The organism is Achromobacter sp. 2789STDY5608615, from assembly GCF_001298995.1.
Taxonomy (GTDB): Bacteria; Pseudomonadota; Gammaproteobacteria; order Burkholderiales; family Burkholderiaceae_B; genus Achromobacter; species Achromobacter insuavis.
This window is the reverse complement of record NZ_CYTY01000025.1, coordinates 25,222-81,336: the sequence shown is the minus strand read 5'-3', so window position 1 is coordinate 81,336 and position 56,115 is coordinate 25,222. Positions and strand designations below refer to the sequence as shown.

The 56,115-nt window shown below is 69.1% G+C and carries 47 protein-coding genes and 2 pseudogenes (1 of these 49 only partly in view); 21 read left to right on the top strand and 28 right to left on the bottom strand.

Annotation, left to right across the window (positions count from 1 at the left end):
• Nucleotides 1–530: the 5' portion of a TenA family transcriptional regulator gene (locus AOZ49_RS20830; RefSeq protein WP_006387284.1), read on the bottom strand. The gene continues 202 nt to the left of window position 1, outside the view; the window shows 530 of its 732 coding nt (coding positions 1–530); its start codon is at nt 528–530; the stop codon falls past the left edge of the window.
• Nucleotides 531–754: 224 nt separating this feature from the next.
• On the opposite strand from AOZ49_RS20830, the gene AOZ49_RS20825 reads away from it, so the two are divergent.
• Nucleotides 755–964 carry a hypothetical protein gene (locus AOZ49_RS20825; protein ID WP_054433990.1) on the top strand — a complete coding sequence of 70 codons (210 nt, stop codon included), beginning with the start codon at nt 755–757 and terminating at the stop codon, nt 962–964.
• A gap of 74 nt (nt 965–1,038) precedes the next feature.
• Here AOZ49_RS20825 and AOZ49_RS20820 read toward each other — a convergent pair whose 3' ends face one another.
• On the bottom strand, nt 1,039–1,455 hold the full coding sequence (locus AOZ49_RS20820; RefSeq protein WP_054433991.1) for a ribosomal maturation YjgA family protein: 417 nt from the start codon (nt 1,453–1,455) through the stop codon (nt 1,039–1,041).
• Nucleotides 1,456–1,598: 143 nt separating this feature from the next.
• On the opposite strand from AOZ49_RS20820, the gene AOZ49_RS20815 reads away from it, so the two are divergent.
• From AOZ49_RS20815 to AOZ49_RS20805, 3 genes are all read left to right on the top strand, one after another.
• Complete coding sequence (locus AOZ49_RS20815) at nt 1,599–2,834, top strand: SorA family sulfite dehydrogenase catalytic subunit (RefSeq protein WP_054433992.1); 1,236 nt, start codon at nt 1,599–1,601, stop codon at nt 2,832–2,834.
• Nucleotides 2,835–2,848: 14 nt separating this feature from the next.
• Nucleotides 2,849–3,172, top strand: coding sequence for a SorB family sulfite dehydrogenase c-type cytochrome subunit (locus AOZ49_RS20810; RefSeq protein WP_054433993.1), 324 nt, complete (start codon nt 2,849–2,851; stop codon nt 3,170–3,172).
• A gap of 120 nt (nt 3,173–3,292) precedes the next feature.
• Nucleotides 3,293–4,996: an MFS transporter gene (locus tag AOZ49_RS20805; protein WP_054434028.1), complete on the top strand. Its 1,704-nt coding sequence runs from the start codon at nt 3,293–3,295 to the stop codon at nt 4,994–4,996.
• Nucleotides 4,997–5,017: 21 nt separating this feature from the next.
• On the opposite strand, the gene AOZ49_RS20800 is transcribed toward AOZ49_RS20805, so the two are convergent.
• The 4 genes from AOZ49_RS20800 to AOZ49_RS20785 are packed head-to-tail and all read right to left on the bottom strand — an operon-like array spanning nt 5,018 to nt 9,657.
• Nucleotides 5,018–6,010: a Csu type fimbrial protein gene (locus AOZ49_RS20800; RefSeq protein ID WP_054433994.1), complete on the bottom strand. Its 993-nt coding sequence runs from the start codon at nt 6,008–6,010 to the stop codon at nt 5,018–5,020.
• Nucleotides 6,007–8,352 (bottom strand): fimbria/pilus outer membrane usher protein, encoded by a 2,346-nt coding sequence (locus AOZ49_RS20795; RefSeq protein ID WP_082380513.1) that lies wholly within the window; start codon nt 8,350–8,352, stop codon nt 6,007–6,009. The genes AOZ49_RS20800 and AOZ49_RS20795 overlap by 4 nt, the downstream gene beginning before the upstream one ends.
• A 55-nt stretch (nt 8,353–8,407) precedes the next feature.
• Nucleotides 8,408–9,142: a fimbrial biogenesis chaperone gene (locus AOZ49_RS20790; protein ID WP_231689818.1), complete on the bottom strand. Its 735-nt coding sequence runs from the start codon at nt 9,140–9,142 to the stop codon at nt 8,408–8,410.
• Nucleotides 9,142–9,657 carry a spore coat protein U domain-containing protein gene (locus tag AOZ49_RS20785; protein ID WP_054477491.1) on the bottom strand — a complete coding sequence of 172 codons (516 nt, stop codon included), beginning with the start codon at nt 9,655–9,657 and terminating at the stop codon, nt 9,142–9,144. Before AOZ49_RS20785 ends, AOZ49_RS20790 begins: the two co-directional genes overlap by 1 nt.
• 507 nt (nt 9,658–10,164) lie before the next feature.
• On the opposite strand from AOZ49_RS20785, the pseudogene AOZ49_RS20780 reads away from it, so the two are divergent.
• A pseudogene (locus tag AOZ49_RS20780) lies at nt 10,165–11,573 on the top strand (MFS transporter).
• 145 nt (nt 11,574–11,718) lie between these two features.
• Complete coding sequence (locus tag AOZ49_RS20775; RefSeq protein ID WP_054477489.1) at nt 11,719–13,341, top strand: methyl-accepting chemotaxis protein; 1,623 nt, start codon at nt 11,719–11,721, stop codon at nt 13,339–13,341.
• Nucleotides 13,342–13,381: 40 nt separating this feature from the next.
• Here the strand turns inward: AOZ49_RS20775 and hutI are convergent, their stop codons facing one another.
• From hutI to hutC, 6 genes are all read right to left on the bottom strand, one after another.
• Entirely contained in the window at nt 13,382–14,599 is a 1,218-nt protein-coding gene (hutI, locus tag AOZ49_RS20770) for an imidazolonepropionase (protein ID WP_054477487.1), read from the bottom strand.
• Nucleotides 14,600–14,627: 28 nt separating this feature from the next.
• Nucleotides 14,628–16,157 carry a histidine ammonia-lyase gene (hutH, locus tag AOZ49_RS20765; RefSeq protein WP_054433999.1) on the bottom strand — a complete coding sequence of 510 codons (1,530 nt, stop codon included), beginning with the start codon at nt 16,155–16,157 and terminating at the stop codon, nt 14,628–14,630.
• Between the two features lie 29 nt (nt 16,158–16,186).
• On the bottom strand, nt 16,187–17,593 hold the full coding sequence (locus AOZ49_RS20760; protein ID WP_054477485.1) for a purine-cytosine permease family protein: 1,407 nt from the start codon (nt 17,591–17,593) through the stop codon (nt 16,187–16,189).
• A 65-nt stretch (nt 17,594–17,658) separates the two neighbouring features.
• Nucleotides 17,659–19,350: a urocanate hydratase gene (gene hutU, locus AOZ49_RS20755; protein ID WP_054477483.1), complete on the bottom strand. Its 1,692-nt coding sequence runs from the start codon at nt 19,348–19,350 to the stop codon at nt 17,659–17,661.
• 140 nt (nt 19,351–19,490) lie between these two features.
• On the bottom strand, nt 19,491–20,093 hold the full coding sequence (locus AOZ49_RS20750) for a HutD/Ves family protein (RefSeq protein ID WP_054434002.1): 603 nt from the start codon (nt 20,091–20,093) through the stop codon (nt 19,491–19,493).
• Nucleotides 20,090–20,833, bottom strand: a complete 744-nt coding sequence (gene hutC / locus AOZ49_RS20745; RefSeq protein WP_255353703.1) for a histidine utilization repressor — start codon at nt 20,831–20,833, stop codon at nt 20,090–20,092. The genes AOZ49_RS20750 and hutC overlap by 4 nt, the downstream gene beginning before the upstream one ends.
• A 133-nt stretch (nt 20,834–20,966) precedes the next feature.
• On the opposite strand from hutC, the gene AOZ49_RS20740 reads away from it, so the two are divergent.
• The 3 genes from AOZ49_RS20740 to AOZ49_RS20730 all read left to right on the top strand — a co-directional run bounded on the left by AOZ49_RS20740 (nt 20,967) and on the right by AOZ49_RS20730 (nt 24,470).
• Entirely contained in the window at nt 20,967–21,257 is a 291-nt protein-coding gene (locus AOZ49_RS20740) for a metal/formaldehyde-sensitive transcriptional repressor (protein WP_006392430.1), read from the top strand.
• A 26-nt stretch (nt 21,258–21,283) separates the two neighbouring features.
• Nucleotides 21,284–22,393, top strand: a complete 1,110-nt coding sequence (locus AOZ49_RS20735) for an S-(hydroxymethyl)glutathione dehydrogenase/class III alcohol dehydrogenase (protein ID WP_008164710.1) — start codon at nt 21,284–21,286, stop codon at nt 22,391–22,393.
• Between the two features lie 163 nt (nt 22,394–22,556).
• Nucleotides 22,557–24,470: a bifunctional metallophosphatase/5'-nucleotidase gene (locus tag AOZ49_RS20730; protein WP_054477481.1), complete on the top strand. Its 1,914-nt coding sequence runs from the start codon at nt 22,557–22,559 to the stop codon at nt 24,468–24,470.
• 78 nt (nt 24,471–24,548) lie between these two features.
• Here the strand turns inward: AOZ49_RS20730 and AOZ49_RS20725 are convergent, their stop codons facing one another.
• The 5 genes from AOZ49_RS20725 to AOZ49_RS20705 form a co-directional block, all read right to left on the bottom strand.
• Nucleotides 24,549–25,712 carry a glycosyltransferase family 4 protein gene (locus AOZ49_RS20725; RefSeq protein WP_054477480.1) on the bottom strand — a complete coding sequence of 388 codons (1,164 nt, stop codon included), beginning with the start codon at nt 25,710–25,712 and terminating at the stop codon, nt 24,549–24,551.
• A gap of 9 nt (nt 25,713–25,721) precedes the next feature.
• Complete coding sequence (locus tag AOZ49_RS20720) at nt 25,722–26,090, bottom strand: hypothetical protein (protein ID WP_231690402.1); 369 nt, start codon at nt 26,088–26,090, stop codon at nt 25,722–25,724.
• 97 nt (nt 26,091–26,187) lie between these two features.
• Complete coding sequence (locus AOZ49_RS20715) at nt 26,188–27,528, bottom strand: heavy metal sensor histidine kinase (RefSeq protein WP_054477476.1); 1,341 nt, start codon at nt 27,526–27,528, stop codon at nt 26,188–26,190.
• Nucleotides 27,528–28,217 carry a heavy metal response regulator transcription factor gene (locus tag AOZ49_RS20710; RefSeq protein ID WP_054477474.1) on the bottom strand — a complete coding sequence of 230 codons (690 nt, stop codon included), beginning with the start codon at nt 28,215–28,217 and terminating at the stop codon, nt 27,528–27,530. The genes AOZ49_RS20715 and AOZ49_RS20710 overlap by 1 nt, the downstream gene beginning before the upstream one ends.
• 183 nt (nt 28,218–28,400) lie before the next feature.
• Nucleotides 28,401–28,739 (bottom strand): DUF4148 domain-containing protein, encoded by a 339-nt coding sequence (locus AOZ49_RS20705; RefSeq protein ID WP_054434007.1) that lies wholly within the window; start codon nt 28,737–28,739, stop codon nt 28,401–28,403.
• A 255-nt stretch (nt 28,740–28,994) separates the two neighbouring features.
• Here AOZ49_RS20705 and AOZ49_RS20700 point away from each other — a divergent pair, with 255 nt between their 5' ends.
• From AOZ49_RS20700 to AOZ49_RS20680, 5 genes are all read left to right on the top strand, one after another.
• Nucleotides 28,995–30,248 carry a TolC family protein gene (locus tag AOZ49_RS20700; protein ID WP_054477472.1) on the top strand — a complete coding sequence of 418 codons (1,254 nt, stop codon included), beginning with the start codon at nt 28,995–28,997 and terminating at the stop codon, nt 30,246–30,248.
• Between the two features lie 14 nt (nt 30,249–30,262).
• A complete protein-coding gene (locus AOZ49_RS20695; RefSeq protein WP_054477469.1) occupies nt 30,263–31,486 on the top strand; it encodes an efflux RND transporter periplasmic adaptor subunit in 1,224 nt (407 codons plus the stop codon).
• A 16-nt stretch (nt 31,487–31,502) separates the two neighbouring features.
• A complete protein-coding gene (locus tag AOZ49_RS20690) occupies nt 31,503–34,685 on the top strand; it encodes a CusA/CzcA family heavy metal efflux RND transporter (RefSeq protein ID WP_054477466.1) in 3,183 nt (1,060 codons plus the stop codon).
• A 135-nt stretch (nt 34,686–34,820) separates the two neighbouring features.
• Complete coding sequence (locus tag AOZ49_RS20685) at nt 34,821–35,852, top strand: glycosyltransferase family 2 protein (protein ID WP_054434032.1); 1,032 nt, start codon at nt 34,821–34,823, stop codon at nt 35,850–35,852.
• Nucleotides 35,836–37,290, top strand: a complete 1,455-nt coding sequence (locus AOZ49_RS20680) for an ArnT family glycosyltransferase (protein WP_054477464.1) — start codon at nt 35,836–35,838, stop codon at nt 37,288–37,290. The genes AOZ49_RS20685 and AOZ49_RS20680 overlap by 17 nt, the downstream gene beginning before the upstream one ends.
• Before the next feature lie 21 nt (nt 37,291–37,311).
• Here AOZ49_RS20680 and speB read toward each other — a convergent pair whose 3' ends face one another.
• Together speB and AOZ49_RS20670 are read right to left on the bottom strand one after the other, a co-directional pair.
• On the bottom strand, nt 37,312–38,358 hold the full coding sequence (gene speB, locus AOZ49_RS20675; protein WP_054434012.1) for an agmatinase: 1,047 nt from the start codon (nt 38,356–38,358) through the stop codon (nt 37,312–37,314).
• Entirely contained in the window at nt 38,355–39,755 is a 1,401-nt protein-coding gene (locus AOZ49_RS20670) for a sodium:solute symporter family protein (RefSeq protein WP_054477462.1), read from the bottom strand. Before AOZ49_RS20670 ends, speB begins: the two co-directional genes overlap by 4 nt.
• Before the next feature lie 260 nt (nt 39,756–40,015).
• Between AOZ49_RS20670 and AOZ49_RS20665 the strand changes: the two genes are divergently transcribed.
• From AOZ49_RS20665 to AOZ49_RS20650, 4 genes are all read left to right on the top strand, one after another.
• Nucleotides 40,016–40,933, top strand: a complete 918-nt coding sequence (locus tag AOZ49_RS20665; protein ID WP_054434014.1) for a LysR family transcriptional regulator — start codon at nt 40,016–40,018, stop codon at nt 40,931–40,933.
• A gap of 61 nt (nt 40,934–40,994) precedes the next feature.
• Nucleotides 40,995–41,825 carry a 3-methyl-2-oxobutanoate hydroxymethyltransferase gene (gene panB / locus AOZ49_RS20660; RefSeq protein ID WP_054434015.1) on the top strand — a complete coding sequence of 277 codons (831 nt, stop codon included), beginning with the start codon at nt 40,995–40,997 and terminating at the stop codon, nt 41,823–41,825.
• A gap of 87 nt (nt 41,826–41,912) precedes the next feature.
• Nucleotides 41,913–43,022: a YcjF family protein gene (locus AOZ49_RS20655; RefSeq protein WP_054477460.1), complete on the top strand. Its 1,110-nt coding sequence runs from the start codon at nt 41,913–41,915 to the stop codon at nt 43,020–43,022.
• Nucleotides 43,023–43,161: 139 nt separating this feature from the next.
• Nucleotides 43,162–45,243, top strand: a complete 2,082-nt coding sequence (locus AOZ49_RS20650) for a sensor domain-containing protein (protein WP_082380512.1) — start codon at nt 43,162–43,164, stop codon at nt 45,241–45,243.
• Nucleotides 45,244–45,265: 22 nt separating this feature from the next.
• Here AOZ49_RS20650 and AOZ49_RS20645 read toward each other — a convergent pair whose 3' ends face one another.
• Both AOZ49_RS20645 and AOZ49_RS20640 read right to left on the bottom strand, forming a co-directional pair.
• Nucleotides 45,266–46,336 (bottom strand): ornithine cyclodeaminase, encoded by a 1,071-nt coding sequence (locus tag AOZ49_RS20645; RefSeq protein ID WP_054434017.1) that lies wholly within the window; start codon nt 46,334–46,336, stop codon nt 45,266–45,268.
• A 172-nt stretch (nt 46,337–46,508) separates the two neighbouring features.
• Entirely contained in the window at nt 46,509–47,453 is a 945-nt protein-coding gene (locus tag AOZ49_RS20640; protein WP_054434018.1) for a LysR family transcriptional regulator, read from the bottom strand.
• 112 nt (nt 47,454–47,565) lie between these two features.
• On the opposite strand from AOZ49_RS20640, the gene AOZ49_RS20635 reads away from it, so the two are divergent.
• Nucleotides 47,566–48,804: an MFS transporter gene (locus AOZ49_RS20635; RefSeq protein WP_054434019.1), complete on the top strand. Its 1,239-nt coding sequence runs from the start codon at nt 47,566–47,568 to the stop codon at nt 48,802–48,804.
• Nucleotides 48,805–48,900: 96 nt separating this feature from the next.
• On the opposite strand, the gene AOZ49_RS20630 is transcribed toward AOZ49_RS20635, so the two are convergent.
• The 5 genes from AOZ49_RS20630 to AOZ49_RS20610 form a co-directional block, all read right to left on the bottom strand.
• Nucleotides 48,901–49,548: a DUF799 domain-containing protein gene (locus AOZ49_RS20630; protein WP_054434020.1), complete on the bottom strand. Its 648-nt coding sequence runs from the start codon at nt 49,546–49,548 to the stop codon at nt 48,901–48,903.
• A 1-nt stretch (nt 49,549) separates the two neighbouring features.
• A complete protein-coding gene (locus AOZ49_RS20625) occupies nt 49,550–50,035 on the bottom strand; it encodes a DUF4810 domain-containing protein (RefSeq protein WP_054434021.1) in 486 nt (161 codons plus the stop codon).
• 11 nt (nt 50,036–50,046) lie between these two features.
• Entirely contained in the window at nt 50,047–50,724 is a 678-nt protein-coding gene (locus AOZ49_RS20620) for a CsgG/HfaB family protein (protein ID WP_035359874.1), read from the bottom strand.
• 351 nt (nt 50,725–51,075) lie between these two features.
• Nucleotides 51,076–51,984 carry a DUF4261 domain-containing protein gene (locus tag AOZ49_RS20615; protein ID WP_054477458.1) on the bottom strand — a complete coding sequence of 303 codons (909 nt, stop codon included), beginning with the start codon at nt 51,982–51,984 and terminating at the stop codon, nt 51,076–51,078.
• Nucleotides 51,985–52,118: 134 nt separating this feature from the next.
• Nucleotides 52,119–52,895 (bottom strand): fused MFS/spermidine synthase, encoded by a 777-nt coding sequence (locus AOZ49_RS20610; protein WP_054477456.1) that lies wholly within the window; start codon nt 52,893–52,895, stop codon nt 52,119–52,121.
• Between the two features lie 176 nt (nt 52,896–53,071).
• Here AOZ49_RS20610 and AOZ49_RS20605 point away from each other — a divergent pair, with 176 nt between their 5' ends.
• Both AOZ49_RS20605 and AOZ49_RS20600 read left to right on the top strand, forming a co-directional pair.
• Nucleotides 53,072–53,941 carry a hypothetical protein gene (locus AOZ49_RS20605; RefSeq protein WP_054477454.1) on the top strand — a complete coding sequence of 290 codons (870 nt, stop codon included), beginning with the start codon at nt 53,072–53,074 and terminating at the stop codon, nt 53,939–53,941.
• Between the two features lie 121 nt (nt 53,942–54,062).
• Nucleotides 54,063–54,557: a WG repeat-containing protein gene (locus AOZ49_RS20600; RefSeq protein WP_231689820.1), complete on the top strand. Its 495-nt coding sequence runs from the start codon at nt 54,063–54,065 to the stop codon at nt 54,555–54,557.
• Between the two features lie 31 nt (nt 54,558–54,588).
• Here AOZ49_RS20600 and AOZ49_RS20595 read toward each other — a convergent pair whose 3' ends face one another.
• On the bottom strand, nt 54,589–55,893 hold the full coding sequence (locus AOZ49_RS20595) for an NtaA/DmoA family FMN-dependent monooxygenase (RefSeq protein WP_054477506.1): 1,305 nt from the start codon (nt 55,891–55,893) through the stop codon (nt 54,589–54,591).
• Between the two features lie 26 nt (nt 55,894–55,919).
• A pseudogene (locus AOZ49_RS33025) lies at nt 55,920–56,115 on the bottom strand (cobalamin/Fe(3+)-siderophore ABC transporter ATP-binding protein); the annotation flags it as partial.

Sequence of the window (56,115 nt, the reverse complement as noted above, 5' to 3'; positions counted from 1 at the left end):
TCGAAGAACTCGACTTCCTCATCGGTGAAGCCATATTTCTCGCGCAGGGTCGGCGTCTGCTTGCGGTAGATCGACGGCACCTGCGATTCCAGGCCCACCACCAGGCCGGCCACGGCCACGATCGGGTCTTCGCGCATCGCCACGGCGTAGCACCAGCTTTGCAGCGCCCGCGTCGTGGGCGACATGTTGTCCGGATTGGTGACCCGTTCGCGGGTGGTGCCGCAGGCCTCGGCGAAGCGGATCAGCAGATCGGTATGGCGGTCGCCGCCGATTTCCTCTTCATACATGTTGGCCAGCAGGAAATCCTTGGCCTCGGTGTAGGTGTCGGGCGTGCGGGCGTACAGGTAGCCCAGGTAGTCGGCGAACGGGCCGACGTAGTGGTAGTGGTTCTCGGCCCAGCGCGACAGGTGTTCGCGGCTGAGCTTGCCTTCGGCCCAGGCGATCGAAAACGGCGAGGCGTTGGCGCTCTTGCCCTTGATTGCGTTTTCCAACGCGGTACGGAATTCATCTCGGTTCATCAGTTCAGCCATGACGCGCTCCAGGTCTGGTGAGGGAGGGGCGGCCGAAGTCTTCGACCGATGATGAACATTGTATACCGTCTACCGTTTTGATCGACTAGGGTATTCCCGCTGCGGATCGCTCATAAAAGGGACGGTCCCTCTGATATCAAGGACTTGGCGTGGGCAACCGGGGTTGGCGGCATGGGCGGCCGACTGGTACAATGAATACACTTTCAATGCAATACGGAAATACCATGACCACCCGCCATCCCCTGGGAGACGCCCCCATCGGCCAGCAGCTGCTGGCTCACTACGCCGGCCGCGATGCCGTGCGCCATGCCACGCCCTTGTTCCCCTCGTCGTGGTCGGAATGCCTGGCGCCGTTCCGCAACGCCCGGCTGCGGCCGCAAGCCGCGCCGTCGGTCCAGGCCGACAAGCGCACGCCAGCCATCCAGGCGGGCTGACGCCGGTCGCCCTCCATCAGGACGGGCGCGATCCATCCGGGGCGCCTTGCGCGCGCCCGGCCAGCCCCGATGGCCTAGGTCCCGGCGGCCTGGGAGCCGACCGGTTGACGGCCCGAGCGCCACCGACGCCGCGCCCCGGCCAGCAGCAGCACCAGGAAGAACCCCAGCGTGTAGGCCAGCACGTCCCACCAGTCCGGCACGCTGCCCAGCAGGATGCGCAGCACCGGCTGTTCCAGGCGCCAACCGAACAGCCGCGCCAGGTACTGGCCGAACTCGACCGCGTAGCCGGTCAGCAGCGCCGCGACCGCCAGCGGCAGCACGCCCGCGCGGATGAAGCTGCGATACACCAGATAGGCCCAGCCCACCGCCAGCACATCGCCCACGAACCCGCGCAACAGCGGGTAGGGCTTGCCCAGGGTGGCGATCAGCACCTCCACCACGGTCACGGCGAGCAGGGCGGCGAACGCCGATCGGTTGAAGGTCAGTCGCATCGGGAGGTCAGGCGCGCTGGGCGCGGAAAACGCGGTTATTGGAACGGCCGACGCAACTGTTAACGCATTTGTCAGGCCGGCGGGCGTAGCCTGATTCGACCACGCCGCAGGCGAGGGTACTAGAAAAACACAAGGAGACATGCATGAGCGCATTCGATACGGATGGGCGCAGGCGCTTCCTGCGCCAGGCCTGTACCCTGGGCGCGACCGGCACGCTGGCCGGCCACGCCCTCACCAGCCTGGCGGCCCCCGCCACCGTCACCCTGCCGTTCGCCAATGGCGAGCGCGACCTGATCGCCTACCCCCAGAAACGCCCCCTGATCCGCCAGACCTCGCGGCCGCCGCAGCTGGAAACGCCGTTCGCGGTGTTCAACGACAGCGTGATCACGCCCAACGACGCCTTTTTCGTGCGCTACCACCTGGGCAACATCCCCACCGCTATCGATGCCACCGCCTACCGGCTGCGCATCGGCGGCTCGGTCGGCACGCCGCTGGAACTGTCGCTGGCGGACCTGAAGCAGCAATTCGGCCAGCCGGTCGAGCTGGTGGCCGTGACGCAGTGCTCCGGCAACAGCCGCGGCTTCTTCGAGCCGCGCGTGGGCGGCGGCCAGCTCGGCAACGGCGCCATGGGCAACGCCCGCTGGCTCGGCATCCCGCTCAAGCGCGTGCTGGAGAAGGCCGGCATCCAGGCCGGCGCGCGCCAGGTCACGTTCCAGGGCCTGGACCGGCCGGTGCTGCAGGGCACGCCCGCCTTCGTCAAGGCGCTGGACGCGGCCCATGCGCTGGACGGCGAGGTGATGCTGGCCTACGCCATGAACGGCGCCGACCTGCCGATGCTCAACGGCTATCCCGTGCGGCTGGTGGTGCCCGGCTATTACGGCACCTACTGGGTCAAGCACCTGGCGGACATCCAGGTGCTGGACAAGGAGTTCGACGGCTTCTGGATGCAGAAGGCCTACCGCATCCCCGACAACGACTGCGCCTGTACGCCCGCGGGCAAGGCGCCGGACAAGACCCGTCCCATCGGCCGCTACAACGTGCGCAGCTTCATCACCAGCCTGGCCGATGGCGCCCGCGTCGCCAAGGGCGCGCGCGTGCAGGTGCGCGGCATCGCCTTCGACGGCGGCCGCGGCATCCGCGAGGTGCAGTTCTCGGCCGACGACGGCAAGACCTGGCGCGCCGCCACGCTGGGCCAGGACCTGGGACGCTATTCCTTCCGCGAATGGCATGCCGAGTTCACGCCCACCCAGGCCGGCCGCTACGCGCTCAAGGCGCGCGCCACCAACCAGGCCGGCGAGACCCAGCCGCTGGAGCCGCTGTGGAATCCGGCCGGCTACATGCGCAACGTGGTCGAAACCGTGCGCATCGACGCCGCCTGAGCCAGGAGCCCGCCATGATCCCCTTTGCCCGCCTGGTCCTGGCGCTGGCCGCCGCCAGCGCCGCCGCGCCCGCGTTCGCCCTGGACATCCAGCTGCCCCAGGAAACCGCCACGCTGCATCCCGGCACCGGCCCCGGCGCCCAGGGCGCCACCCTGTGCCTGATGTGCCATTCGGTCGATTACCTGTCTTCGCAGCCGCCCATGCCGCTGGGCTTCTGGGATGCCGAGGTCAAGAAGATGGTCGGCACCTATGGCGCGCCGATTCCGGCCGAACAGGTGCCCCTGATCGTCGAGTACCTGAACCAGGCCTACCCCGGCCCGGCCCCGGCCAAGCCCTGAGCGCGTCCCGCGCGCCGCGCGTCTCCGGGGCGCGCGGCGCCTTGCCTTAACCCGGCCTCTCAATAGGCGTACCATTGGACAGCCCCCACCCGCCGTCGCCGGGTGATCACAGAGGCCTCCATGCTCCAGCCCGTCTCGGCCAACAACGATCTTCCCCCCACATCGCCGGGCGCGCCCGCCGCCGCCCCCAAGCCGGTCCTGCGGGTCAGCACGCTATCCCCCTTTGCCTTCCCGGCGTTCCGCATCATCTGGATCGCCAACCTGTTCGCCAACCTGGGCACCTGGGCGCAGTCGGTGGCCGCGGCCTGGGTCATCACCACCGAGCAGAGCAGCCCGCTGATGGTCGCCATGATCCAGGTGGCCGCCGCCTTCCCGCTGGTGGCCCTGTCGATCCTGACCGGCGTGCTGGCCGACAACTACGATCGCCGCAAGGTCATGCTGGTCGGCATGCTGCTGGAGCTGGCCGGCGGCATCTTCATCACCGTGCTGGCCTTCATCGGCCTGCTGCACCCCATCACCCTGATCGTCTCGGTCTTCTGCATCGCCATCGGCAGCGCCATCGTCACCCCCGCGTGGCAGGCGGCGGTGGGCGAACAGGTGCCGCGCGAGCACATCGGCAGCGCCGTGCTGCTCAACAGCGTCAACTACAACGTGGCGCGCGCGGTCGGGCCGGCCATCGGCGGCCTGCTGCTGGGCGCGGCCGGCGCGCCCGTCGTGTTCCTGCTGAACTGCGTCTGCTACGGCGGCCTGATCTGGGCCATCTGGCGCTGGCGCCGCGACGTGGCGCCGCGCCGGCTGCCGCCGGAACGCCTGCTGGAAGGCGTGGTCGCCGCGCTGCGCTACACCCAGCACTCCACCGTGACGCGGGTGGTGATGCTGCGTGCGTTCGCCTTCGGCCTGTCGGCCAGCGCGCTGTGGGCGCTGCTGCCGCTGCTGGCCTACGACCACGAGGACGGCAACGCGCTGCTGTACGGCTACATGCTGGGCGCGCTCGGCGTCGGCGCCATCCTCGGCAGCGCCGTGGTGCGCCGGTTGCAGGCGGCCTGGGGCGCCAGCGGACTGGTGAGCGTGGCGGCCGGGCTGCTGGCCGCCTGCCTGCTGATCCTGGGGCTGACCAGCACGCTGTGGCTGGCGTTTCCGGCGCTGCTGGTGTCCGGCGCCTGCTGGATCGGCGTGCTGGCCACCTACAACACCACCGTGCAGATGCTGGTGCCCGACTGGGTCAAGGCGCGCTCGCTGGCGCTCTACCAGACGGCGATCTTCGGCGGCCTGGCGGCGGGCTCGTTCATGTGGGGCCACTTCGCCGGCACCATGGGCGTGTCCGGCGCGCTGTCGGCGGCGGGCGTGATGCTGGCCATCACCGTCGCGCTGCTGTACCGCTCGCGGCTGCCGGAGCAGGTCAACACGCAATCGCTGGCGCGCGCCGACACCACCGAGCCGGCGCTCTCGGCCGCCGGCTTCAACACCCAGCACGGCGCGGTGCTGGTGGCGGTGGAATACCTGATCCCCAAGGAAAAGCTGTCGGCTCTGATCGACGCGGCGCGGCCCTTGCGCCTGCTGCGGCTGCGCAATGGCGCGCAGCAATGGCAGCTGTTCCGCGACCTGGAGCGCGAGGGCGTCTGGCGCGAGGTCTTCCTGGTGGAAAGCTGGATGCAGTACCTGCGCATGATCGACCGCATGACGCTGGCCGACAAGATGGTGCTGGACGGCCTGCTGGCGCTGCATGACGGCGACAAGCCGCCGGTGGTGTCGCGCAACGTCAGCTACCTGGCGATGAACGAGGCGCAGGGCTTCTCGCTGCGGCGCGAGCCCGAATCGCTGTAGGGGCGATCCCGGCGCCGGCCCTCAGAACGTGATCGTGACCAGGATCGTGTCGCTGTAGTTGCCCGGCCGCGGCGTAGTCTGCGCCGGCACGCGGCCATAGACCGTGAACTGCTGGTTGGCTCCCGTGCCCGTGCTGTTGAGCGCGGTGCCGCCGGTCACGCCATCGCCCCAGACCGTCGCGTAGTTCGAATCATGGTAGAGCTGATAGCTGACGGTATCCGCGGCGGTCGCGTGCTTCATCTTGCGCGCCAGCACGTTGCCGGCCACCGAGCCGCCGTTGAGCGCGACGGCGAAGGCATTGTTGTTGGTGCACAGCACCGTGATCTGGGCCGTCGCCGTCACGGCCTGCTTGAGCAGCCCCTGCGGCGCGAACGCCATGTTGGTCGTATTGATGGAGCAGTTTTTCTGCACCGTCGCCTGCACCGTCAGCGGCACGTACAACGTCTGGCTGGGCGCGGCGATCGGACAATTCACCAGCAGGCTCGCCAACAGCCCCCAGGAGATGTCGACGCGTATCGTGTTGGTGTAGCTCTCGCTGTACAGCGTGTTGGCGTTGCCGACGGTCGACACGGTGGTCTGGCTGCCCGGCAATTTGGCGTAATAGGCGAACGACGTCGACGCCGACCCTGTCGACAACACCGGCCCGGCCAGCAGCACCGAGGTCGGCGCCGAGGTGGTCGCATTGCCCCAGACCTGGCTGTGGCCGCTGTCGGTGTACAGGTTGTAGTTCATGCGATAGGCGCCCGAGCCCAGCGCCCGCGCCGCCGTCGACGGGCTGGTGGTGCCCACCCCGGCGGAAAAGCACAGACGCGCGCCAAACGCGAGCGCGGTGAAATTGCACGTCACCGCCACGGTGTTGCTGTCGGCGTAGGTATCGGTGGACAGCAGCGGATTGACCGGGCCGAAGTTGGTCGTATTGGTGGTCGCGGCGCCCAGCGAACACGAGGTCGCCTGGGCATCGGCCGACCATCCCGCCCCCAACGCCACCCCCAGCGCGAACAGGATGGACTTCATTGGCCGGGCTCCTTCAACGGCTGGCAAGTGAACGGCCCCAGCGTGGGCAGCGGCCGCGCGGGATCGTGCCGGTACGGGAACTCCACCACGCACGACACGCCGCCGCCCTTGACCCGCAGATGGTTCTCCGCCTGCAGGTCCTCGACAAAGGCGATGCCGTCGTAGCCCACCACCGACTGCTTGCCGCTTTCGATGTGCGCGACCTGCGCGCCCACCGGCACCGCCGCGCCGTCGGGCCGCCGCAGGATGACCGAGGCCGCCGCGTAGCGCTGCAGTTCGAACTTGACCAGCACGCCGGAACCCGACTGCGGCACCGCCACCGCCTTGGTCGTCTCCAGCTTCATGTCCACCGGCAGTTCATCGGGGTCGATGGACAGCCGGTTGACCTGGTAGGAATTCAGGTCCGGCACCAGCAGGTGGCCGGCGCTGTTGGTGCGGCCGAGCTTGCGGTTCTCGTGCAGCACCGAGACATCCGGCGTGCCGTCGGTGCTGACCAGCGCGAAGCCATCGTTGATGCGGCGCGAGGGCGTCAGCGCGCCGTCCATCAGCACCACGGCGCCGGTGGCCTGCAACGCCGCCTGGCTCTTGCCGCCGTAGTCCTGGCCCAGCGCGGTCAGCTGGCCATAGCGTCCCAGGAACTGCACCTTGCCCTGGTTGTACTGCCGGCCGCCGCTGCGGCCGTTCTCCACGCCCCAGCCCCAGCCGCCGTCATAGTCCACATTGTGCTGCGCGCCGACGCTGTAGATGCTCTGGTCGCCCTGCCGGCCCACCGAGGCGCTGGCCTGGGTGTTGTCGCCCAGCAGGATGGAAAAGCCAAGATAGACACCGTGCGAATTGGTTTGCGAGAAATCGTTGTACGCGCTCAGGTTCATCGAAACGCGGCTGTGCAGGTTGGCGGTGTACGAGGCCGATCCGATCCGGGCGGCGGGCGTCTGCGGCATGCGGAATCCGATATAGCTGAACGCGACGCTCTGCGAGGTCGTCAGCGGCAGCGAGAAGGTCACGCGGTCGGTCTGGCGCGGCATCGGCGCGTCCTCGCGCGAGCCCAGGTCGCCATAGTCGCCCAGCGCGCGCACGGTCTGCAGTTCGACGCTGAACGCGGGCTCGACATACTGGTAGCCCACGCTCACCTGGCCGCCGTTGTAGTGCCCGGCGCTGCCCGACAATGCGCCGTTGACCACGCCCGCCTGGCCCAGCCGGACCAGGGCGCCGGCGCCGACGTTGTAGACGCCGGCGCTCATTTCGGAATGGCCCTCCAGCGTCAGCGCGTCGTCCAGGCCGTAACGGCCCGAGGCGGTGACGGCGGGACGCTTGTCGTAGTCGAAGGAGCGCACGCTGAACTGGCGCCGCGCCACGCCCATCTCGATGGAATAGCTGGAAAGCCCGGCCGCCAGCATGCGCGTGTCGATGTAGAGCGGCACCGAAGTGCTGACGCTGCGCCCCAGCGCGTCGCGCGTGACCAGCGTGGCCTGGCCCGAGCCGGTGATGCCCGGGATCTGGTTGACCACGAACGGCCCGGCCGGCACATTGCCCGAATACTGCTGCACGCCGTTGACGTACAGCGACACCGACGACGGCACCACCGACGACGCGCTCAGCGACGATACCGGAAACGTCACCAGGTCCGGACGCAACGCGAAATTTCTCCCCCACTGGATGCCGGCCACCCGCACCGAGCGCGACCAGTTCAGGGACGAGGTGATGGTGTCGCCGATCCGCAGCGTGCGCAGCGTGTCCTGGTTGGAATGGGTCCAGTAGGTGTCGTAGCGCACATAGCGGTCGGCGCGTCCGCCCAGATAGGTGGTGCCGGTATTGCTGAGCGTGCCATGGCTGTCGAAATAGCGCTGTTCGCTGTACAGCGACACGGTGCTGTAGGCATCGGTCTGCGCATAGGCCTCGTAGTTCACCAGCAGGCCGCGCCCCGCGGTCGCGCGCGGCGTCTGCGGCAGGCCGCGGGTATCCACCTGGAACGGTTGGCGCAGCCCGTCGGGCACCACCAGGTTCACCGATTGCATGGCGGCGTTGTAGGTGTAGCGCAGCCCGGCGACGTCATCGAGCCGGATCTCGCTGTCGCGCGCCGCGCCCATCTTGCTCACGTCCACGCCGACCGACCCCAGCGCGCCCGGGCTGGCCGACAGGCGGCCCTGCGCGTCCCGGAAACGCAACAGCTGCGTCGTGTTCACGCCGTTGATACTCACCTCCAAATAGACATCGCGTTCGGCGATATCGCCGAACGACACCAGTTGGATGGGCAAATCCGCCGCCACCGCCGACGCTCCGAACAGCACGAGCGCGAAGCGGCATGCGCAGCGCCCGCATGCACGGATAGCGCGTACTGCCATGGGCTGCCTTCTCTTACCCCGAGGCCGCCGACAAGGCGGCGCGGGACGCAATCAGTCAGTCGGTTCGCGGTGTCACGGTGACGGGATTGCCGTTCACCAGCGCTTTGATCCTTACCTGTCCGGGCGCGGCCTGCCTGGCGGGAAAGCGCCACTCGCGCTGACGCTGCGCCAGGGCATAACCCAGCAGCCCGTCGACCTTGCCCAGCTGCGCATCGGCGCCGCCCACGACCTGCAGGGCCGCCACCTGCGCATAGCGGGTGCCGGTATTGGCGAGTCGCAATACCCATTCCTTGCCGTCGCGCGCCAGGTGCCAGGCCAGCTCCGGCGTCGGTTCGGGCGTGGCGCCGGCCACGAAGACCGGCACCGAATAGCGCATGCGCAACACCACGCCATTGACCAGCGGCGTGGACGGATCGGGAATCTCGTCGATCACCAGCCGGTAGCTCTGCTCCAGCGGCGCCACGTCCTTGCCTGCCCGCACCAGCCGCACCAATTGCTCGCCTTTGGGCGGCACCTGGATGATGGGCGGACTGGCCTGGATCGCCTCGGTCGGCGCCAGCACGTCATCGCCCTGGGCCTGGTCCCAGGCGTAGACGCGCACCTGGCCGTAAATGGGCGTGATGCCCGGATTGCGCAGCATGATGCCGGTGGCGCTCTGCTGCGGCGGCAGGTCCACCAGCACGGGCGATATCTGCAGCGTCGCCGCCCGCGCCGGCACGGCCAGGACGCTCCAGGCGAACGCCGCACCGACCAGTATGCGGAAAAGACGGCCCGCGAATGGGCGGGCCACTAGAAATACACCGTCGCGGTCACGGTCGAGGAATACGTATCGGGCGCCGGCGTGCTCTGCACGGGCACCGTGCCGTTCACGGTCAGCGCCTGCGATGAGCCATTGCCGACGCCGCCGACGCGATCGGTGGAGCCGGTATCGCCCCAGACCACCGTCTGGTTGGGCGCCGGCTGGTACAACTGGTATTGCACCGTGCTGGCGGTATTGCCCGTCCCGGTCCCGTTCATATAACGGGTGGCGAAGGTGGATCCCGAACCGCTGCCGGCGCTCAGGCCGACGGTATAGGGCGTGGTATTGGTGCAGGTCACGTTGACCGTGGTATTGCCCGTCACCGCGGTGGTGAGCAGGCCGTGACTGCCGAAGCTCAGGTTATTCGCGGCAATGGTGCAATTGGCCGTAATGGTCAGCGTCACCGTCATGTTGGCCGTGGTCTGGGCCAACGCCACCTGGGGCAGGGCGCCGGCCGCCGCCAGTGTCAAAGTCAGAGTCGTCGCGCACAAGGACAAGCGTTTCATGAATCACTCCCACGAAATACTGCTGCACTGTCAGACCTGCATAACAACCATGGTACGGCGAATAAAGTAGGCGGGCACAATTTGGTTAAATTCAAACCCGCATCGCTTACCACTTCTCACCAAACGGATTAAGAATCCCGGACAACGAATTGAATTGTCTCTATGAAAACACGATTAATCCGGGATTGGATATTTTGTTGTAATTCAGCACATTAGAGAATTTCAATTAGTAACAGACGTCCTGAAAAATGCGGGAATTGCCGGCGGCGAGATTATGCTTTGATGATTATTCCGCCGCCGCCACGGGTGACCGCCCGGTCGCATTAATGCCGAGCGGCCGATAATCACCCCGCGCGCGCCATTGCGCCCGCCCGCCATGCGCGCGCCACGCCCGGTCGACGGCGCGGTCATGCGCGCCCGGCTGACGAAGCGTTGAATCGACATGTCGCACTAGAATCAACGCTCACCCACAGCCGTCGGCCCCGGCGTTTCGCCGCGCGTCTCCTCATGTTCTCCTTCTCAAGCAACACCATCCATCCGGCGGGCCGCGGCCTGCCGGCGTCCGAACGCCTGGGCGCGCTGCTGGCGGTCATGCTGGCGGTCTGCATGGCCAGTCTCGACACCGCCATCGCCAACACCGCGCTGCCGACCATCGCGCGCGACCTGCAGGCCAGCGACGCGGGCTCCATCTGGGTCATCAGCGGCTACCAGCTGGCGATGGTCGCGGGCCTGCTGCCGGCGGCGGCGCTGGGCGAGATCCTGGGGCACCGGCGCGTCTACATGGTCGGCATCGTGGTGTTCACGCTGTCCTCGCTGGCCTGTGGGCTGGCGCCGTCGCTGCCGGTGCTGGTGGCGGCCCGCATCCTGCAGGGCCTGGGCGCGGCTGGCGTCATGAGCGTGAACGCGGCCCTGCTGCGCTTCATCTATCCGGCCCCGGTGCTGGGTCGCGGCATGGGCCTGAACGCGATGGTGGTGGGCCTGTCGTTCGCCGCGGGGCCGACCGCGGCCTCCACCATCCTGCTGCTGGGATCGTGGCACTGGCTGTTCCTGATCAACGTGCCGATCGGCCTGCTGGCGGTGGCGCTGGGCCTGCGCGGCCTGCCCCTGACCACGCGCGCGCCGCACGGCTTCGACGGCCTGGCGGCGGCGCTCTGCGCGCTGACGCTGGGCCTGTTCGTGCTCGGCTCGAACGAACTGGCGCACAGCGCGCCGTGGCCGCGCGTGACGCTGGAATGGGCCTGGCGGCGGCCAGCCTGTGGCTGCTGATGCGGCGCCAGGCCGGCCACCCCGCGCCGATCCTGGCGGTGGACCTGTTGCGCCGGCCGCTGTTCGCGCTGTCCGCCGCCACCGCCGTGTGCGCATTCGCGGCGCAGGCGCTGGCGTTCGTGTCGCTGCCGTTCCTGTTCCAGACGGTGCTGGGCTACACCCAGGTGCATACCGGCTTTCTCATCACGCCGTGGCCGGTGGTGGTGGCGATCATGGCGCCCATCGCCGGCCGCCTGTCGGACCGCTATCCGGCCGGCATCCTCGGCGGCGTGGGGCTGGCGCTGCTGGCCCTGGGCATGGCGTCGCTGGCCGTGCTGCCGGCCGCGCCCTCGGCCTGGGACATCTCGTGGCGCATGGCGCTGTGCGGCGCCGGCTTCGGCTTCTTCCAGTCGCCCAACCTGCGCGCCATCATGACCTCGGCGCCGCCGTCGCGCGCGGGCGGGGCCAGCGGCATGATCGGCACGGTGCGGCTGCTGGGGCAGGCCACCGGCGCCGCGCTGGTGGCGGCGTGCTTCAACGTGTCGACCACCCATGGCGCCGTGATCGCGCTGTGGCTGGGCGGTTTGTGCGCCGCCCTGGCCAGCCTGGCGAGCTTCGCGCGGCTGCGCTTTGGCGCGATCGAACCGGCCGAAGCGCCCGCCGCACGGTGAAAAGACACTTTTATTACAGTTAATGTCGTTATATATCGTGGATCAATCGACACATACGTAAGATGTGCAACACGCGCTAAATATCAAAGGGGGCCGGGCCGTTGTCCGGGGTGAGGCAGTCTCCTACCCCCCTAGAAAGACGCGTATGACACAGTTCCTGAAAGACATCACCATCCGCCGCATGATCCTGAGCACGCTGCTCATGATCAGTGTCCTGTTCGCCGGCCAGGCGACCATCAGCGTCAACGGCCTGCGCCACGCCGGCGACGCCCTCGAAGCCAGCAACGACCTGCTGAACGAAGTTTCCTCGCTGTCCCTCATCAACGACCAGATCATGCGCGCCCGCCTGCGGCTGGCGCGGCAGCTGGAGTACGCCCGCGACGGCCTGGCCGCGCCGGCCGCCGAAGAAGGCCGCGCGATCGACGCGGCGCTGCAGGAAGCCCGCAAGAACCAGCAGGCGTTCCTGGAGTCGGCCAAGAACGATACCCCCGCGTCGATCCTCGACCCGTTGCGCAACGACTTCGACGCGCTGGTCAACGGCGGCATCGCGGTGCAGCGCAATTTCCTGGCGCAGGATGACATCGAGAAGGCCCGCGCCCATGCTTCGGGGCCGGTCGTCACCGCCAGCCGCGCCTTCGGCAAGAGCATCGAGAACTACCAGGCCTACGCCAGGCAGCGCCAGGAAGACCTGATCGCACGATCCAGCGTCGAACGCCGCGACGCCTATGTCGGCATCGGCATCGTGCTGGGCATCAGCCTGCTGTTGCTGGTGCTGGGCGACCGCTATGTCGTGCTCTTCATGCAGCGGCCGCTGAACGTGGTCAAGCGCCACTTCCAGCACATCGCCTCGGGCGACCTGACCGCGCCCATCGCGACCTACGGCAACAACTGCGTCGGCCAACTGATCCCGTATCTGCAGGAAATGCAGGCCAGCCTGGTCCAGACGGTGCACTCGGTGCGCGACGGCGTGGCCGAGATCAACACCGGCTCCAGCGAGATCGCCGCGGGCAACCAGGACCTGTCCAGCCGCACCGAGCAACAGGCCGCCTCGCTCGAGGAGACCGCGGCCAGCATGGAACAGCTGCTGTCCACCGTCACCAGCAACGCCGACAACGCGCGCCAGGCCAACGCCATGGCCGCCGAGGCCTCGGAAGTGGCCCGCCGCGGCGGCGCGGCGGTGCAGAGCGCGGTCGCCACCATGCGCGAGATCGCGCAGGACTCGGGGCGCATCGAGGACATCGTCGGCGTGATCGACGGCATCGCGTTCCAGACCAACATCCTGGCGTTGAACGCGGCGGTCGAGGCCGCGCGCGCCGGCGAGCAGGGCAAGGGTTTCGCGGTGGTGGCCGGCGAGGTGCGCTCGCTGGCGCAACGCAGCGCCAGCGCGGCCAAGGAAATCAAGCAGCTGCTGGGCGCCTCGGGCGCGACGGTGCAGGCCGGCGCGGTGCAGGTCGAGACCGCCGGCCGCACCATGGAGGAAATCCAGGCGGCGATCGAGCGGCTGACCACGCTGGTCGGCGACATCGCCAGCGCCTCGCACGAACAGGTGACCGGCATCGACCAGGTCAACACCGCCGTCACGCAGATGGATCAGGTGACGCAGCAGAACGCCGCGCTGGTCGAACAGGCCGCCGCCGCGGCGGCCTCGCTGGAATCGCAGGCGCAGCGCCTGCAGCAGTCGGTCAGCACCTTCCGGCTGCCGGCCGGCCAGCAGGAATACGCGCCGCCGGCCCTGCCGGTGCGTGAACGCCTGGCGCTGTCGGCCTGATCCCCGCGCGCGGCGCCGGCCTCGGGCCGGCGCCGCCGCGTCAGTCCAGCGCGGTCGCGCAGACCGGCTCGCCGTGGCGGATGACCCGCTTGGGCAGTTCGCCGCCGATCCAGTACGCCAGCTCGGCGGGATGCGCGATGTCCCACGCCACGAAGTCGGCGACCTTGCCCGGCGCCAACACGCCGTGGCTGGCCTGCAGGCCCAGCGCGCGCGCCGCGTGGATCGTGGCGCCGGCCAGCGCCTCCTGCGGCGTCAGGCGGAACAGGGTGCATGCCATGCTCAGCATCAGCCGCAGCGACAACGCGGGCGAGGTGCCCGGGTTGAGGTCGCTGGAAATCGCGATCGGCACGCCGTGGCGCCGCAGCAGGTCGATCGGCGGCAGCTGCGTTTCGCGCAGCGCGTAGAACGCGCCCGGCAGCAGCACCGCCACCGTGCCGGCCGCCGCCATGGCGCGCACGTCGGCCTCGGTCAGGTATTCCAGGTGATCCGCCGACAGTGCGCCATGGCGCGCGGCCAGGCTGGCGCCATGCAGCGACGACAACTGCTCGGCGTGCAGCTTCACCGGCAGGCCCAGCTGGGCCGCGGCCTGGAACACGCGCTCGACCTGCGCCGGCGAAAAGGCCAGGTGCTCGCAGAAGGCGTCCACCGCGTCCACCAGCCCCTCGGCCGCCAGCACCGGCAGCATGCGGCGCGCGACCTCGTCGATATAGTCATCGGCGCGGCCGGCGAATTCAGGCGGCAGCGCGTGCGCCGCCAGGCAGGTGGCGCGCACGGTCAACGGCAGGGTCTGCCCCAGGTGGCGCGCCACCCGCAGCATCTTGCGTTCATTGGGCAGGTCCAGGCCGTAGCCGGACTTGATCTCCAGCGTGGTCACGCCATCGCGCAGCAGGTGCAGCGCGCGCCGCCGCGCGCTGGCGTACAACTGCGCCTCGGTGGCGGCGCGGGTGGCGCGCACCGTGCTGGCGATGCCGCCGCCCTGGGCCGCGATCACCGCGTAGTCCACGCCCTGCAGGCGCTGTTCGAATTCCTGGCTGCGGTCGCCGCCGAACACCAGGTGGGTGTGGCAGTCGATCAGCCCCGGCGTCACCCAGGCGCCGCCCAGGTCGTGCTCGGCCGCCTCGTCGCCGCGCGGCAGGTCGGCTTCCGGGCCGACCCACTCGATATGTTGGCCGCGCGTCACCAGCGCGGCGCGTTCGACGGCGGCGTATTCGCCGCCGGCCATCGTCGCCACGTGGCAGTTGCGCCAGATCTGTTTCATGGGCGTGCTCCCGTCATCGTCGATGCGCTCACAGGCTGGGCAAGAGGCCGGCCGGCATCAGCGCATTCAGGTGGCGGCCGGCGATCAACCGGCTGGCGGCCTCGATGTCGGGCGCGAAGAAACGGTCCTTCTCGTAGTGCGCGACCTGCTCGCGCAGCAGGCCGCGCGCGCGCTCCAGCTTGGGCGAGGTCTTCAACCCCGCGCGGAAGTCCAGTCCCTGGCAGGCTCCCAGCCACTCGATCGCCAGGATGTCGCGCACGTTGTCGGCCATCGGCCAAAGCCGCTTGCCGGCGTTGGGCGCCATCGACACGTGGTCTTCCTGGTTGGCCGAGGTCGGCAGGCTGTCGACGCTGGCCGGATGCGCCAGCGCCTTGTTGTCGCTGGCCAGCGCGGCCGCCGTGACCTGCGCGATCATGAAGCCCGAATTGACGCCGCCGTTGCTCACCAGGAACGGCGGCAGCTGCGACATGTGCTTGTCCATCATCAGCGAAATGCGGCGTTCGGACAGCGCGCCGATCTCGGCCAGCGCCAGGGCCAGGTTGTCGGCCACCAGCGCCACCGGCTCGGCATGGAAGTTGCCGCCCGACAGCACGTCGCCCTGTTCGGCGAACACCAGCGGGTTGTCGGACACGGCATTGGCCTCGATCTGCAGCACCTGCGCCACGTGGCGGATCTGCGTCAGGCACGCGCCCATGACCTGCGGCTGGCAGCGCAGCGAGTAGGGGTCCTGGACCTTGTCGCAATCGACGTGCGAATGGCCGACCTCGCTGTCTTCGGTCAGCAGGTCGCGGTAGACGGCGGCCACGTCGATCTGGCCGGGCTGACCGCGCGCCTCGTGAATGCGGGCGTCGAACGGCACGCGCGAGCCGAGCATGGCTTCCACGCTCAGGCTGCCGCAGACCAGGCCGGCGGCCAGCAGGTCCTCGGTCTCGAACAGGCCGCGCAACGCATAGGCGGTCGACACCTGGGTGCCGTTCAACAGGGCCAGGCCTTCCTTGGCGGCCAGCGTCAGCGGGGCCAGCCCGGCGCGCGCCAGCGCGGCCTTAGCCGGCAGCCACTCGCCGTCGCAGCGGGCGCGGCTTTCGCCCAGCAACAGCAGCGACATGTGGGCCAGCGGCGCCAGGTCGCCCGAGGCGCCCACCGAACCCTTGAGCGGGATGTGCGGATAGACGCCGGCGTTGACCAGCGCGATCAGGCTGTCGATGACCTGGCGGCGGATGCCCGAGCGGCCGCGCGCCAGGCTGTTGATCTTGAGCACCATGATGAGCCGCACCATGGCATCGTCCAGCGGCTCGCCCACGCCGGCCGCGTGCGACAGCACCAGCGAGCTCTGCAGCGCCTGCAGGTCCTCGCGCGCGATCTTGGTGGAAGCCAGCAGGCCGAAGCCGGTGTTGATGCCGTAGGCGGTGCGGCCCTCGGCGATGATGCGCTCGACGCAGGCGACGCTGGCGTCGATCGGGCCGTAGGCGGCCGGGTCCAGCGTCACGCGGCCCGCGTGCTGGTACACCTGGCGCAGTTGCGCCAGGGTCAGGTGGCCGGGGTTCAGGTGCAGATCCATTTCTTATTCTCCAGGACGGATGTTCGGTGTCATGCGATGTCGTGTCCGCGCCGGATCGGGCGGGGCGCGGGCGCCTGCCCGCGGCGGGCGAACACGTAATAGAGCAGGCCGGGCACGATCAGCCCGATGATCCAGGAAATGTCGACGCCGCCCAGGCGCGCGACCATCGGGCCGGTGTAGAGCTTGGTCGAGATGAAGGGCATCTGCACCAGCACCCCGAACACGTACACCAGGATGCCGGGCCAGTTCCAGCGGCCATAGCGGCCGTCCGGATCCGACAGTGCCGCCACATCGTAGCGCTCGCGGTTGATGAAGTAATAGTCCACCAGGTTGACGGCGCTCCAGGGCGTGAAGAAGGCCAGCAGGAACAGGATGAACGACTTGAATGCGTTCAGGAACGAATGCTGGCCCGCCAGCGCCACGCAAGTGGCCGCGCCGACGATCAGCACCACGAACGCCAGCCGCTGGCGCCGCGAGATATCCACATGGCCGCGAAAGCCGCTGATGATGGTGGCGATGCACATGAAGCTGCCGTACGAGTTCAGCGTCGAGATCGTGACCTTGCCAAAGGCGATGCTGAAGTACAGCAGCGCCGCGGTGGCGCCGGCGCCGCCCAGGCCGACGATGTAGGCCACCTCGCGGCCGGCGAACTGCCCGGCCGCCATCGCCGCCGCCAGCACGCCCAGCGTCATCGCGATCTGCGCGCCCACCACCGACCCCAGGCCCACCGCCAGAAAGGTCTTGAACGACGAGGTGCGGCTGGGCAGGTAACGCGAGTAGTCCGCCACGTACGGGCCATAGGCGATCTGCCACGAGGCCGCCAGCGACACCGCCAGCAGGAACGAGGCCCAGCTGAAATGACGGATCTGCAGCAGCTGGCCGACGTCGCCCAGCGCGATCACGCGGCTGAAGAGGTAGACAAACGCGATCAGCCCCAGCACGCTGGCGACCCGCCCGATGAGGTGGATCATGCGGTAGCCGAAAACCGTCACCAGCACGATGACGGCCGCGAACAGCAGGATGCCGGCGCTGTCGCTGACGCCCAGCAGCTGGCCGATGGCCTGACCCGACAGCACGGTGCCGGTGGCCGTGAACCCCAGGTACATCAGGCACACCAGCACGATCGGGATGGCCGCGCCGTAGACGCCGAACTGCACCCGGCTGGAGATCATCTGCGGCAGGCCCAGCTTGGGGCCCTGGGCCGCGTGCAGCGCCATGACGGCGCCGCCGAACACCTGGCCGATGAACAGCCCGATCAGCGACCAGAACACGTCGCCGCCCAGCACCACGGCCAGCGCGCCGGTGACGATGGCGGTGATCTGCAGATTGGCGCCCAGCCACAGCGTGAACTGGCTGTAGAGCCGGCCGTGGCGCTCGGTCTCGGGAATGAAGTCGATCGAGCGCCGTTCGATCAGCGACCCGCGGTCCTGCCCCATGCGTTGTCTCCTTGCGGGCGCCGCGCCGCGACGCCCGGTTCTTGGCGGTGCGCGCCGGCCGCGGCTCAGCGCTGGGCGTTGACCATGGGCAGGTCCAGGCCCTGCTCGCGGGCGCAGTCGATCGCGGCCTGGTAGCCGGCATCGGCATGACGCATCACGCCGGTGCCCGGGTCGTTGGCCAGCACGCGGGCGATGCGTTCGGCCGCGGCATCGGTGCCGTCGCACACGATCACCATGCCGGCATGCTGCGAGAAGCCCATGCCGACGCCGCCGCCGTGATGCAGCGACACCCAGGTGGCGCCGCCCGCCGTGTTCAGCAGGGCGTTGAGCAGCGGCCAGTCGGACACCGCGTCGGAACCGTCGCGCATGGCCTCGGTTTCGCGGTTGGGGCTGGCGACGGAGCCGGAATCCAGATGGTCGCGGCCGATCACCACCGGCGCCGACAGCTCGCCGCTGCGAACCATCTCGTTGAACGCCAGGCCCAGCTTGGCGCGCTGCCCCAGGCCGACCCAGCAGATGCGCGCCGGCAGGCCCTGGAAGCGGATGCGCTCGCGCGCCATGTCGAGCCAGCGATGCAGGTGCGCGTCATCGGGGATCAGTTCCTTGACCTTGGCGTCCGTCTTGTAGATGTCCTGCGGATCGCCCGACAGCGCGGCCCAGCGGAACGGCCCCACGCCGCGGCAGAACAGCGGGCGGATGTAGGCGGGCACGAAGCCCGGGAAATCGAAGGCGTTGGCGACGCCTTCCTCCTTGGCCATCTGGCGGATGTTGTTGCCGTAGTCGAACGTCGGCACGCCCTGCCGCTGGAACGCCAGCATGGCTTCGACGTGGACGGCCATCGACTGCTTGGCGGCCTTGACCACGGCGGCCGGCTCGCGCTTGGCGCGTTCGCGGTATTCGGCCCAGGTCCAGCCGGCCGGCAGGTAGCCGTTGAGCGGATCGTGGGCGCTGGTCTGGTCGGTGACCATGTCCGGGCGCACGCCGCGCCGCACCAGCTCGGGCAGCACCTCGGCGGCGTTGCCGCACAGCGCCACCGACACCGCGCGGCCTTCCCGGGTGTAGCGGGCGATGCGGGCCAGCGCGTCATCCAGGTCGGCCGCCTGTTCATCGACATAGCGGGTGCGCAGGCGGAAATCGATGCTGGCCTGCTGGCATTCGATCGTCAGCGAGCAGGCGCCGGCCAGCGTCGCCGCCAGCGGCTGCGCGCCGCCCATGCCGCCCAGGCCGGCGGTCAGCACCCAGCGGCCGGCCAGCTTGTCGCCGTAGTGCTGGCGGCCCGCCTCGACGAAGGTCTCGTAAGTGCCCTGCACGATGCCCTGGCTGCCGATGTAGATCCAGCTGCCGGCGGTCATCTGGCCGTACATGGCCAGGCCCTTGGCGTCGAGTTCGTTGAAATGCTCCCAGGTGGCCCAGTGCGGCACCAGGTTGGAATTGGCGATCAGCACGCGCGGCGCGTTGGCGTGGGTCTTGAACACGCCGACCGGCTTGCCCGACTGCACCAGCAGGGTCTCGTCGTCCTCCAGGCGCTTGAGCGTCTCGACGATCTTGTCGTAGCAGTCCCAATCGCGCGCGGCGCGGCCGATGCCGCCGTAGACCACCAGTTCCTTGGGATTCTCGGCCACGTCCGGATCGAGGTTGTTCATCAGCATGCGCAGCGGCGCTTCGGTCAGCCAGCTCTTGGCGGTGAGCTGGTTGCCGCGCGGCGCGCGGATCTCGACGTCGCGGTATCGGTTCGATTGTTCCAAGGCAGTCTCCATGATCGACGCCGCGGCGCGATGCGCGGCCTGTTGGCGGAATCATAGGATGCCTATGCTTGTATATACAAGCTGATTGGACCAGGTTCCTGATCAGGGATTTCCCGTACGACGCCGCGCTCGGCGGGCGTCGCAAGGCGGCATCAGCCCTGGCGCGGCTGCAGCTCGATCAGGCAGGCGTCCAGGACCGTGGCGGATTCCAGGCGGTATTCGGCCAGGCCTTCCGCGCTGTCCAGATGCAGGCAGTCGTAGCGCGCGGGCGACGGCAGCAACAGGCCATCGCGCCGCGCCGTGAGCGCGTCGCCGGCATTGAACAGCAACACGATGCTGGCCGCGCTGTGGAAGGTCCAGTCGCGCGCGCCGCCGATCCATTGCAGCCGCGCGTGGTAATGGCGTGGCGAATAGATCAGGTTGAAATCACGGATAGGGCCATCCAGCAGCCGGCAATCGACCCGCGCGTCGCCGGAGAACGCATAGGCCTGCCGCGCCAGTAGCGGCGCCTTCTCGCGACCGTCGACGGTCAGCGCGATGCCCGCGCCTTCCAGCACGGTGATGACGCGCTGCAGGCCGCTGAACGCGGAAAAGCCGCCCGCCTGCGCCACGTCGGCGATCGACAGGCGCCAGGTGAACGCGGCGCTGCTGCCGCCGGCGTTGCACGCCACTTCCTGGGTGGTGCCGCCGCCATTGCGCCACGGCATGCGGGGATAGTCCTGTGCCCGATACAGGCGCACGTCAAGCGAAGTCATGTGGAGAATTTTCCTTCCAGGCGATGGCGCGAACCGGGGTGGATCAGGCGCGCCAGGGTGACGGCGCGTTCGCCCGACCAGGTGCGCCGGCGGATCAGCAGGCAGGGCTCGTTGCGGTCGATCTGCAGCAGCTGGCATTCGCGCGGCTTGGCGACGATGGCCTCGACCACATGTTCGCCCTCGGTCAGCGGCGCCACCCGCGTCAGGTATTCATAGGGCGTGTGGCGGGTGAAGTCCTGCTTCAGGTAGTCGGGCGCCAACCGCACGTTGACGTAGCGGTCTTCGAGCTGGATCGGCACGTCGTCCTCGAAGTGCACAATGAGCGAATGGAACACCGGCTGGCCTTCGCGGATGTCGAGCGCGGCGGCCTGTTCGCTGCCGGCGGCTTCCTCGGCCAGCCGCACCACGCGGCTGTGGTGGCGATGGCCGCGGGCCGTGATCTCGTCGGCGATATTGTTGACCGCGAACAGCGCCGAACGCGTCTTGGGCTGGGCCACGAACGTGCCCACGCCCTGCATGCACACCAGCAGGCCCTCGGCCGTCAGCTCGCGCAGTGCGCGGTTGATGGTCATGCGGGAATAACCCAGCTCCTGCACCAGCTCGCTTTCCGAGGGCACGCGGTAATGCGCCGGCCACGCGCCGCTGCGGATCTGCTGGGCGATCATCTGCTTGAGTTGCGCATAAAGCGGCGCGGGCAGGGCGTTGGCCTGGGCCGGCAGGCTGGGCGGATTGGAAGCCACGGAATATCCTGTGTCGTGCCGTTGGACGAAAACCGATTATAGGGGCCACTAGACATGTACAGACAGGCGGCCCGCGCTGGACGCGGACTGCCTGGCCGCGTATCCCCCCCCCCTGTATCTACCGGAGCCCGCCGTGCCCCATTCCCCCGCAGAGAAAAAGCGCGTCACCACGCGCCTGCGCCGCATCCAGGGCCAGGCGCTGGCGCTGGAGCGCGCCGTCAACGAAGGCACGGAATGCGGCGCGCTGCTGCAACAGCTGGCCGCCCTGCGCGGCGCGGCCACCGGCCTGATGGCCGAAGTGCTCGAAAGCCACCTCCGGGAGACCTTCCTCCAATCCGCCCAGGGCGGACGGCCCGGCGCCACGATCGAACCCGAAGCGGAAATCGATCAGATCATGCGCATCGTCCGTTCCTATCTGAAATAACGCCATCGACCTCGTGGAGCAAAGCTATGAAATCACGCGCAGCAGTCGCATTCGGACCCGGCAAGCCGCTGGAAATCGTTGAAATCGACGTCGCGCCGCCGCAGCGCGGTGAAGTGCTGGTGCAGATCACCCACACCGGCGTCTGTCACACCGACGCCTTCACCCTCAGCGGCGACGACCCCGAAGGCCTGTTCCCCGCCGTGCTGGGCCATGAAGGCGCCGGTGTGGTGGTCGAAGTCGGCGAAGGCGTGACCTCGCTCAAGCCGGGCGACCACGTCATCCCGCTCTACACGGCCGAGTGCCGCGAGTGCAAGTTCTGCCTGTCCGGCAAGACCAACCTGTGCCAGAAGGTGCGCGCCACCCAGGGCAAGGGCGTGATGCCCGACGGCACCTCGCGCTTCAGCTACGAGGGCAAGCCGCTCTACCACTACATGGGCTGCTCGACCTTCAGCGAATACACCGTGGTCAACGAGATCTCGCTGGCCAAGATCAACCCGGCCGCGCCGCACGAGAAGGTCTGCCTGCTGGGCTGCGGCGTCACCACCGGCCTGGGCGCGGTGCACAACACCGCCAAGGTCAAGGAAGGCGACACCGTGGCCGTGTTCGGCCTGGGCGGCATCGGCCTGGCGGTGATCCAGGGCGCGGTGCAGGCCAAGGCCGGCCGCATCATCGCGGTCGACACCAACCCGAACAAGTTCGTGCTGGCCAGCGCCATGGGCGCCACCGATTGCATCAACCCGAAGGACTACGACAAGCCGATCCAGGAAGTGATCGTCGAACTCACCGACGGCGGCGTGGACTTCTCGTTCGAGTGCATCGGCAACGTCCACGTGATGCGCGCCGCGCTCGAATGCTGCCACAAGGGCTGGGGCGAGAGCATCATCATCGGCGTGGCCGGCGCCGGCCAGGAAATCAGCACGCGCCCGTTCCAGCTGGTCACCGGCCGCGTGTGGCGCGGCTCGGCCTTCGGCGGCGTCAAGGGCCGCACCCAGCTGCCCGGCATGGTCGAGGACGCGATGAGCGGCAAGATCGACCTGGATCCGTTCGTGACCCACACGCTGCCGCTGGACCGCATCAACGAGGCCTTCGACCTGATGCATGAAGGCAAGTCGATCCGCACCGTGATCCACTACTGATCGCGCCCCGCGCGGTTGAAAAGCCCGTCGCGCAAGCGGCGGGCTTTTTTTCATGACAGCGGCAAGTCAATCCGCGCGTCGATCATGACACGTCTGTCATTCATCTTCACGTAATCCTGGCCCGCGACCATGCATCCCTCCGAAAACAGAGGGATGCACGCGAATGATCACGTGGAAGAGGAATGCCGGCGCGGCGGCATTGAGCCTGGTGGCGCTGCTGGCCGGTTGCGGCGGCAGCGACGACGACGATACGCCGGCCAGCCCGGCGCCGGTCGCCAGCCGGCCCATGGAACTGACGATCCTGCACATCAACGATCATCATTCCAACCTGGACAGCAGGAAGAAGGATCTCAAGCTCAAGAACGCCGCCGGCGCGCGCGTGACGGTCAACACCGACGTCGGCGGCTTTCCGCGCGTCACCGCGGCCTTCGCCGCCCTGGCCGCGGCATCGCCCAACGTGCTCAAGCTGCACGCCGGCGACGCCACCACCGGCACGCTGTACTTCAACCGCGCGGGCGAACCCGGCGAAGCCGACGCAGCGCTGATGAACACGGTCTGCTTCGACGCCATGACGTTGGGCAACCATGAATTCGACAAAGGCGACAGCGGCCTGAAGCGCTTCATCGATCTGCTGCATGCTGGCGCCTGCCAGACGCCGGTGCTCAGCGCCAACGTCACCTTCGGCGCCAACTCGGCGCTCAATCCCTCGCGCGCCCCGGGCATGGTCAAGCCCGCCATCGTGGTGCAGCGCGACGGCCAGCCGATCGGCCTGGTCGGCCTGACGATCGCCAACAAGACCCAGCAATCGTCCAGCCCCGACCCTGGCACCCTGTTCTCCGACGAGACCGCCGCCGCGCAGCAGCAGATCGACGCGCTGCGCGCCCAGGGGGTCAACAAGATCGTGGTGATGAGCCACATCGGCTATGACTACGACAAGCAGATCATTCCCAAGCTCAGCGGCGTCGACGTGGTGGTGGGCGGCGACTCCCACACGCTGCTCGGCCCCGACGCGCTGACGACCTACGGCGTCGGCTCGCCCGCCGGCGCGTACCCCACCGAACTGCGCAACAAGGACGGCAAGCGCGTCTGCCTGGTGCAGGCCTGGGAATACTCGCAGGTGGTGGGCGAACTGAAGGTCAGTTTCGACGCCAATGGCGATGTGACGGCCTGCGCCGGCACTCCCCATGTGCTGCTGGGCGACACCTTCAAGATCGGCGGCGCCGCGCCCGCCGCCGCCGACCAGACCGCCATTCTGGCCGACGTGGCCGCCAGCGGCTTCCTGCGCCAGCAGCAGCCGGATGCGCACGCCACGGCCGTGCTGCAGCCCTTCAAGACCAAGGTCGACGCGTTCAGCGCCAGCCTGGTGGCGACGGTGCCGCAGGAACTGTGCTCGCGGCGCGTCCCCGGCGGCCTCGGCTCGCGCGACTACAGCCGTTCCAGCGTCGCCTGCAACACCCTGGGCAACGTCAACCTGCACGGCGGCGACATCCAGCAGTTGGTGGCGCAGGCCTATCTGGAAGTGGCCAACACCAACTACGGCGGCGCCGACATCTCGTTGCAGAGCGGCGGCGGCGTGCGCATGCCGTTGCTGGGCAACGTGACCGCGGCCAGCGTGATCGAAGTCGTGCCCTTCGGCAACATGCTGTGGCGCCTGGATGTCACCGGCGCCGAGGTCAAGAACATGCTGGAAGACGGCATGCAGGCGGTCTACGGCCCCGGCGGTTCGACCGGCCCGTACCCCTACGCGGGCGGCTTGCGCTGGGACGTGAACGCCGCGCTGGCCGAAGGCAGCCGCGTGTCGAACATCGAGGTGCGCGACAACGTCAGCGGCAACTGGCTGCCGCTGGACCTGAACCGCACCTACAAGCTGTTCGTCCTGAGCTTCAACGCCACCGGCGGCGACGGCTACAAGACCCTGGCCAACGTGCCGGCGGCCCGCCGCCAGGACATCGGCGTGCTCGATGCCGACGTGCTGCAGGCCTACATCGACAAGCAGGCCAAGGACCCCGTGTCCGGCCTGCCGGTGCTGAACCTGCTGCCGATCAGCCTGTACAGCACCAAGACGTACAGCGAGTGAGCCGGCGCTCCGGCCGCGCTATCACGGCGCGGCCGGAGCCCTAGCCCAGGCGGGCCGCGCTGTTCTGCACGGCCGTGCTCACCAGCACCCCGCCGACATCAGTTTGTAGCGCAGGCGCGGCGCGCGCAGCGGGCCGGCTTCGTCATAGATCCGCTCGGTCTCGCGCACGAAGGCCTCCAGGGAAAAGTCCCGCACCGCCCTGCGGCGCGCGGCGGCCGCCATCCAGTCGAGCAGGATGCGGTTCTCCAGGATCTCGGCCAGCGTCTCCGCCACCCGTGGCGGCGCCGACACCGGCACGATCCAGCCATTGCCGCCTTCGGTGACGTTCTCGGCCAGGCCGCCGGTATCGCTGACGATGACCGGCTTGCCCGCCGCCATCATCTCGCGGCAGGCAAAGGAAATCGTCTCCAGGCGCGACGACAGCACGAAGCCCACATCCATCGCCGCCAGCAGCGGCCGCACGTCGCGCAGCAGGCCGGTGAACACCACCGCGCCGGCCATGCCCAGCGCCTCGACCCGCCGCAGATCGGCGGCGGCGGGCGGCAGGCCGGCGATCAGCACGGCGATCTGTCCGCGCTGGTCCGGCGGCAGCAAGGCCACGGCGGCGACCATGTCCAGCCAGTTCTTGTAGCTGGCCGTGCCGGCGTGGCTGCCGACCACCAGGCGGTCCCGCAATGCCGGCGGCAGCAATGCCTCGCGCGCCCGCGCGGCCTCGTCCGGTGCCGCCGGACGGTAGTGCGCCGTGTCCACGCCGTTGCGCACCAGCCGCAGGTCCTGCGGGCGGAAGGCCGAGCGACCCATGCCCTCGTAAGTGTGCTGGCTGACGCAGATGACGCGGTCGGTGGCCAGTGCGGCCCGCAGGCGCGCGCCGAGGCTGCGGGGATGGCGGCCATTGTGCTGGGTGTAGACCATGAACGGCCGCAGCGGCCCGAGCCCCGCGGCCGCCAGCATGCAGAGGCGATGATCCGCCGAGCCATTCACGTGCACCACGTCGAACGCCTCGGCCCGCAGCAGCGCGCGCAACTGCCGCAACGTGCGCCACTGCCGCGCCGGCGCGCCCTTGAACTGCAGCGCCACCGTGCGCACCCCGGGCAGGGCGGCCGCCTCGTCCAGCAACCGGCTGCCGCGCGGCGCCGCCACCGTGACGTCGGCCCGCGCGCCCAGCGCGCGCGCCAACGACGTGACGTAGGTCGTGTGGCCGCCGCCGTCGCCCAGGTGGAAATTGGTGTACAGGATCTTCATCGGCCGCCCTCAATCCTCCCGCAGCGCCTGGCACAGGGCCGCGGCGTATTCGGGGCCGCTGCGCATCCGCAGGTAGGTCGCGTAGTGCTGGCGGTAGCGTTCGCTGTAGACATCCGGCAGGGGCCGCGCGCGCGACAGCTGCGACATGCCCGAGGCGCGCCAGACCTCGACCTGCGCGCGCACCTCGGCGCGCGTCAGCTGGCCCTGCGCCTGACGGCGCTCGAAAGCGTCGCGCACGGTGTCCGGCAACTCGCACGCGGGTTCCAGCGCCATTGGCAGGCCCTGGCCGGGCGCCGGCTCGGCCGCCCAGGCAGGCAGCGCCGCCGCCAGGCCCGCTACCAACGCGGCGCGCCCGGCCGCCTGTTTCCATCGCTGCATAAAGCCTCCCTGGCGTCCACCCCGCGCCGCCGATGGGCACGGCCGGTGAACAAGACCAGTCTAGGAAGCGCGCCGCGACAGGACGCGAACAGGCAGATTAGTTTTCTGTAATGTTGCCGTCGGCGATCCAGAAGCCGATGGTGCTGACGCCGCCCTCGGAGCACGCGAACGGCCGGCCGCCGTGCATGCGCGCGATGGCGGCCACGATGGCCAGGCCCAGCCCGTGGTGGTTGGCATCGAACGGACGCGCCGCGTCCATGCGATAGAAGCGGTAGAACAGCCGCGGCAGGTGCTCCGCGCCGATCGGCTCGCCGTGGTTACGCACGGCGATGCGCACGCCTTCGTCGCCACGGTCGATCAACAGGTCGATGCGGGTGCCGGAATGGGCATAGCGCACGGCGTTGGACACCAGGTTGGACACGGCGCGCTGCAGCAGCGAGCGGTCCACGCGCGCCGCCGCCTCGCCGGACACCGCGAACGACACTCCCGCCTCCATGGCTTCCGCCTCATGGTAGTCGGCCACTTCGGCGACGACCTGCGCCAGGCTGGGGGTCCAGCTGCCGCGGGCCTGGGCGCCGCGGTCGGCCTGCGACAGGAACAGCATGTCGTTGACGATGCCGGACAGGCGCTGCAACTCCTCCAGGTTCGAGCCCAGGATCTCGCGCAGCGCCGCTTCCGGCCGCTTGCCGCTGAGCGCCAGCTCGGTCTCGCCGATCAGCGTCGCCAGGGGCGTGCGCATCTCGTGCGCGACATCGGCGTTGAAGCCCTCCATCTGCACATAGGCGCGTTCCAGCCGCTGCAGCACCGCGTTGAATTGGTGCACCAGCGGCCGGATCTCTTCGGCCTGGTGGCTCTCGTCGAGCCGTTCGCCGATGCGGTCGGGCGACAGCCGCGCGGCCTGCCGCCCAAGTTCGTCGACCGGCGCCATCGCCCGCCGCACCAGCCGCGTGCCGATCGCCGACACCACGATCGCGCCCGCCAGCGCGCAGGCGAACAGCGTCCAGGCCAGCGCCGCCCGCAGATGCAGGTCGGAGGAGATGTCCAGCACCAGCTCCGCATTCATCGAGCCGCCGGGCGAACCCGGCACCGGCAGCGTGAAGTTGATGCGGCGGTCGTGCCCGTCATCGCCGTCATCCGGGCCGCCATAGACCACCCTGGCGCCGTCGATCTCCAGCGCCAAGGCGAAATCGGGGCGGCCGTAGAAGAAATCCTCGAGCTTGTGGCGCAGCGACGCCGAATCGCCCTTGGCCGCGTTTTCCTCGACCAGGTGCTTGATGACTTCCATCTTCTGCGCCAGCAGGGCCTCCTGACGGATGGACAGGTTGCGGTTGGTGGCCCAGTAGACCGCCACGCACACCAGGCCAAGGCCGGCGAAGGTCAGGATCGCCAGCCAGCGCGTGAGCCAGCGCCGCAGCGACCGGGGCCGAGGCGAGGCCATCAGTCTTCCCGCATTTCCAGCACGTAGCCCATGCCGCGCACGGTGTGCAGCAGCTTCTTCTCGAACGGGTCGTCGACCTTGCCGCGCAGGCGCCGCACGGCCACCTCGACCACGTTGGTGTTGCTGTTGAAGTTGATGTCCCAGACCTGCTCGGCCAGTTCCAGGCGCGACAGCACCTCGCCCTGCTTGCGCATCAGCAGCGCCAGCAGCGTGAATTCCTTGGCGGTCAGGTCCAGCCGCGTGCCGGCGCGATAGGCGCGCCGGCGCAGCAGGTCGAGTTCCAGGTCGCCGATGCGCAGCACGTTCTGGCCGCCGGCCTCGGCCACGTTATGGCCGCTGCGGCGTCCCAGCGCCAATACCCGCGCCAGCAGCTCGGACAGCGCGAACGGCTTGGCCAGATAGTCATCGGCGCCATCGCGCAGGCCCTTGACGCGGTCTTCCAGCTTGTCGCGCGCGGTCAGCATCAGCACCGGCACGCGATCGGTCTTGCGCAATTCGTGCAGCACCGAAAACCCGTCCATGCCCGGCAGCATCACGTCCAGCAGCACCAGGTCGTACTGGCTTTCACGCGCCAGGTGCAGGCCGCTGACGCCGTCCATGGCCACGTCGACCACGTAGCTGTGCTCGGTGAGCGCGCGGCGCAGGTATTCGGCGAGTTTTTTTTCGTCTTCAATGATCAGTATTTTCATGAGGCCCCGGATGGAGAAAGGGACGAACCGCGACGCAGTGCCACCCTATTCTACGTTCGCGGCGTCGGAATACGACAGCCGCCGTCCACGCGCCAGGGCGCGGGACGGCGGCGGCGGTCGGGCCGTACCGGTTGCCGCCCGCGGCGCGCTGGCCGCGGACGGCGCGGAAACGACGGGGCGCGTTCAACCCGGGGTATAGATCGCGTCCAGCCGGGCGCGCTCGGCCGGCGTCATCGCCTCGACTTCCGCCAGCGCGTCGGCGCGGGTGCGCGACGTGCCCTGCTTGGCCCAGCCCGGCTTGCCCAGGTTGTAGTACGTGAAAAACCACTGGCGCTTGTCGGCCTTGGCGGCGGCCAGTTCGCTGGCGACCTGCTCGCCGGTCTTGCCCATGGCCGCATGGTCCGGCGCGATGCTGTAGCCGATCTCGGTGTTGGTCGGGTGCCAGGTGCTGTTGGCGCTGGCCAGGGCCGGCACGGCCAGGGCGCCGCACAGGGCGAGGGTGGCGACGATGCGTTGCTTCATGAGGATATCTCCCAGTTTCGGTGACTTGCCGGGGCGGCCAGGACGCCGCGCCTGCACGCTTTTTGTTAAGCGGTGAAGACACTCTACGGACACGACCGCGTCAATTCGCCAACACGCCGATTACGAATTCGTAAGGCGCGCGAACCTTACCGAAATGTCATTTTTCTGTCGGGGATCTGACGAGGCCCGTTGGATAGAGTGCCCACCAATGCCTGCCTCAGCCCGAGTCCGTGGCGCCCTCCCTTGGTTGACCTCATGCGTTCATCCCCGATACCGCTCGTCGTGGCGGCAGCCTTCTTCCTCTCGCCGGCCTGGAGCCAGCCCGGCCCCGCCGATGCCCCGCCTGCCGCCCGCGCGGCGTCGGCCGCGCCCGCCTTGACGCTGGAACAGGCGCTGGCCACGGCCTACGAACGCAGCCCGCTGCTGGCGGCCGCGCGCAACGAGGCCGCGGCCAGCGAAGGCCAGGTCACGCAGGCCGGCGTCATCCCCAATCCGAGCATCGAAGTCGGCATCGACGACAACCGCCGCGCCACCCGCACCACCACCACCGCGTTGAGCATGCCGGTGGAACTGGGCGGCAAGCGCGGCGCGCGCATCAAGGCGGCCGGCCTGGCGCGCGACATCGCCCAGCGCGATCTGTCCAGCGCCCGCGCCGACCTGCGCGCCGCGGTCATCGCCGCCTTCTTCGACGTGGCGGTTGCGCAGGAAACGGTGCGGGTGTCGCAAGGCACCGTGGACATCGCACAGAACGCCCTGCGCCTGGCCGAACGGCGCGTCGCCGCCGGCAAGGCGCCGCCGCTGGAAAGCAGCAAGGCCCGCGTCGAACTGGCCAACGCGCGTATCGACGCCCGCGCCGCCGACGCCACGCTGGACGCCGCGCGGCGCAAGCTCGGGCAACTGTGGGGCGCGCCCGCGCCTGACTTCGCGCGGGTGGGCACCGACCTGCAAGCGCTGCCGCGGCGCGAGGCCATCGACGACCTGCGCGCCGCCCTCGCCACGTCGCCACGCATGGAGGCGGGCCGCCTCTCGGTCGAGCTGGGGCGGGCGCAACTGGAGGTCGAGAAGAGCAAGCGCTATCCCGACATCACCCTGAGCGCCGGCGTGGCGCGCGACAAAGAGCAGGGCCGCAACAAGGCGCAGTTCGGCGTCGCGATCCCGCTGCCGCTGTTCGACCGCAACCAGGGCAACGTCTACTCGGCCACGATGCAGTCGTACAAGGCGCAGGACCTGTACCGCGAGCTGGAGTCGCGCCTGACCGCCGACCTGCTGCAATCCGTCTCACAGTTCGACCTGGCCGCCAATTCGGTGCGCGAGTACCGCGCCACCGTGCTGCCCGGCGCCGCCGAGGCCTACGACAGCGCCCGCAAGGGCTTCGAGGCCGGCAAGGTCAGCTTCCTGGAAGTGCTGGATGCGCAACGCACCCTGTCGCAAGGAAACATCGGCTACCTGAACGTCCTGGCCGGCGCCTATCAGGCGGCGGCGGACATCGATCGCATTCTCGGACGTTGAACCCTATCCCTCCCATGACCATGCACACCGCGCTTTCCGCCCTTTCCCGCCCGGCGCTGGCCGCCGCCCTGTCCGCCGCCTGCCTGCTGGCGCTGGCCCTGCCACGCCCGGCCCTGGCCGACGCGGCCGGCGACGGACACAGTCATTCCGCCGCCGAGACCGCGCCCGATGGCAAGACCGGCCAGGCCGACGCCCCGGCGGAGCATGACGAAGACAAGATCACGCTGAGCGCCGAACAGATCCAGGCCGCCGGCCTCGGCATCGAAACGGCCGGCCCCGCGCGGCTGGAGACCGCCTCGCAATTCCCTGGCGAAATCAAGTTCAACGCCGACCGCACCGCGCACGTAGTGCCGCGCCTGGCCGGCGTGGTGCAGGAGGTGTCGGCGGACCTGGGCCAGCAGGTCAAACAAGGCGACCTGCTGGCGGCGCTGTCGAGCACCGCGTTGTCGGAACTGCGCAGCGAATGGCTGGCCGCCAGCAAGCGCCGCGACCTCGCCGCCGCCACCCACCAGCGCGAACTCAAGCTGTGGCGCGAGAAGGTCTCGGCCGAACAGGACTACCAGCAGGCGCGCACCGCGCTGCAGGAGGCCCAGATCGCCGTGCAGAACGCCGCGCAGAAACTCGCCGCCATCGGCGCGCCGCCACAGTCCAGGGACCTGAGCCGGCTGGAGATCCGCGCGCCGTTCGACGGCGTGGTGGTCGAGAAACACATCGCCCTGGGCGAGGCCCTGCCCGACACCGCCAGCATCTTCACGCTGTCGGACCTGCGCACGGTCTGGGCCGAGTTCGTGATCGCGCCCAAGGACCTGCAGGACGTGCGCGTCGGCGAAGCCGCCAGCGTCGCCTCGGCGGCCTTCTCCGGCCAGGCCCGAGGCAAGGTGTCGTACATCGGCTCGCTGCTGGGCCAGCAGACCCGCACGGCCACGGCCCGCGTCACCCTCGACAACCCCGACATGGCCTGGCGACCGGGCCTGTTCGTCTCGGTCAACGTCGTCACCAGCAGCGCCGACGCGCCGGTGGTGGTGGCGGCCGACGCGGTCCAGACCGTCGAGAACGAATCGGTGGTGTACGTCGAAACGCCGGGCGGCTTCCTGGCGCAGCCGGTCAAGCTCGGCCGCGCCGCGGGCGAGCAGGTCGAAGTGCTGTCGGGCCTGGCCGCCGGCGCCCGCTACGTCGCGCGCAACGCCTTCGTGCTCAAGGCCGAGCAGGGCAAGGCCAGCGCCAGCCACGCGCACTGAGCCGGAGCATCCAGACATGTTCGAACGCCTGATCCGCTTCGCCATCGAGCAACGGTGGCTCGTCATCTTCGTCACCCTGGGCGTCGCCGCCATCGGGGTCTACAACTACACCCGGCTGGCCATCGACGCCGTGCCGGACATCACCAACGTGCAGGTGCAGATCAACGTCGGCGCGCCCGGCTACTCGCCGCTGGAGACCGAACAGCGCATCACCTATCCGATCGAGACCGTCATGGCCGGTCTGCCCGGCCTGCAGCAGACCCGCTCGCTGTCGCGCTACGGCCTGTCGCAGGTGACGGTGATCTTCAAGGACGGCACCGACATCTACTTCGCCCGCCAGCTGGTCAACCAGCGGCTGCAGGAAGCCAAGGAAAGCCTGCCCGAAGGCATCACGCCGACCATGGGGCCGATCTCGACCGGCCTGGGCGAAATCTACCTGTGGACGGTGGAGGCCGAGCCCGGCGCCAAGAAGGAAGACGGCACGCCCTATACGCCCACCGACCTGCGCGAGATCCAGGACTGGGTCATCAAGCCGCAACTGCGCAACATCACCGGCGTCACCGAGATCAACTCGATCGGCGGCTTCGCCAAGGAATACCAGGTGGCGCCCAACACCGAGCGGCTGGCCTCCTACGGCCTGTCGCTGACCGACATCATGACGGCGCTGGACCGCAACAACGCCAACGTCGGCGCCGGCTACATCGAGCGCAAGGGCGAGCAGTACCTGATCCGCGCGCCAGGCCAGGTGCGCTCCATCGACGACATCCGCGACGTGGTGCTGACCGCCGTGGACGGCCAGGCCATCCGCATCCGCGACGTGGCCGACGTCAGCATCGGCCGCGAGCTGCGCACGGGCGCGGCCACCGACAACGGCCAGGAAGTGGTGCTGGGCACCGTCTTCATGCTGATCGGCGAGAACAGCCGCGCGGTGTCGCAGGCGGTGTCGGCGCGCATCGACGCCATCAACAAGACCCTGCCGGCCGGCATCAAGGCCGTCACCGTGTACGACCGCAGCAACCTGATCGACAAGGCCATCGCCACGGTCAAGAAGAACCTGCTGGAAGGCGCGGCCCTGGTGATCGTGATCCTGTTCCTGTTCCTGGGCAACATCCGCGCCGCGCTGATCACCGCCATGGTGATCCCGCTGTCGATGCTGTTCACCTTCACCGGCATGGTCACCTACAAGGTCAGCGCCAACCTGATGAGCCTGGGCGCGCTGGACTTCGGCATCATCGTCGACGGCGCGGTGGTGATCGTCGAGAACTGCGTGCGGCGGCTGAGCCACGCGCAGGAACAGCAGGGCCGGCCCCTGACCCGCAGCGAACGCTTCCACGAAGTCTTCGCCGCCGCGCGCGAGGCGCGCCGGCCGCTGCTGTTCGGCCAGCTCATCATCATGGTGGTGTACCTGCCGATCTTCGCGCTCAGCGGGGTCGAAGGGCGCATGTTCCATCCCATGGCCCTGACCGTGGTGCTGGCGCTGCTGGGCGCAATGATCCTGTCGGTCACCTTCGTGCCGGCGGCGGTGGCGCTGTTCATCGGCAAGAGGGTCTCGGAAAAGGAAAACCGCCTGATGCTGTGGGCCAAGCGCCGCTACGCGCCGCTGCTGGACCTGGCCCTGCGCCGCACGCCGCTGGTGCTGGCCGCCGCCACCCTGTTCGTGGCGGTGTGCGGCGTGATCGCCGCGCGCATGGGCAGCGAGTTCATCCCCAATCTGAACGAGGGCGACATCGCCATCCAGGCGCTGCGCATTCCCGGCACCAGCCTGAGCCAGTCGCTGGAGATGCAGAAGCAGCTGGAGACCCGGCTGAAGCAGAAATTCCCCGAGATCGAACGCGTGTTCGCCCGCACCGGCACCGCCGAGATCGCCTCCGACCCGATGCCGCCCAATATCTCCGACGGCTACATCATGCTCAAGCCCCGCGATCAGTGGCCCGCGCCGCGCAAGACCCAGGCCGAGCTGTTGCAGGCGATCCAGGAAGAGGCCGCGCAGATTCCGGGCAACAACTACGAATTCTCGCAACCGATCCAGCTGCGCTTCAACGAGCTGATCTCCGGCGTGCGCAGCGACGTGGCGGTGAAGATCTTCGGCGACGACAACGACGTGCTGAACCGTTCCGCGGCCGAGGTCGCCCAGGTGCTGCAGGCGATTCCCGGCGCCTCCGAGGTCAAGATCGAGCAGACCACCGGCCTGCCGGTGCTGACGGTCAACATCGACCGCGCCCGCGCCGCCCGCTACGGCCTGAACCTGGCCGACGTGCAGGACACGCTGGGTATCGCCATCGGCGGCCGCGAGGCCGGCACCTTCTTCCAGGGCGACCGCCGCTTCGACATCGTGGTGCGCCTGCCGGAGACGGTGCGCGAGAGCATCCCGGCCCTGCGCAAGCTGCCCATCGCCCTGCCCAAGAGCGACGCGCTGGCGCAGACCGCCTACATCCCGTTGTCGGAGATCGCCACCTTCGACCTGGCGCCCGGTCCCAACCAGATCTCGCGCGAGGACGGCAAGCGCCGCATCGTCGTCAGCGCCAACGTGCGCGGCCGCGACCTGGGCTCGTTCGTGCTCGACGCCGAAAAGGCGCTGGCCGAGCAGATCAGGGTGCCGGCCGGCTACTGGACCGCCTGGGGCGGCACCTTCGAACAGCTGCAATCGGCGGCCCAGCGCCTGCAGATCGTGGTGCCCGCCGCGCTGCTGCTGGTGTTCGGCCTGCTGTTCGCCATGTTCGGCAACATCAAGGACGGCCTGATCGTGTTCACCGGCATTCCGTTCGCGCTGACGGGCGGCGTCATTTCGCTGTGGCTGCGCGGCATTCCGCTGTCGATCACCGCGGCGGTCGGCTTCATCGCGCTGTGCGGCGTGGCGGTGCTGAACGGCCTGGTGCTGCTGTCCTTCATCAGCTCGTTGCGCGAATCCGGCAAGCCGCTCGACCAGGCGGTGCGCGAGGGCGCCCTGACGCGGCTGCGGCCGGTGCTGATGACCGCGCTGGTGGCCTCGCTCGGCTTCGTGCCCATGGCGATCGCCACCGGCACCGGCGCCGAGGTGCAGCGGCCGCTGGCCACCGTGGTCATCGGCGGCATCATCTCGTCGACCATCCTGACGCTGCTGGTGCTGCCCGCGCTGTACCGGCTGATGCACCGCAAGGACGCCGAAGAACTCGAGCTGGCGCAGAGCTCGGCGCGTCAGCGGGAGACCGCCGCCGGCTGACACGGCGGACCGCCCACCTTGCGCAAATGTAATGTCGCCGTCCGCGCGCTGTCGCGGACGGCTCAATAAAGTGGCGATGCGCCGGTGCCGCCCGGCCGGCGCGGCCCGACCGTTCGACCCAAAGGCGTTCCCACCATGCGTCCGTATCCCGCCATCCCCCTCCCGCCGCGCACGCCGCCGCGTCCGCCACAACTCTCCATCGTCATCTGCTTCCTGAACGAGCGCGAAGTGCTGCCGCAGTGCCACGCGCGCCTGCGGCAGGTGCTCGACGCCCTGGGCGAGCCGTGGGAAATCGTGTTCGTCGACGACGGCAGCCAGGACGGCAGCGCCGAATACATCGCCGGACTGATGGCGCGCGAGCCCGGCCTGAAACTGGTGCGCCTGAGCCGCAACTTCGGCAAGGAAGCCGCCATGACCGCCGGCCTGGAACACGCCACCGGCGCCGCCGTCATCCTGCTGGATGCCGACCTGCAGGACCCGCCCGAGCTGATTCCGGACATGGTGCGCGCCTGGCGCGAGGGCGCCGACGTGGTCGGCATGCGGCGCCGCAGCCGCGCCGGCGAGGGCTGGTTCAAGCGCGCCTCGGCCTACGCCTATTACCGCTTGTTGAGCCGGCTGAGCCGCGCCGCGATCCCGCCCGACACCGGCGACTTCCGCCTGATGAGCCGGCGCGCCGTCGATGCGCTGCTGCGGCTGCCCGAGCGTTGCCGCTACATGAAGGGTCTGTATGCCTGGGTCGGCATGCCGACCCGCGTCATCGACTACGACCGCGCCCCGCGCGCCGCCGGCGCCACCAAGTGGAACGTCTTCGCGCTGCTGCGGCTGGCGCTAGAAGGCATCACCTCGTTCTCGATCGCGCCGCTGCGCTGGGCCACGGTCGCGGGCGTGACCGCCGCGCTGCTGGGCGCCCTGTTCGGTATCATCATCATCTTCAAGACGCTGATCCATGGCGACGATGTCCAGGGCTACCCCTCGCTGATGGCCATGATCACGTTCCTGAGCGGCATCCAGCTGATCACCATCGGGCTGTTGGGCGAATACATGGGCAAGACCTACATGGAATCCAAGCAGCGCCCGGTCTATCTGGTGCGCGACGTACAACACAGCGCCGCGGCGGCCATGCCGCTGGCCGACACCGCCAAGGGTCCGCATGCGGTTAACTTCTAGGGGCCTGCTGCTGGGCCTGGGCGGCATCCTCGCGCTGCGCCTGCTGGCGATGGCGATGATGCCGTTCGCCGACACCTCCGAGCCGCGCTACGCCGAGATCGCCCGCCTGATGGCGACGACCGGCGACTGGATCACCCCATGGTTCGAGCCGGGCGAGCCGTTCTGGGGCAAGCCGCCGCTGGCCTTCTGGGCCCAGGCGCTGTCCATCCGGCTGTTTGGCCTGTCCGAGCTGGCGGTGCGCCTGCCGACGTGGCTGGCCATGCTGGGCGTGCTGGCGCTGGTCCACCGCTGCGCGCGCCAGTTGCGCGGCGAGCAGGCCGCGCGCTGGGCCACGCTGTTGTTCGCCACCATGCTGCTGCCGTACGCCAGCGCCGGCGCGGTGCTGACCGACGCCTTCCTGGCCCTGGGCATCACGCTGTCGATGGTGTCGTTCCTGCTGGCGCCGCGCGATCCGCGGCCGCTGTGGCGTTATGGCTTCTTCGTCGGCCTGGCCATCGGCCTGCTGTCCAAGGGCCCGCTGGCGCTGGTGCTGACCGCCGGCGCGATCGTGCCGTGGATGCTGTGGCACCGCAACGCGCGCGCGTCACTGCGGGCGCTGCCGTGGGCGGGCGGCATCGCCCTGACGCTGATGCTGGCGCTGCCCTGGTACATCGCGGCCGAACTGAAGACGCCGGGATTCCTGCGCTACTTCATCGTCGGCGAGCACATCCTGCGTTTCATCGATCCGGGCTGGGAAGGCGATCGCTACGGCTCGGCCCACCAACGCCCCTACGGCAGCATCTGGCTGGACTGGTTGATGGCGACCATGCCGTGGGGCGTGGCCTGGCTCGGCCTGCTGCTGTGGCCGCGGCGTGACGATCCGCTGCGCCGGCGCGTGGCGACGGCGGCGCGCGACCCCGACCTGACCTACCTGCTGGCCTGGGCGCTGGCCACGCCGGCATTCTTCACCCTGTCGGGCAACATCCTCTGGACCTACGTGCTGCCGGCGCTGCCGCCGGTGGCGCTGGCGCTCGGCATCCAGGCCGCGCAGTGGCGCGACGCGCGCCCGGGCCGCCTGATGCTGGCGGGCATGGCCTTGGCGCCCGCCGCCGCGCTGGCCCTGGCCCTGCTGGCCTGGATGCAGCCGGCGCACTACAAGACGGAAAAGCAGCTGGTGCAACGCGCCGAGGCCGCCATGCGGGCCGGCGACCGGCTCTATTTCGTCGGCAGCCGCCCGTTCTCCGCCCGCTACTATTCGCGCGACACGGCCGGCCTGGTGGACGGCCCGCAGGCCCTGGCCGCGGTGCTGCCGGCCGCCGGCCAGCGGGTATTCCTGGCGGTACGCAAGCGCGAGGCCACCACGCTACTGGCGACCTGGCGCGGACAGGTCACGCCGCTGTATTCGAGCCGGCGCTACACCTTGCTGCAGGTGGCGGGCGAGGGCGCCACGGCGCCCTGACGCCGGCGCCTTGCCGGTGCGTCAGCGCGCGCCGCGCAGGCGCATCAGGCTCAGGATCTCGAACAGGATCTGCGCGCCCGCATGGGCCGTATTGGCGGTGGCGTCGTACGACGGCGCCACTTCCACCAGGTCGCCGCCGACGATGTCCAGGCCGGCCAGCCCGCGCAGCATGGCCTGGGCCTCGCGCACGGTCACCCCGCCGACCTCCGGCGTACCGGTGCCGGGCGCGAACGCCGGATCCAGGCAATCGATGTCGAACGACACGTAGACCGGCGCGTCGCCGACCACGGCGCGCGCCTGGGCGATGATGGCCTCCACGCCCAGGCGCGGGATGTCCTCGGCGTGGATCACCGTCATGCCCGACTCGTACGAGAACTCCCACAGGTATTCGGCCGAGCCCCGGATGCCGATCTGGATGGTGCGAGTGGGGTCGAGCACGCCCTCCAGCACCGCCTGCCGGAATGGTCCGCCGTGATGGAAGCGGCTGCCGTCGAACGGCCCGCCGGTATCGCAATGCGCATCGAAATGCACCAGCGCCACCGGCCGCCGCGCGCCCAGCGCGCGCAGGATCGGCAGCGTCACGGAATGGTCGCCGCCGACCGACAGCGGCGTCACGCCCGCCGCCGCGATCCTGGCGTAGGCCGCGTGGATATCCTCGTGCGATTGCTCCAGGCTGTAGCGGCTGCGCATCGGCACGTCGCCGATATCGGCGACCCGCAGTTCGCGCACCGGCGCACATCGAAGCGCATGGTTGTACGGCCCCACCCGCTCGATGGCGCGCAACGCGCGCGGCCCGAAGCGGCAGCCGCTGCGATTGCTCGCGCCCAGGTCCATCGGCACGCCCAGCAACGCCACCTGCAGGTCGCCGAAGTCGGGCCGGTCCCAGTCGATCTGCCGCGCCGGCGCGTCCAGCAGGGTCGGCATGCCGGCATAGGGCGCGCTGCGCGTGCCGCTCTCGTCGATGACGTTGGCCGCCACGGCGCGAAAGTGCGGATCGTGGATGACAGCCTCGTTGGCTCCGCCGAACCGGGCGCGCAACGCGGCCAGCTTCTCGGGCGTGAAGGTCATGGAATGCTCCTGGAAGGGGTGTCGCCCTGGACAGGCGCGGCGGCCTGCCCCATCAGGCTGACGATGACAAAGCTGAGGACGCTGACGGCCAGGCTGGCGTAGATCGGCGTGTTGGCGGCCAGGCCGTCCTTGATCATGAAGCCGATCGCCGTGCCGCAGCCCAGCAGCATGCTGGCGATGGCGCCGGGCGTGGTGGCGCGGCGCCACCAGATGGCGCCCAGGATCGGCACCAGCATGCCGCCCATCAGCAGGTTGTAGGCGCAGGTCAGCGCATTGAGCACATCGTCGACCGCCAGCGCGATGCCGAGCGTGGCCAGGCCCACCAGCAGCGTCACCAGGCGATGGCTGCGCACGTGCGTGAAGCCGCGTCCGCCGCGCAGGGCCGGCAGCAGGTCTTCGGACAGCACCGTCGCCGACGCCAGCATCGCCGCGCTGGCCGTGGACATCATCGCCGCCAGCGCCGCCGCGATCACCAGGCCGCGGATGCCCTCCGGCAGCCCCGCCTGCACGATGGCCGCGAACGCGTTGTTGACGTTGTCCAGATCGGGCAGCAGCACCTTGGCCGTCATGCCGATCAATGCGCCCACCAGGCCGTAGACGATGCAGTACACGCCCGCCGCCGCGCCCGCCACCCGCGCCACCCGTTCGCTGCGGGCGGTGAACACGCGCTGCCAGATGTCCTGGCCGATCAGGATGCCGAAGAAATAGATCAGGAAGTACGTCAGCACCGTGGACCAGCCGATGGTGGCGAACTCGAAGCTGGACGCCGGCAGCCTGGCCACCAGCTGGTCCCAGCCGCCGACCCGCGACAGGCAGATCGGCAGCAGGATGAACATCAGGCCGACGGTCTTGATCAGGAACTGCACGATGTCCGTCAGCGTCAGCGACCACATGCCGCCCACCGCCGAATACACCACCACCACGCCGCCGCCCACCAGGATAGACAGCCAGAAGGGCAGGTCGAACAGCACCTGCATCACGGTGCCGATCGCGATCACCGAGGTGGCCGCCAGCATCAGCGCGTAGGCCATCATCACCAGCGCGCTGACGTGCTTGGTGCGCGCGCTGTAGCGGTATTCCAGGATCTGCGTCACGGTGAAGATGCGCAGCTTCAGCAGCGGCTTGGCCAGGAACACATTGAGCACGATGATGCCCAGGCCCAGCATGGCGCACAGCCAGAAGCCGGAAATGCCGTAGACGTAGCCCAGCCGCACCGTGCCGACCGTGCTGGCGCCGCCCAGGACGGTCGCCGCCATGGTGCCCATGTAGAAGCCCGGCCCCAGGTTGCGGCCCGCCACCAGGAAATCCTCGTGCGTCTTCGCCCGCCGCATGCCGTACCAGCCCAGCAGCAGCATGGCGGCCAGGTACAGCACCACGACGCCTATATCCAAAACCATGTCCTTCCCCTTGTGTCGCCGCGTGCGTCGCGAAGCGCGCACGCTGATTGACCGCCGCCGGCAAAACAACTATTTACGTAGAAGTGAATCCGGAAAACTCGCGGTTTCCAGCCCCGATCGGCGCGCTCGCCGCCGGCGGCGTCGGTGTCGATCCAAATCGTCAACTCCGGTGGAATAATAGGAATCCGCCGATCTTCCATCCATATCTGGTTCGGAAAATTCACATCGACGTCCATCAATGTTTAGTCGGTAGTTACCCTATGCTCTCGAACGTCTCCGACCTCGACCTGCGGCTGATCCGCGTCTTCCTCACCATCGTCGACGCCGGCGGCGTGTCGGCGGCGCAGGCGCTGCTGGGCGTGGGCCAGTCCACCATCAGCAGCCAGCTCGCCACGCTCGAAACGCGCCTTGGCTTCACCCTGTGCGAGCGCGGCCGCGGCGGCTTTCGCCTGAGCGCCAAGGGACAGCGATTCGACAAGCTGGCGCGTCGCGCGCTGGCCTCGCTGGACGACTTCAGCGCGCAGGCGCGCAACATGCATCGGCAACTGGTGGGCAACCTGACGCTGGGCCTGATCGGCAACGCCACCATGGCGCAGAACGCGCGCATCGGCCGCGCCATCGAGAAGTTCCGCCGGCGCGACGAGGCCGTGCGCCTGTCGGTGCTGATCCGCAGCCCGCGCGAACTGGAGGAACTGATCCTGAAGGACGAGATGCAGGTCGCCATCGGCTACTTCCTGCACCGGGTGCCGATGCTGGACTACACCGCGCTGTTCCAGGAACGCCAGATCGCCTACTGCGGCGCCACGCATCCGCTGGCGGCGCGCGCCGGCCGCGTCACCGAGCAGGACATCGCCGACGCCGACTGGACCTGGCGCACCTATCCATTGCCGGAGTCCTCGTTCGCCGGCCGGCCGCGCCACATCACCTCCGAAGCCGACAACATGGAGGCCGCGCTGATCCTGATCCTGTCGGGCGCGCACCTGGGCTACCTGCCCGAGCACTATGCGGCGCCTTACGTGGCCGCCGGCCTGCTGCACGCGCTGGACGCCGACACCTATCACTACGACGTCGAGATCAGCATGGTGGCGAAACGGCGCAGCCACCTGGACGACATCGCCGCGGCGTTTCTCGAAGACATGCGCGCGGCCCTGCTGGACGCGCCGGCCTCGCCGCCGTGATATACCTGTGCCGCGCGCGGCGGCCACGCCAGGCCCCGCGCGCCGCCTACCAGGAGCCCGCATGTCCACCACCGCCACCTTGAATGCCGCCGCCGCGGCGCCGCGCCGCATGACCGTCCCGGCCTTTCGCGCCCGCAAGCGCGCCGAGCCGCTGGTCATGCTCACCGCCTACACCGCGCGCATGGCCGAGCTGCTCGATCCCCACTGCGACGCGCTGCTGGTGGGCGACAGCCTGGCGCAGACCATCTACGGCCTGCCGTCCACCGTGCCGGTCACGCTCGACATGATGATCGCGCACGGCGCCGCCGTGGTGCGCGGCGCGCGCCAGGCGCTGGTGGTGGTCGACATGCCCTTCGGCAGCTACGAGGAAGGCCCGGAGCAGGCCTTCCGCTCGGCCGCGCGGGTCCTGAAGGAAACGGGCGCCAGCGCGGTCAAGCTGGAGGGCGGCCAGGCCATGGCGCCCGCCATCGCCTATCTGTCGGCGCGCGGCATTCCGGTCATGGCGCACATCGGCCTCACGCCGCAGGCCGTCAACATCCTCGGCGGCTACGGCGCGCGCGGCCGCGGCGACGCCGAGTACGCCCGCATCGCCGCCGACGCCGCGGCGGTGGCCGACGCCGGCGCCTTCGCGGTGGTGATCGAGGGCGTGGTCGAACCGCTGGCGCTGGCCATCACCGAAGCCATCGCCTGCCCCACCATCGGCATCGGCGCGTCGGCCGGCTGCGACGGCCAGGTGCTGGTGGTCGACGACATGCTCGGCATGTTCGACCGCACCGCCCGCTTCGTGAAGCGCTACGACACCCTGTCGGCCCGCATCCAGGACGCCGCCCGCGACTACGCCGCCGACGTGCGCGCGCGCCGTTTCCCGGAAGCGGAGCACCTGTACGGTTGACGGGCGATCCGGCCCCGTTCGCGTTTGTCGCTAGAATCAAGCCATGTCCGATCCCCGCGCCCGCCGCGCGCCCTTCCTTCGCCAGCCATGACCCCGCCCCGCCACGACACGCCCCAGCTGCAGGACGCGATCGCCGACGCGATCAGCACGGCCACGCGCGGCGCCGGCCGCGTCAACATCCTGGTCGCGGGCAAGACCGGCGTGGGCAAGAGCACGCTCATCAACGCGGTGTTCCGCGGCGACCTGGCCAAGACCGGCGCCGGCAAGCCGGTCACGCAGACCACGCAGGAATTCTCGCGGCCCGGCCATCCGCTCACCATCATCGACACCCGCGGCCTGGAGGTCGGCGACTACGCCCGCTCGCGCCAGCAGCTGGCCGACCTGATCCGCGAACGCGCCGTCTCGGAAGACCAGGACCGGCACCTGCACGTGGCCTGGCTCTGCATCCAGGACAGCAGCCACCGCGTCGAGGATGCCGAAATCGAGCTGTGCGCGCTGCTGGCCGATGCCGGCATCCCCGTCATCGGCGTGCTCACCAAGGCGCGCAAGAACAGCCCCTTCCTGGAACAGGCGCGCGCACTGCTGCCGCGCGCGCGCCAGGTGGTGGCGGTGCGCGCGCTGCCCGAACGCATCGAGGAACTGGATGCGGACCTGCCGCCGATGGGGCTGGACGCGCTGATCGAGGCGACCGCCGCCTTCATCCCCGAATCGCAGCAGCGCGCCTACGCCAACGCGCTCTCGACCCGCAACCAGACGGCCCTGGAAGTAAAAAAAAAGCGGGCTGAAATAGAGGTCAACGTCGCCGCCGGCCTGGCCGCGTCGGCCGCCGCCGCGCCGATTCCGTTCTCCGACGCCGTCGCGCTGGTGCCGATCCAGGTCGGCATGATCGCCAAGATCGGCATCACCTTCGGCATGGAACTGAACACCGCCGCCATCAGCACGCTGGTCACGTCCACGCTGGGCGCGTCCGCGGCCACGCTGGTCGGACGCTCGGTGGTGTCGGGCCTGCTGAAGTTCATTCCCGGCGCCGGCAGCGCGATCGGCGGCACCATCGCCGCCACCACCGCCGGCGCCATCACCAAACTGCTGGGCAACGCCTACATCGCGGTGTTGTACGACTTCTGCCAGAAGCATCCCGGCCAGGATCTCGACATCCCCATGATCACGCAGGCCCTCAAGCAACGCATGAAACCCTGAGCCTGTTACCCAACGCAAAGATCGGACTTAATGCGTCAAGATCGGCAAGGATCGGCTTTTCCGCGCATTGCCGGTAAATAATCGCGTCGGCACGACGTAAACGTAGTGCCGCGAATCCCGCAACGCCTGCCCACTCCCAATGATCATCGACCATTCCGACGTCATGTATCGGCACCTCGTGCAAGGTGTCGTTGACTACGCTATCTACATGTTGAACCCCGACGGCACCGTCGCTAACTGGAACGCCGGCGCCGAGCGCGCCAAGGGGTATACGCGGGACGAAATCGTGGGGCGGCATTTTTCCTGCTTCTACAGCCCCGCCGACCAGGCCTCGGGCCTGCCGGGGCGCGGCCTGAGCATCGCCCGCGAACAGGGCCGCTTCGAGGCCGAGGGCTGGCGCGTCCGCAAGGACGGCACGCCGTTCTGGGCCCACGTGGTGATCGACGCCATCCACGACGACGCCGGCGCGCTCATCGGCTACGCCAAGATCACGCGCGACTGCACCGAGCGCCGCGAACGCGAGCTGCAGGTGCTGCACGCCAAGGAACTGGCCGAGCGCTACAACAGCGAGCTGACCTCGCTGTCGAGCTTCCTGGAAGCCGTGGTCTCGCACATCCCGTCCTGCGTGCTGGTGCTGGACGCCGTGTCGCGCCGCATCCTGCTGGCCAACCGGCAGACCGAAAACGTTTTCGGCGCGCGCCGCGAGCAGATGCAGGGCCAGACCATGCAGCAATGCCTGCCGCCCGCCGTCCATGAATTCTTCGAGCGCCTGACCAACGACGCCCTGCGTTCCGACGGCGCGCTGCGCGAGGCCGGGCAGGAAGAAGTCATCACCGAGCGCGGCCCGCGCACGCTGCGCAGCAAGACGCTGGTGTTCCACAGCAGCGATCCGCGTTCGCGCTACGTGCTGCTGATCGCCGACGACATCACCGACGAGAACGCGGCCCAGGCCCAGGTGCGCTACATGGCGCACCACGACACCCTCACCGGCATTCCCAACCGCCGCCTGTTCCGCGAGCGCCTGCTCAAGGCGCTGTCGCCCGAGGGCCGCGAGCGCAGCGCCGCGGTGCTGTGCCTGGACCTGGACAACTTCAAGAGCGTCAACGACACGCTCGGCCACCAGTACGGCGACGAGCTGCTGCGCCAGCTGGCCCGGCGCCTGGCCAAGAACCTGCGCGAGCAGGACACGCTGGCGCGCCTGGGCGGCGACGAATTCGCCGTGGTGCTGCCCGGCATCGAAAAGACCGACGACCTGCGCCAAATGGCGCAGCGCCTGATCGACGCGGTGCGCGAGCCGTTCCAGGTCGACGGCCACACCGTGCCGGTCAGCGTCAGCATCGGCATCGCCCGGGCCACCGCGCAGGAAGCCGGCGCCGACCACCTGCTGCGCTACGCCGACATGGCGCTGTACGAAGCCAAGCGCAATGGCCGCAACTGCCTGGCGTTCTTCAAGCCCGAAATGGAAGCGGCCGCGCTCAAGCGCCACGAAATGGAGATGGACCTGCGCCAGGCGATCCTGTCGCAGCAGCTGCAGCTGTACTACCAGCCCATCAAGGATGTCACCCACGTCCGCACGGTGGGGCGCGAGGCGCTGATGCGCTGGCAGCATCCGGTCAAGGGCCTCATCATGCCCAACGACTTCATCCCGATCGCCGAAGAGACCGGGCTGATCCACGAGCTGGGCGCCTTCACCCTGCACGAAGCCTGCCGCGAAGCCATGACCTGGGACGCGCACGAAACCGTGGCGGTGAACCTGTCGGCCACGCAGTTCACCAACAATGCGCTGGTCTCGCTGGTGGAATCGGCCCTGGCCACCTCCGGCCTGCCGGCGCGGCGGCTGGAGCTGGAGATCACCGAATCGGTGCTGCTGGCCAATTCGGAGGCCAACCTGACCACGCTCAACCGGCTCAAGCAGCTGGGCGTGAAAGTGGCGCTGGACGATTTCGGCACCGGCTATTCATCGCTGGGCTATCTGCGCACCTTCGAGTTCGACAAGATCAAGATCGACAAGTCCTTCACGCAGGACGTCGAATCGAGCAAGGAAGCGCTGGCCATCATCCGCGCCATCAACGGCATCGGCCGCAGCCTCGACATCCCCACCACCGCCGAGGGCGTGGAGACGGCGGCCCAGCTGGAAAGGCTGACGCAGGAAGGCTGCTCGCACTTCCAGGGCTTCCTGCTGGGGCGGCCGATCTCGCACGAGCCGCCGCAGCCCGAATAGGCCACGGCGCCCGCGGCGCGCGTCAGTCCTTGAGCAGCGCCTGGTTGGCGCGGGCCGCGGCCTGCGCGGCGGCCTGGCGGCCGCGCACGAGTTCAAACAGGTTCTTCGGATCGGCCAGGCGCGGCGCCACTTCCACCCGGGTGCCGATGCCGTGCTTGACCGCGCTGTCGCGCAGCCAGCGCAGCGCCGAGAAGTCCTCGAGCGCGAAACCGACGGAGTCGAACACGGTGATGTCGCGATCGCCCTGGCGGCCGGCGCTCTGGCCGGTCAGCACGCGCCACAACTCGGTCACGGCGAAATCGGCGGGCATCTGCTGCAGGTCGCCCTCGATGCGCGTCTGCGGCTCGTATTCGACGAACACCGGCCCGGCGCGCAGCACGTCGGCGTGCAGTTCGGTCTTGCCGGGGCAATCGCCGCCCACGGCGTTGATGTGCATGCCCGGCTCGATCATGTCGGCGGTCAGGATGGTGGCGTAGGCCTTGTCGGCCGTCACCGTGGTCACGATGTCGACGCCCTTGGCGGCCGCGGCGGTGCTGTCGAAGCGTCGCAGGCGCAGGCCGGGCACGCCGGCCAGGTTGCGCTCGAGCTTGTCGGTGGCGGCCGGATCGACGTCGTACAGATGCAGCGTGTCGATGCCCAGGATGTGATGGAACGCCAGCGCCTGGAATTCGCTTTGCGCGCCGTTGCCGATCAGCGCCATGCTGCGCGAGCCCGGACGGGCCAGGGCGCGGGCGGCCAGCGCCGAGGTGGCGGCGGTGCGCAGCGCGGTGGTCAGCGTCAGTTCGCTGATCAGCAGCGGCTCGCCGGTGTTGACCTGCGCCAGCGCGCCAAAGGCCATCACGGTGCTCAGGCCCGCCGCCGGATTGCCGGGATGGCCGTTGACGTACTTGAAGCTGTAGAGATCGCTGTCGGCGGTGGGCATCAGCTCGATCACGCCGGTCGTCGAATGGTTGGCGACGCGCGCGCTCTTGTCGAACTCCTGCCAGCGCAGGAAATCGGCCAGCAGATAGTCCAGCAGGTCTTCGAATACCTTGCGCGGGCCCTGCGCGGCCACGATCTTCGCGACGTCGGTGGTGGTGAGCAGTGTCGTCATTATTTTCCCCTGATGTTTCGGTACAGAAATTCTGTCCGATGCCCAGGTCAATGCCTAGCGCCCACTTTCCACACAAAATGCTAGGAACCTGCCATTCTGGCAACGGCCGATGCCACTTGTCGCAATCCGGCCGCGGCGCTGCTGGTAATCCCTGATATGCCGCGAACTGCGCCTAACCCGCGTCACTCGCGCGCAACTCCGCCGGCAGATGCTCGCGCATGATCTCGATGAAACGGCGCAACCGCGGCGGTTGCAATCGCGACGGCGCGTAGACCAGGTAGACGGGCAAGGGCGGGGCGAACCAGTCCGGCGCCAGTTGCACCAGCCGGCCGCTGGCCAAGTCATCGCGCAGCGCCCAGTCCGACGCGATGCCCACGCCCAGGCCTTGCAGCGCCGCCTTGCGCATCGCGTACAGGCCGTCGGTGGACAGGCGCGGCACGATGTCGATGCACACCACCTCGCCGGTCCGGACGTGCGTCAGGCTGACTTCGTTGCGGTAGAACGTGCGCAGCGCCAGCCACGGCAAGGCCGCCAGCTCGGACGGATGCCGGGGCAGGGGCCCGCCGCCCAGCAGCGACGGCGCCGCCATGACGCTGCGCGGCACCTCGCCCAGCTTGACCGCGACCACCGACGGATCCTGCACCGGCCCGACCTTGATCGCGCAATCGATGTTCTCGGCGATGAAATCCGGCACCCGGTCATGCAGCAGCCACTCCACCCGCATGCGCGGATACAGGCGCAGGTAATGCGCCAGCGCATCCATGAACTGGTTCTGGCCGAAAGCGTGCGGCGCCACCACCCGCAACGACCCGGCCAGGTCCTCGCCGGCGCCGCTGACCTCGCTCTCGAGCGACTGCCAGGTGGTCGTCAATTCCCGGGCGCGCTCGTAACAGCGCTGGCCATCCTCGGTCAGCCGGATGGCATGGGTCGAGCGCTGCAGCAGCCGCACCCCCAGCGTGCGCTCCAGCAGTTGCAGCCGGCGGCTGATCGTCGGCTGCGTCGCCCCCAGCTGCAAGGCGGCCGCCGACAGGCTGCCAGCCTCCACGATACGTATGAAGGTCTCCAGCAACAGCAGGCGGTCGGTGCCGGTCGCGAGGGGCAGGGCGGGCTTGGTCATACACCCATCGTATAACGGATCTACCCAGCGGACGGCTACCCACGGCCCGGGCGGACGCTCAGAATCTGCGCCGTGCCCTCTTCGCGGCCTCTTTCCTGAACGGAACCCCATCATGTCCTCCGATACCCGGGCGCATCCCGCGCCCGCCACCCAAGACCCGTCCGCCGGACTGGTCCTGCTGCTCGCCATGGGCGCCGGCCTGGCCGTTGCGTCCCTGTATTACAACCAGCCGATGCTCGGCATCCTGGGCGCGGACCTGCACGCCAGCGCCAGCCAGCTCGGCTGGATCCCGACGCTGACCCAGCTGGGCTACGCGTTCGGCATCCTGTTGCTGGCGCCGCTGGGCGACCGCTACGACCGCAAGCGCATCGTCCTGATCAAGGCCTGCGCCCTTGCCGCGGCCTTGCTGCTGGCCGCCGTCGCCCCCGCCATCGGCGTGCTGCTGGCCGCCAGTTTCGCCATCGGCCTGTCCGCCACCCTGGCGCAGGACATCGTGCCCGCCGCCGCCACGCTGGCGCCGCCCGCGCATCGCGGCCGCATCGTCGGCACGGTGATGACCGGCCTGCTGCTGGGCATCCTGCTGTCGCGCGTCATCAGCGGCTTCGTCGCCGAACAGCTCGGCTGGCGCACCATGTTCCTGGCCGCCGCGGTGTCGATCGTGGCGCTGGGCGCGGCCCTGTGGCGCGGCCTGCCCGCGTTCGCGCCGACCTCGCGGCTGCCCTACGCCGAACTGCTGCGCTCGCTGCCCCGCCTGTGGCGCCAGCACGGCGAACTGCGCCGCGCCGCGACCGCGCAAGGCCTGCTGTCGCTGGGCTTCAGCGCCTTCTGGTCGACCCTGGCGGTCATGCTGCACGAAGCGCCGTTCCACCTCGGCGCGGCGGCGGCCGGCGCCTTCGGCCTGGCCGGCGCCGCTGGCGCCCTGGCGGCGCCGCTGGCCGGCCGCTACGCCGACCGGCGCGGCCCCAACGCCGTCAGCCGCCTGGGCGCCGCGCTGACCGCGGTGTCGTTCGCCACCATGGCGCTGCTGCCGCTGCTGTCGGCCCAATCCGGCCTGTGGCTGATCGCCGCCAGCGCCATCGGCTTCGACCTGGGCATCCAGGTGGCGCTGATCGCGCACCAGAGCATCGTCTACGGCATCGACCCCGCCGCGCGCAGCCGGCTCAACGCGGTGCTGATGGTCAGCGTCTTCATCGGCATGGCCGCGGGCGGCGCGCTCGGCAGCCTGGCGTTGGCGCACTGGGGCTGGATCGGCGTGACCGCGGTGGCCACGGCGGCGGCGCTCGGCGCCCTGGCCCTGCGCGTCTGGCCGGCCCGGCGCCGCGTGGCGCAGAGCGCGAACTGCGCGGCCTGATCGGACGGCCCACGCCAGCGGGCGCCGAATGCGACACAGCCCTCGAACCGTGGCAACGGTTCGAGGGCTGTGCGACCCGATGCGAGCGTCGGGGACTTACTGCGCGGCGTAGCGCGGCGAACGCGGGCCGTACAGGATGCCGCCCGGCGTGCCGGCGCTGAGCAGCATGTTGTTGGTCATGCCCGCCACGCCGAAGCTGCGGTCGGACAGCGTGTTGACCACCTGGTCCACCACTGCCTGCACCAGCATGCCGATCAGGCCGCCGCCGCCATTGCTGGCCTGCACCACCTGCTTGCTGCCATCCCACAGCTTGGCGCCGGTGCGCAGATCAACCAGCGCGGCGTCGATGGAAACGGTGATCGAGCTGGAAAGCACGGCGTAGCTCGAGCCGTACTGCTTGACGGTCATGTACAACGCGGCGTCGGCGCCGAAAATCTCGCGCAGCCGGGGCGCCGGCAGTTCATGGATTTCATCCGCGCTGGTCAGGCCGTTCTGCTTGAACGTCTCTTCCATCACCGCCACCGGGATCACGTAGTAACCCGATTCCGCCAGCGGCAGGGTGGCCTGCGACAGCACCGCGGCGGTCGCGGCCACGTCCACCGAGGTATTGAGCGGCGGCAGCACCAGGATCGACGCCGGCTTGCTTTCGCGGAAGGCGGCGTAGTCCACATTGCGTTGCGGCGCGGCGCAACCGGCCAGCAGGGCCACCAGCGCCAGAACGGCGATACGGAGGGTCGTGGTCATGTCAGGCTCCCTTCTTGGATGGTTGCGCGGGCGCGGCCTGGCCAGCCGGCGCCTCGGGCTTTGCCGCCTCGGGCTGAGTGGCCTGCGGCGCGTTTTCCGCGGTCTTGCTGGCATTGCGCAGCAGGAAGTCCATGAACGGCTTGGCCTCCGGGAAGGCCGCCTTTTCGCCTTCCAGCTGTTCCACGCCCTTGGCGCCTTCACCCATCTTCAGGTACAGCATGCCGAGATGCGCGCGGAAGCCCGGCGGCAGTTCCGCGTTGGTCGCCCGCGCGGTTTCGATGTTCTTTTCCATCGCCAGCGTCTGCGCCGCGTGGTCGGCGCCGTCGTCCTTGAGGTAGGCGTAGACCGAGGGCTGGTACGACTGCCAGCTGTACATGCTCTTGGGTTGCGCGCACGCGCTCAGCGCGCCCGCCAGGGCGGCCACCGCCAGGATGCGACCGGCGCGCCCGAGCGCGACCGGGCGACCCTTCGCCAGATTGTTCAACATGGGACGTCCTCTCACTGTTGGGCGGGCTGCCAGGCGCCCTGTTCGATACCGTCGACCAGGCGGTCGACCGCTTCGCGGATCGCCAGATCCAGCACCTTGCCGTTCAGCGTCGAGTCGTAGCCGGCGGTGCCGCCGAAGCCGATGACTTCACGGTTGGACAGGCTGTATTCGCCGGCGCCGGACGCGGAATACACCACTTCGGACGTCGTCACGTCGACCACGTTGAGGTCGACCTTGGCGTAGGCCACCTGTTCCTTGCCGCGGCCGAGAATGCCGAACAGCTGCTGGTCGCCCGTCACCTTGCGGCCGAAGGCGGTCACGTCGCCCGTCACCACGTAGCGCGCGCCCTTGATCTGGCTGGCCTTCTTGTTGAACGCCGCTTCCTGGGCGATCTCGGAGAGGTTCTCGCGGTCCATCACCTGGAACCGGCCGCTGCGCTGCAGATGGCTGACGAGAATGGTCTTGGCCTGGCCGCCCAGACGGTCCACGCCGTCGGAGAACACGCCACGCAGGTAGTTGGTGCGGTTGTCGAACTTGCCCACCGAAATCGGGCTGCGCACGCCTTGATAGGGCTTGCTGGCCGCTGCCACGGCGGGGACCGCCACGGACTGGGAGCGTTCGGTGGCGCAACCCGCGACCACCAGCGACAACATCGTTACCGCGCCAAGCTGTACAGCCTTCTTCAACATGCCACTCTCCTGCAAGCCCGCGCCAAACCCCGCCGGGCGTCGATTGAAAGAAAGAAATCCGGCAGCGAGTATATACAATTGAATACATAGGTCATATTTGGAAGTGACGGATCGAAATGCGGTATTTCGCATTAATGCCCGTAACTCCGGCGATTGATGGCCTATGACGGCGCTTCTACATGTCCTATTTTTGACATACCGTATTACGGCACTTTTTATCAGGACAAAAATAGCGCTTCCCTGGAAATAACATTTCCAAATGAAACCATTTAGAGGGAAGAAAAGGCAGGATGCGGCGGCGCCCGGCCGGGGCGCCGCGATGGGCCGGACGAACGCCGGCCCGGCGGGGCGTCAGTGCTGGGTGTCGGGTTCGGGCTGGTTGATCTGCGAGGCGTCGATGATCTCCGCCACCAGCACCGGGCCCAGGCCTTGCAGGTAGTACTCGGCTTCCTGCGGCTCGCGCAGCTTCATGTAGCGGTTTTCGCCGATCTGCATGGTATGCCCGGCGGCCAGTTCGGCGCCGCTGTCGAGCATGTAGGCCATGATGTTGTTGAACATGCCGGAATACTCCTCGCCCTGGTGGTGGCCGTCGGCCAGCACGGCGAAATCGGGCAGGTCGAAGGCGTCGCCGCCGTAGGTGCGCATCCACACGCCCTGCACGCCTTCGACCTCGTATTTCACGAAGCCGCAATACAGCATAGTCAGCGGCAATGAGCGCAGCACCTCCAGGCTTTCGTCGCCCAGCGAATCGTCGGTGAAGACGCCGGCCGGCAGCGAGGTGTGCGCATGCTCGTTCAGCACCGCGATCGCGTTGAAGCGGCCCAACGCGCCGGCCACCGCGGCCATCGCCACGTATTGCTCCAGCGGATCCTCGTCGAAGCCGGCGTAATACAGCAGCACGTGGCTGACGTGGGCGCGCACCTGTTCCTTGACCTGCGCCGGGTAGTGCGCCGGCGCCACGCAGACTTCCAGGGCATCGTGCGGCAACGGCGCGTCGAATCCCACCAGGCGCACCACGTGCTTGCCCCAGCCGACCATGCCCAGCAGCTGCGGCATGTCCGGCTCGATCTCGGCGCGCGCCTGGCGCGTCTCCGGGTGATAGGCGCGCAAGGCCGCCGCCAACGCATCGGCCTTCACGGCCAGCGGCGCCGCGAACACGACCTGCAGGCTCAACGGATTGTCGATATCGGGATTGGCCGTCAAGGCCGCGGTCTCGCCCGGTGAATCGGAGCGGCCGAAAAAGCGGGAGAAGATACTCATGGTCGGGAGCCTGCCTGTCGGGGGAAAGCGGGGATGCTATCAAGCCCTCGCGACACGTTGGCCGGCCAGTTGCAACAAAAGCCCGCCGCCCGCAACCAGATGTTGGACGGCCGCGCCGTCAGCCGGCCATGGCGCTACTTCAATTCCCGCGTCGCCCCGATCACGCGCAGGGTCGGCATCAGCTGGCGCCAGGCGTCCTTGGCGATGGCGGCCGGCCGCTTCAGGTCGGCCGCCGCCGGATCGTCCAGCAGATCGCCCTTGCAGGCGAACACGATGCTGTTGGTCATGTCGTCGTCCACCACTTCGAACATCGCGCTGCCGAACGCGGCCCGCACCCGGTCCAGGTACTCGTGGTGAAGCGGATGATTCACATGGAAGTTGATCACCAGGATGCCGTCGTCGCGCAGCGCGCGGTGGCAGTCGGCGTAGAAGTCCGCCGAGCACAGCGCGTCCGGAATCCCGGCATCGTCGAAACCGTCGAGCAGCAGCACGTCGGCGGCCTCGCGCAGGCCACGCACGTGATCGGCGCCATCGGCCCGCACCACCCGGAAGCGGTCGCTGTCGGACGGCACCATGAACGCCTCGCGCAGCGCGATCACCGCCGGATCGATCTCGACCACCTCGATGCGCGAGCGCGCCAGGTAGCGATGGCAGAACTTGGCCAGCGAACCGCCGCCCAACCCCACCATCAGGATATCGGCGGGCTCCGGCGCGAACAGCACGAACCCCATCATCATCCGCGTGTATTCGAGGTCGAGCGCGTCCGGGTTGAGCGTCGACATGCGGCTCTGGATCACCTTTTCGGAAAAGTGCAGGGTGCGCGTGGTGCCGGCGGCCTGCACGTAGGGCTGGGCGGCGCCGGGCGCCACCGGCGCGCTGGACAGGGACAGGGAGGAATCACGGGCGGACATGGGGCAGAAGATACCACCGCCGCATGGCCACGGCGTGTTCTCGGACCGATTCCCGCCTCCCTCCGGTTAAAGAATGCGTGCCGGACTGCCGTACATGTCGTGTCACCTCGCCATCGCGGGCAGCGGCCGCCCGGCCCGTCCCCGATGCCACGTGTCCCGCCTTACCGGAATCTCCCATGCAGCCCTTGGCCACCGACAGCGTCCTTCCCCCCGCCGCCCCCACGGGCAACGATCCACGCGCCGCCAGACGCGACGCCGACGCCGATACCAAGGCGCAGGACCCGGAGACCGCGACCAGCGATCGCCCAGTCTCGGTCCGCGTGGTGCTGAGCGACGACGCCCTGGAACGCGCCGCCAAGGCGCGCAAGGCCATCTCGCAGCTCGCCGTCGATGCGGCCCAGTCGCGCCAGGACTTCGCCCGTTCCCGCGTCTCGCAGATCAAGCAGCGCATCGAGATGCTCAAGAAAATGCTGATGTTCCTGGGCAAGGCAGCAGCCAAATCCATCCTGCAGGAACTGCGCCAGCTGTCCGGCGAACTCGGCCAGGCCGCCGCGGCGCGCGCCGTGGCGGCCTATGCGGCCGCCAGCGACACCGCCGTCGCGACCGCCGCCGACACGGCCGACGCGGCGGATCCCGCCCCCGCGGCGCAAGGCGCGACCCCGGCGCCGCGCGACGCCGCCAAGGGCGTCTCGGTACCCGGCGAGCAAGACAAACCCGACGGCGCCAGCGGCGAGGACGACAAGTCGACGTCCGCCGCCGACTCCCGCCAGGAACGGCAGGTCGAGCAGAAACGCCGCCAGGACGATGCCCAGGCGGTGCGCGACGCCATCCGCGCCATGAAGGAACTGCTCGCCATGCTCAAGAGCAAGCTGCGCATGCAGGACAAGGCCACCCAGAAACAGGTCGCCGAGGTGCAGGACGCCCTGGCCGACGCCGAAAAGACGGCGCACGCGATCGAAGGCGGCGGCGCAATGAGCGGTCTGGACAGTGGCGGCCTGGGCGCCGCCAGCATGGATGCCGGCGGCGCCATGACGGCGTCGGCCTGACCCGGCGGCGTCTTGCCGCCATTCACGGCCCCGGGGTTTCACCCCGGCGCCGCGCGGCTCGCGGGAAGCGGCATATGATGACGCTCCGTCCCTCTTGTCACGGCCGTTGCCGCCCTCCGCGATGTCCTTCATCCGCCCGTTCCTGCTCGTCCTGCTGGCCCTGCCGCTCCCGGCCATCGCCCAGGCCGACATCGAAGACGCCGCCGCACAGGCCCGCGCGACCTTGAAGCAACAGGCCCTGGAGCCCGAATGGATAGACGAGTGCTTCCTCGCCAGCAATCCCTTTCGCTACTGCATCTACCTCGACAAACAAGCCGGCGGATTCCGTGTCGCCGACGTGCAATTGCGCGAGCCCTACCAGGTCTACCTGTTCGACAACGGGCCTGACTATCCGCAGGACGGGCGCTACCGCATCCGCCTGAACGGCAAGATCGGCTATGCCGACGAGGAAACGGGCGCCATCGTCGTCGCCCCGGTCTACGACTGCGCCTTTCCGTTCAAGGACGGCAAGGCCAGCGTGGGCCATGGCTGCAAGAATGAAAGCGATGGCGAGCATCGCTGGTGGTCGGGCGGAGACTGGCAATCGATCGACCGGCAGGGCAAGGTCATTAACTAGCCGGCGGCGCGAACGCACGCGCCGTCGACCCTCACGCCAACCCCAGGTTGCCCGCGAACGTCGTGCTGGCATATGCGCGCCGCGCCAACCCCAGCGCCGCCAGCCGCGGCACCACCGCCTCCAGGAACAGGTCCAGCGACTGCATCGCGCCGCCCGGCAGGGCGATGAAGCCGTCTGCCGCCCCGGCGTCGGCACGCTGGCGGATCGCATCGACCGCATCGTCGACGGTGCCGACCACCGTCCAATGCGCCGACGCGCTGGCCTCGGGCCGCGCCAGCAATTCGCGCAGACAGGGTTGCTCGCGTTCGATCAGACGACGCAGCAACTGGGCATGCGTCGGGCTGCGCAACCCCTTCTGCGGCTGCCCCAGCATGCGCGCCGTAATGGGCGCCGCCGGATCAAGGTGCTCGACGTCCAGGCCGAGCGCCTGCCCGATGTAATGGCGCTTGCGCGACGCATCCTGGCCCGCGTGGGTCGCCTCATGGAGCGCCCGGGCCTGCGCCCGGGTGGGCGCCAGGTACAAGCTCAGGCCGGGCAGCATCCGTATCGCGGCCGGCTCGCGGCCATAGGCGGCCACGCGCCGCCGCAGGTCCTGCCGCAAGGCCTGGCCGCAAGCCACGTCGGGCGTTGCGGCAAACACCGCGTCGGCCACCCGGGCGGCGAAATCCCGCCCCCAGTCCGAGGCGCCCGCCTGGAACAGGGGAATGCGGCCGCCGGCGCGGGCGGGCACATTCAACGGCCCCTGCACACTGAAATACTCGCCGCGATGCGCGATCGGGCCAATGCGGGCCAGATCGGCGTACCGCCCGGATGTCCGGTCCGCCAGCACCGCGTCCTGCGGATAGCTGCGCCACAGCGCCTGCACCACCTCGGTGAACTCCAACGCCTTGCGATAGCGCTGCGCCGACGGCGGCAGCGGCGCATCGCCAAAGTTCTGGCTGCCGTCGAGCGCCGTGACGATGTTCCAGCCCGCGCGGCCATCGCTGATCCAATCGAGCGATTGCAATTGCCGCGCCACCACGTAGGGAGGATTGAACGAGGTGGCGGCGGTCGTCACCAGGCCGATGTGCCGCGTGTCCCGCGCCAGCGCAGCCAACAACAGCGCCGGGTCGAGGCTGCTGAAACCCGGGCCTTGCGCCAGCGCCGGCAGGTCCAAAAACAACGCATCGGGGCGGAACACGAAGTCCAGGCAGGCGTCCTCCGCGCGCTGCGCGACACGACGGTAGAAATCCAGGTCGCACAAGCGCTCGACCTGGCTGTCCGGCCGCCGCCATGCCGAGGCGGACAGCCACGTGGCGGCCAGGGACAATCCGATGCACAAGGGGGATGACTGCATGACGCGGAACTCCTTGAAATACGCATTCAATCGCCAGCGGCGCTGGCAATGGGCACGACCAGGGGCGTGCCGGACACGGGATCGGCCATCACCACGCAGCGGATGCCGAACAGGCGCTGCACCCGCTGCGGCGTGAGGACGTCGACCGGCGGCCCGCAGGCCTCGACCTTGCCGTCGCGCAGCGCGATGATGTGATCGGCATAGCGCGCCGCCTGGTTCAGG

Bases quoted from the DNA above. Each gene is read 5' to 3' on its own strand.
- AOZ49_RS20600 (WP_231689820.1), top strand. From the start codon at position 54,063: ATGTCCTTCATCCGCCCGTTCCTGCTCGTCCTGCTGGCCCTGCCGCTC.
- hutH (WP_054433999.1), bottom strand. From the start codon at position 16,157: ATGGATCTGCACCTGAACCCCGGCCACCTGACCCTGGCGCAACTGCGC.
- AOZ49_RS20825 (WP_054433990.1), top strand. From the start codon at position 755: ATGACCACCCGCCATCCCCTGGGAGACGCCCCCATCGGCCAGCAGCTG.
- AOZ49_RS20635 (WP_054434019.1), top strand. From the start codon at position 47,566: ATGTCCTCCGATACCCGGGCGCATCCCGCGCCCGCCACCCAAGACCCG.
- hutU (WP_054477483.1), bottom strand. From the start codon at position 19,350: ATGGAGACTGCCTTGGAACAATCGAACCGATACCGCGACGTCGAGATC.
- AOZ49_RS20725 (WP_054477480.1), bottom strand. From the start codon at position 25,712: ATGAAGATCCTGTACACCAATTTCCACCTGGGCGACGGCGGCGGCCAC.
- AOZ49_RS20620 (WP_035359874.1), bottom strand. From the start codon at position 50,724: ATGTTGAAGAAGGCTGTACAGCTTGGCGCGGTAACGATGTTGTCGCTG.
- AOZ49_RS20665 (WP_054434014.1), top strand. From the start codon at position 40,016: ATGCTCTCGAACGTCTCCGACCTCGACCTGCGGCTGATCCGCGTCTTC.
- AOZ49_RS20630 (WP_054434020.1), bottom strand. From the start codon at position 49,548: ATGACCACGACCCTCCGTATCGCCGTTCTGGCGCTGGTGGCCCTGCTG.
- speB (WP_054434012.1), bottom strand. From the start codon at position 38,358: ATGACCTTCACGCCCGAGAAGCTGGCCGCGTTGCGCGCCCGGTTCGGC.
- AOZ49_RS20685 (WP_054434032.1), top strand. From the start codon at position 34,821: ATGCGTCCGTATCCCGCCATCCCCCTCCCGCCGCGCACGCCGCCGCGT.
- AOZ49_RS20640 (WP_054434018.1), bottom strand. From the start codon at position 47,453: ATGACCAAGCCCGCCCTGCCCCTCGCGACCGGCACCGACCGCCTGCTG.
- AOZ49_RS20650 (WP_082380512.1), top strand. From the start codon at position 43,162: ATGATCATCGACCATTCCGACGTCATGTATCGGCACCTCGTGCAAGGT.
- AOZ49_RS20715 (WP_054477476.1), bottom strand. From the start codon at position 27,528: ATGGCCTCGCCTCGGCCCCGGTCGCTGCGGCGCTGGCTCACGCGCTGG.
- AOZ49_RS20720 (WP_231690402.1), bottom strand. From the start codon at position 26,090: ATGCAGCGATGGAAACAGGCGGCCGGGCGCGCCGCGTTGGTAGCGGGC.
- AOZ49_RS20605 (WP_054477454.1), top strand. From the start codon at position 53,072: ATGCAGCCCTTGGCCACCGACAGCGTCCTTCCCCCCGCCGCCCCCACG.
- AOZ49_RS20805 (WP_054434028.1), top strand. From the start codon at position 3,293: ATGCTCCAGCCCGTCTCGGCCAACAACGATCTTCCCCCCACATCGCCG.
- AOZ49_RS20820 (WP_054433991.1), bottom strand. From the start codon at position 1,455: ATGCGACTGACCTTCAACCGATCGGCGTTCGCCGCCCTGCTCGCCGTG.
- AOZ49_RS20695 (WP_054477469.1), top strand. From the start codon at position 30,263: ATGACCATGCACACCGCGCTTTCCGCCCTTTCCCGCCCGGCGCTGGCC.
- AOZ49_RS20670 (WP_054477462.1), bottom strand. From the start codon at position 39,755: ATGGTTTTGGATATAGGCGTCGTGGTGCTGTACCTGGCCGCCATGCTG.
- AOZ49_RS20795 (WP_082380513.1), bottom strand. From the start codon at position 8,352: ATGGCAGTACGCGCTATCCGTGCATGCGGGCGCTGCGCATGCCGCTTC.
- AOZ49_RS20610 (WP_054477456.1), bottom strand. From the start codon at position 52,895: ATGTCCGCCCGTGATTCCTCCCTGTCCCTGTCCAGCGCGCCGGTGGCG.
- panB (WP_054434015.1), top strand. From the start codon at position 40,995: ATGTCCACCACCGCCACCTTGAATGCCGCCGCCGCGGCGCCGCGCCGC.
- AOZ49_RS20655 (WP_054477460.1), top strand. From the start codon at position 41,913: ATGACCCCGCCCCGCCACGACACGCCCCAGCTGCAGGACGCGATCGCC.
- AOZ49_RS20750 (WP_054434002.1), bottom strand. From the start codon at position 20,093: ATGACTTCGCTTGACGTGCGCCTGTATCGGGCACAGGACTATCCCCGC.
- AOZ49_RS20700 (WP_054477472.1), top strand. From the start codon at position 28,995: ATGCGTTCATCCCCGATACCGCTCGTCGTGGCGGCAGCCTTCTTCCTC.
- AOZ49_RS20785 (WP_054477491.1), bottom strand. From the start codon at position 9,657: ATGAAACGCTTGTCCTTGTGCGCGACGACTCTGACTTTGACACTGGCG.
- AOZ49_RS20810 (WP_054433993.1), top strand. From the start codon at position 2,849: ATGATCCCCTTTGCCCGCCTGGTCCTGGCGCTGGCCGCCGCCAGCGCC.
- AOZ49_RS20645 (WP_054434017.1), bottom strand. From the start codon at position 46,336: ATGACGACACTGCTCACCACCACCGACGTCGCGAAGATCGTGGCCGCG.
- AOZ49_RS20735 (WP_008164710.1), top strand. From the start codon at position 21,284: ATGAAATCACGCGCAGCAGTCGCATTCGGACCCGGCAAGCCGCTGGAA.
- AOZ49_RS20690 (WP_054477466.1), top strand. From the start codon at position 31,503: ATGTTCGAACGCCTGATCCGCTTCGCCATCGAGCAACGGTGGCTCGTC.
- AOZ49_RS20680 (WP_054477464.1), top strand. From the start codon at position 35,836: ATGCGGTTAACTTCTAGGGGCCTGCTGCTGGGCCTGGGCGGCATCCTC.
- AOZ49_RS20730 (WP_054477481.1), top strand. From the start codon at position 22,557: ATGATCACGTGGAAGAGGAATGCCGGCGCGGCGGCATTGAGCCTGGTG.
- AOZ49_RS20705 (WP_054434007.1), bottom strand. From the start codon at position 28,739: ATGAAGCAACGCATCGTCGCCACCCTCGCCCTGTGCGGCGCCCTGGCC.
- AOZ49_RS20595 (WP_054477506.1), bottom strand. From the start codon at position 55,893: ATGCAGTCATCCCCCTTGTGCATCGGATTGTCCCTGGCCGCCACGTGG.
- AOZ49_RS20615 (WP_054477458.1), bottom strand. From the start codon at position 51,984: ATGAGTATCTTCTCCCGCTTTTTCGGCCGCTCCGATTCACCGGGCGAG.
- AOZ49_RS20775 (WP_054477489.1), top strand. From the start codon at position 11,719: ATGACACAGTTCCTGAAAGACATCACCATCCGCCGCATGATCCTGAGC.
- AOZ49_RS20625 (WP_054434021.1), bottom strand. From the start codon at position 50,035: ATGTTGAACAATCTGGCGAAGGGTCGCCCGGTCGCGCTCGGGCGCGCC.
- hutI (WP_054477487.1), bottom strand. From the start codon at position 14,599: ATGAAACAGATCTGGCGCAACTGCCACGTGGCGACGATGGCCGGCGGC.
- AOZ49_RS20760 (WP_054477485.1), bottom strand. From the start codon at position 17,593: ATGGGGCAGGACCGCGGGTCGCTGATCGAACGGCGCTCGATCGACTTC.
- AOZ49_RS20710 (WP_054477474.1), bottom strand. From the start codon at position 28,217: ATGAAAATACTGATCATTGAAGACGAAAAAAAACTCGCCGAATACCTG.
- AOZ49_RS20800 (WP_054433994.1), bottom strand. From the start codon at position 6,010: ATGAAGTCCATCCTGTTCGCGCTGGGGGTGGCGTTGGGGGCGGGATGG.
- AOZ49_RS20815 (WP_054433992.1), top strand. From the start codon at position 1,599: ATGAGCGCATTCGATACGGATGGGCGCAGGCGCTTCCTGCGCCAGGCC.